Genomic DNA, 57,671 nt, shown 5'->3' with positions numbered 1-57,671 from the left:
ATGATCATCACGCCGTAAACATCACCAAAATCATCCATGACTTGTACAGAAGTGACACCAGATGGCAATGCAGGTCGAAGATCGTTGACCTTACGACGCATTTCATCCCAAATTTGAGGAAGTTCGTCTGGGCCATACTCCATCTTCATGCTCACCATCATTTGTGACATGCCGTTTGATGACGTTGATGTAATTTTATCTATGTACGGCAACTGACGGATCGCTTTTTCCAGCGGATATGTCAGCTCTTCTTCTACCTCTTGAGACGTTGCTCCCGGGTAGTTTGCAATGATCATTGCGTCTTTAATGGTAAATGCTGGGTCTTCTAAACGACCTAGATCTGAAAATGAAACCACACCACCAATCGCTAATATAACGATAAATAACCAACTGATTACTTTGTTACGAATCGAGTACTCTGCGATAGTCATTGAGCAGCTCCTTTTAATTCCATGCCTTGACGAAGTTTTCTTAGATTAGACGTCACTAATACGTCTCCTTGAGTAATGCCAGATTCAACAATGACACCCTGACTGGTCGTTTCTTCAACGCCAACTTTCACTTTTTCAACCGCTCCATTGACCATTTTCCAGACAAAGAACTCACCCTCTTCTCTCCCTGCATCCAATGCTGTCATCGGCAACTGATATCCCTGAACAGTACTCAAGCCCGCTTTCATCATATCGACAGTGACAGTTGCACTTGTTCCAGGCATGATCATCGGGGAAACTTGCGGCATTTGTAGCCAAAATTCATAAGTTTGGGACTGAGGATGTAACTCACTCGTGTGCTCTAAATATTTCATCGGATAAGCTTGGTCAACCCCTGAGAATCGAACGCTAGGTTGATAGCTTTCTGAATTAACTTCTGGGTTTAGCATCGCCAAAACGCTGTCTGAAATTTGAATGCGTACGTAAACCGTGTCGTTTTTATATAGAGTAGCGACCACTTCACCTGCTGCTGTATTTTCAAAATTGTCTTTTGGAACGTCAGACACTAATCCATCAAATGGCGCACGTAGTTGTGTGTATTTGATGGCCATTTCCGCCGCTTTCAAGTTTGCAGACATCAATTTATAGTTCGCAGTCAATTCATCTAGTTCAGCTTTTGAGACCATCTCATTACGGTATAAGTCGTTGCCACGCTTCAGTTGGCGACTTGCTAGGTTTAATTGAGATTTCGCATCTTTTAGATTCTGCTTAGCTTTTTGATCGTCTAAAGTAGCAATGACTTGGCCTTTTTTAACAAATTGTCCAGGTTGAACAGCAACTTGATTGATTTCTCCTTCAATACGAAAGGATAAAGACGTTAACTCAGCCGCAACTACTTGGCCGTTAAAGCTGCGATACTGGCTCTCTAAAGGCGCATCGACGGTTAACGTTGAAACTTGTAATAGAGGTGACGGAGCAACAACATCTGCATCTGAACAACCTTGAAGGCCAGTCAGTGCCAGCATTAATACAGATAATGAACCTATTTTTTTCACGTTATACGACATTAGATTCCACCTTCTCGTTGCCATACTTTCACTTGCTGTCCTTCCGAAATGTCACTAACGCCAGCAACAACGATGAGGTCACCCTGCTTCAAGCCATCTAATACGTAACCTTCGTCATCAAGCATCACTTGGGTCTTCTCTACTTGCTTGCTTTCACTATCAAAAAGCCAAAGTGTTCCTTTATCACTGGTTTTCGTGATCCACGCCGAATCCATAATCTTGAACCCTGAGCTTCTTTCACTATTCACTACTTGCACTTGTCCAGTCATGCCAGACAACAGGTTAATACCTTCAGGCTTAGTGATGCTAACAACCGCGGTATAGCTGTTTGTATCTTGATCGGCCTGAGTAGAGATCTCTTTGAAATTTGCAGGGATAAGGTGGGTCAAATGGCTATCCATTCGAACAAAAAGCTGCGTCTTTTTAATTGCGGATAAACCATTCTTTTCTACGTATTTCACCGGAATGCTGAACGTCACGTCCATCTTTACATTATTGATGAGGTTCAACACCACTTGCTTAGGCGCAACAAGTTCATGTGCTTTGCTGAAATCAAGTGATACAACACCATCAAAAGGAGCAGAAATTGTCGTGTAACTCAAGTCTGTTTTCGCTTGCTCAAGGGACACTAAAGCAGCCTGGTAAGACGTTTCTGTTTGGTCAAAAGAATCGGTACTGATCAACTTCTTTCTGTACAGTTTCTCCGCTCTGTCGAATCGCGTTTTAGCCAGATCAAACTGAGCTTGTTTCGCATCTAGCGCAATTTGGAAGTCCGTAGGATCAAGCTGTGCTAACACCTGCCCTTTCTCAACTATCTCACCCATTCTTACTGGCACTGACTCAATTTCACCAGCGACTTGAAACGATAATTCTGCGCGCTCAGTGGCACCAATTTTCGCTAAGAAATTATCCGTATGCTGGCTAGATAGATCTGGAACCGTGATGAGTTTCACTGGCTTAATAATATTTTTTTGTGGTTCTGAGTTTGCTTGATTGCAGCCAACCATAAAAAAACTCAGAGCAATCACTGCCGTCAATTTCAGCTGACTACTAAATAACGATGGGGAGTTAATCATAACGAAATCCAATACGTTCAGGTTTATTATACATGCGGGCAGTATATAGTTATTTATGTTCAGATCAAGTATACTTTCCACCTGTGCAGTAATTATTTTTATGAAAAATATTGTGAAATCTGATAAAAAGACAGCTTAGATGATAAGAAGGTTCGTATGACGGAAAGAAAACAAGGTCGCCGCTGTGCTCTGGCGGCAGAAGAGACAAAGCATCAAATCATTACCGTTGCCGCTCAAATGTTTTGTGAGCTCGGGTATGAGCGTGTTTCACTAAGAAATATCAGTGAGAAAGCTGGCGTTTCACACAGTTTGATCCGTCATCATTTTGGCAGCAAAGAGAACATTTGGTACTCCATTAGTGACTCTTTACATGAGTATATGCTGGCGTATATGAAGCATATTCTTCAAGAAATGCCACAAGGATTGACCGCAAATACAACGCTCTATCTATTTATAACTAGAATGCAAGCACACATGCTCATTAGAAAAGAGCCAATCCAGTTTATCGCTGATGCTGTGAGGCAGGCCGGAGAGCTATTAGACTACTTTATTGATAGCGTGGGTGAAATTGAAGCGGTGGTGTATAAGCTTGAGGCTGACTATAACCGAGATTTTCCGGAAACGCCGATCCGCATAGAAGAGATAAAGTGGCAATCCATCATGTCTGCGCACGCCGCTGCGAGTCTCACTCCATTCATGAAAGAGACTTGGGCCAACGAAACAACTTGTGAATCACAATGTTTACTTAATCACTGGCAGATTTTTAATCAAAGTATGGTTAGAAAACTCCATATTGCCCCGCAAGATGAACTGAAACCGACCTCACTTAATGAGATAGTTTATGAAGTAGAATGCAAGATGAACTGTAACCGAAAATCGGACTTATCCGAGTGATTTTCGATAAAATGGTACCGCGAGATGTTCAAGAATAAAAAATATTCCTGATCTAAACTCATGCTCAGCTGCCAAGGTAACTCAGAGATTGGTTTGCCTACTTTTGATAACAACGTGTTAGTTTCAACTGTGACAATTTCATTACCCAACGTACTAATGAGATGATCTAATCCTTCGACATAAATTAAAATCAATTTAACTCGTTTTATATCGATGCCACTTTACGTATATTTCAAATAATGTCGCTTGAATCTGTCGTTCACCGTCATAAATATGAAAAATCATTTAACTCCTGTGCCAACACGCAAAAAGTGACCATTACGTTCAATTATAAGTGAGCCGTAATTTGTTAGGTTTGGTATGATATTTAATGGTACTAATTATTATGTATATATTTCTTTATGTAGAAATATCAGGCTTTTATATAACTAAAGTCAAATTACAAACCAATCAATTTATCAGCTTGGAATATAAATAATGGCACGCAATAAAGATAAAAAAAGTGGTAAAGGATCCGCTGGGCAAAATAGAAAGCAAAGTGAAGATTTTCTTGTCAAATATCAACAAAAATCGGACGTCACGATGACTGATTCCGGCTTAATGTATCGCGTGATTGAAGCTACGAATGAACGCAAACCAACAATGGATGATAGTGTTGAGGTTCATCAAAGAATTCTGTTAACTGACGGGAAAATTATCGCAGATACATACAAGACCAACAGCCCAGAAAAATTTAGTGTGGAAGAAGCAATCGACGGATTAACCGAAGGACTACAATACATGGCATTAGGTTCTCGCTATGAATTTGTAATCCCGCCAGATTTGGCGTGGGGGAAAAAGGGAAATCGCAGTAGCATTGGACCGAATGCTGTTTTAACTATCGATATCCGCTTATTGGATATATTTTAATCCACTGGTGGATATAACGAAACGGCTTTGTTTTCACCAGACAAAGCCCGTTACCGTTTACCACTAGATATCAGTTTAAGTGAATAAGCCTTATGTAAGTCGATAAAGCCGATAGCTGTCTCAGCAATACACATATACTATCCACATAAACTATCGCGTATCAACTCACCTATCTAAACCCCGACGACTAAATCCGCACAGGCGAATTCTTAACGCTTCGCTTTGCCTCGGTTCTGATGAATTTTCAACTTAGCCTTCATTTTGCGCTTGTCGGCTGAGCGTCCTTTTTTATGTGGCGTGCGATCTTCTTCAACATCGCCAAGCAAACTCGGTTCAAAACCAGCTAACCACTCTTGCGGTAAGCGAGTATCAAGTAGCGTTTCTACCGCCTCAAGTAAGTATTCTTCGTCCCTACTCATTAGTGATACCGCTAAGCCTTCGTTACCTGCTCGGCCTGTTCGCCCAATTCGATGCACGTAATCTTCCGCTTTGTAAGGTAATTCAAAGTTCACAACTTGTTCTAGTTGCTGAATATCCAGTCCCCTTGCGGCAACATCTGTCGCAATAAGAGCGCGTACTTTGCCTGATTTAAAATCATCGAGCGCTTTCTGACGTGCGCCTTGACTCTTATCTCCATGAATGGATGCTGCTTTGATCCCGTCCAATTTCAGCTCTTTGACAAGCACATCTGTTCCCTGCTTAGTCTTAGTAAAGACAAGAACTTGTTGCCAGTTTCGAGAGCCAATAAGGTACGCCAATAACTCGCTTTTACGTTTTTTATCAACGGGAAAGACAAGTTGCTTCACTTTATCTGCGGTGCTATTTGAAGGTGTGACTTGTATTTCAGTCGGATCACGCATCATATCGTGCGCTATTTTCTTTATCTTTTTATCAAACGTTGCCGAGAAAAATAAAGTCTGACGCTCATCGTTCATTCGACGAAGAATACGTTGGATATCAGGCATGAACCCCATATCTAACATACGATCGGCTTCATCAAGCACTAAAGTTTCGGTTTGGTTTAAAACAATGTTTTTCACAAAGAGGTGATCAATAAGACGCCCCGGAGTCGCCACCAAAATATCAGCACCTCCTCGTAGATTCTTTGTTTGAACATGCATACTCGTTCCACCATAAGCAACAACGACTTTAACATTGCTACCTTCGGCATAACTTTCTAAATTATCAAAGACCTGCTGAGCAAGCTCGCGCGTCGGAACCAAAATCAACGAACGAACCACTTTGCTATGAGACTCTCTATCCATTGGATTCTGGGATAAACGTTGAATGATAGGGAAACCAAAAGCGGCCGTTTTTCCTGTTCCCGTTTGAGCGCCTGCTAATACATCTTTTCCTGCTAAAACATGAGGGATTGCGCGCTCTTGCACGCTAGTAGGTTGCGAAAAATTCAGTTTCGCCAGTGTTGTGAGTATTGATTTGGAAAGACCTAATTGGTCAAAGGTAAGAGTGGTATCAGACATGAATTGCGCTCAAATATCAAAGAGGCGCGGATTGTAACAAAACTGTTCATCGCTTTCACGAATTACTGTGGTTCTTAATTACTGTAGTTTTTAGTTACTACCGTTCTTAATTGCTATGGTTTTTAGTTGCTATGGTTTTTAATTGCTAAAGTTCTCAATTGCTATAGCTGTTAGTTACCATCGCTCTTAGTTAACATGGCTCTTAGTTACTGAGCCCTTTAATATAGATTTAGCCAGCACATGATTGTGCTGGCTACAACGGTTATCTATTTATTTGCAAAAATGCTATCAGCAAGCTCTTCAACTGCCTGCTCATATTCGGATAAGTCGATGCCTATTTCGATTGCATCCAAGAGCTCCAAGCTCTCTTCATTGGTTGTTTGGTCACTCATTATTGACCTCCATTTCTTGTACACAAAATAGATGGGCTGTTAGTTCAGTGTGTGAAATCATCTTAAGACGACAAACCCATCGTTTATTTTTAAAAGCCACCGTGCCTTTATATCTACCTTATATGACAGTTTGCTAACGATCTAAAGATAATTCTCAAACTAATATGAACAACATCATAAGTAAACGTTTGCTTATGACTGTACTACCGTGCAACACAATGACTGTAAACAAAAAATTACACAAAGGAAATAATAATGTACAAAAGTGATTGCTTTGCACTTAATTATTCTTCAAAATGCGATAAAAGCAGTAGATACGACACACAAGAATGGCTAACCGCCAAATAAAAGTATCTACAACATCTTGAAATGTAAAATTAAGAATACACTCATGACATCAAAAATCTTTGGCAGTACTTTAATCATTGCTGGAACCACCATTGGTGCTGGTATGCTAGCTCTACCACTAGCATCAGCAGGCATCGGGTTTGGAACATCCCTCATCATAATGCTTTTTCTTTGGGGGCTAATGGCTTTCACAGCACTATTAATGCTAGAAGTCCATCAATACGCAGGTAGTGATGCAACTCTCCATACCCTCGCAAAACAGATTTTGGGTACGAAAGGAAAGTTTATTGCTAGCTTTTCCATGCTGTTCCTTTTCTACTCTCTCTGTGCGGCCTACATTGCGGGTGGAGGCGCTCAATTTACAGAACGTTTAAACAGCCTAGATATGGGTGTCGTGAACCAAACCTCAGGAACCCTATTATTTACTCTGCTTGTCGCAATGGTCGTGACTGTCGGAACAAGTACTGTAGATAAGGTAAACCGCGTACTATTTACATTAAAATTAGTCGCCATGGTGTTCGTACTCACCTTTCTTGCGCCAAATGTCACTGAGTCTTACCTTCTGAGTATGCCTATGCAGCAAGGTTTAGTTGTAGCGGCAATCCCAGTGATTTTTACCTCATTTGGTTTCCACGGCAGTATTCCAGCTATTGTGAAGTACTTGGGCGGTGAAACAAAAGCATTGAAGAAAGCGATCGTGATTGGCTCTGCTCTACCGCTGGTTATTTACATTTTATGGCAAATCGTCACACTGGGTGTGATCAGCCAGTCCGTATTAGTCAACAATTCAGGCCTAAGTGCGTTACTAAACACGCTTTCACAAACTGTACATAATTCCAACTTAGCGAACATTGTTGGGGTTTTTGCGGATCTTGCGCTAGTAACTTCGTTTCTAGGTGTGAGCCTAGGCCTATTCGAATACATGGGTGATACGCTTAACAAACAACAAGGTACGAAAAATCGAGTTCAGTCTGCTCTTATTACTTTTGTTCCGCCACTATGCTTCGCTCTCTTTTACCCGCAAGGGTTTATTATGGCACTTGGGTACGCTGCCATAGCACTTGCTATACTTGCTGTATTGTTACCTGCAGTCATGGCTCATACTGTAAGAAAAAATGGCAATAATGATCAGTTTTACCAAGTTAAAGGCGGTAATCTTTCATTAGTTTTTAGTGGCATTTGTGGCTGTGTTATCATTGGAGCTCAATTGTTAATAAGTTTTGGCATTCTAAGCCCGCTTGGTTAACTAGATTGAATTCACACTTAACTTTTAATGACTTAGATCACACTTATTAAAAGTCACTTACTGTGGGTTTCACAAGAAAGTGCGATAGAGCACATTAAAATGTGCTCTATTTCGTAAGAATGGCTCAATATAATTTTGCTGCGGAGCATTTATGAAGGAAGTACAATTTAGGACGATTGATCGCCTATTTATAAAGATGTCAATTAATGACAAGATGTGGGTGATATTTGCACTCTTTTTAGTAGCGTTGACCGCAACCGCTGGGGCTCGTTATTTCAATAGTATTGATCAAATTGAATCACAATCTATCACTGCTGCCGAATACAAACTGCAAGGAATGCTATCTAATTCAGATCTAGATGTTCTTTCCGCCTCTTCTTTACGTAAAAGTAACGGTGTGCAATCAACTCAATATACAAATGGTGTGGTTACCGTTAGTGCTACTCATTCTTCAGGTCAAGCATTTACCCTTACAGAAAATGTAAAACAACTTGAAGGCGATAAAAAACAACAGGCCTTAACTTCATTTTTCCTAACTTACCTTTGGGCTGTTCCTTTTGGTATTTTTGTGTACTGGGTTGCGACTTTCCTAGGTGGTGCTTTGTGGGTTCTATTTAGTACTACTGAAAAAATTGGGGCGGGTGATCTTACTTCGCGCTTAGGCTTCCACCCTGGACGTGATGAGTTTGGCACTATCGGTTGCGCATTAGATAAATCGATGGATACGCTAACTGAACTTGTGGTTAGCGTTAAAGAGAGTGCTGAAACACTTAGCAATACTTCATCTTCGTTTGAAGGCGAAATGAAGCAGAGCGAAGCACAAATCACCAATCAATATGCGTCTTTAGATTCAGTTGCAACGGCAATGGAACAGATGACAGCCTCAGCTCAGGAAGTCTCTAACATTGCTCAGCAAGCGACAGGACAAACCGATCAGGATGCTAAACATGTTGCTTCAAGTCACCAGCGTGTTCAGCAAGCAATTAATGAAATTGGCCAGCTGTCTCAATATATCGAGCAAGCGTCAAATTCAGTAGCAACCTTGAATGAAAACACGACTCAAATAAACGAAGTTATCACAACCATTAATGCGATTTCTGAACAAACCAACCTACTCGCATTAAACGCAGCCATTGAGGCAGCGCGTGCAGGCGAACAAGGTCGTGGTTTTGCTGTCGTGGCAGATGAAGTAAGAACTTTAGCGAGTCGTACTCAAGCAGCGACTGTCGAAATTCAAGCGATGATCGAGAAATTACAATCAGAAAGCCAAAATATTGCCAATATCACTCAGCAAACAGTTAGCCAAGCACATACAAGCAGCGACTTAATTTCTGATATTGGAAGTGATGTGAGCTCAATTGCGAATTCAGCAACCACATTAATGGATATGAGTATTCAAATCTCAACGTCTGCTGAAGAGCAGAGCGCAGTAGCGAATGATATTGCCGCAGAGTTAAGTGATATCCGAACTCAATCCAATACCCTGAAATCTGTTGCTGAACAATCTTCGGCTGGTATTTCGAACCTTACAAAAGCATCGAATTCACTCGGAGAAGTACTGAAACGTTACCGCACGGTTTAATCCGATCTAACGTTTGTGCCCATTACTAATAAAGCGCTCAGTGAGCGCTTTATTTTTATCTATTCATCTTCAGAATGTACTTCACATCGAGCAAGCAGTTAGACGAAGTTTACGTCTATGGACAACTTTGGGTACTTTCAACAACCTCAATAACAGCATTATTTCATTCCAATAACCAGTACTTGAATCGCGTCTCATTTTTTACACATAAATAAGTTTTTGTATGCTCAAAAGTTAGACAAAAGGAGTAATCTTAATTGATAAGGATTTTCCTTACTTTTGCTGCCAGGGATCCAATATGATAAAAATAAAACCAGAACTAAACAATGACGTTGTATGCCCGCTCTGCCACCATGACGAGTACCTACTATCAGAAAGTGGTGAAAAGTTTACATGTGGATCGTGTGGTTTTCATACCAAACAATTCAAATCTATTATCAAAAACAACCATCACCATTTTCAGCATCAACGCCAACACACATATGTATATCTATCTAACAGTGTGTATCACTAATCCAACTCTCAATTTCACCTAAGTGATGGATGTGTGTGACACTTGGCAAATCAACTTTTGTTGCAGACATTCCATTACATAGCTGGATTGTTTTCACTCCGGCATCAACACCTGCTTGCACGCCTTTTTTTGTGTCATCAACGTACAGACATTCTGATGGCAAGAAACCCATACTCATCGCAGAATACATAATTAGGTCAGGTTCTGGCTTCCAACTATTGGTATCAAACGCTGAAAATATTTTCCCATCAAAACTATCTAGTAGACCCGTTAAAGAGAGTGAATATTGCACTTTATCTTTTGGTCCATTTGATGCCACGCAAAACTCAATTTGATTTTTTTCTAAAAATTGAATAAGTGATCTAGCGCCATTCATTGGCTTCAACTCGGCTTGAAATAAGAGGCTAACTTGCTCTCGATACATTGGTTCTAAAACATCTAATGAAATATTTAAACCAACACGGGTATTAGTTTCAGATAAAATATCTGCCAATTTTCCACCCTGAAAATGCTCGATACTTTCATGAAGAGTTAACTCTGCCCCAAATGAAGTAAATACATTCACTAGTGCTTGGCAACAGAGCTTTTCACTATCAATTAGCGTTCCATCACAATCGAAAATGACACACTTTATTGAACTTGGCATTGCTCTCTTAGTCATAACTTGCCCTATATTTCGAACATTAAGTTATATACTATTTCATTCATTGGCATGATTCTGTGCATAGCTAACAGATTTATCTTGAGACCAAGTTTTGCTTTACAAAATAGAATATTGGTCACTGTATTGAGCAATAAATTGATCGTTCAGGTGAAATATTGACGAAAATACCAACATCAAATAAATATTCTATACTGCGTTTACGATTTTCGAGTTACCGTCTGGGTAGGTATTTCGAATTTTGACGAACTCCTCGATGTTTTCGAGCAACAAAGTGGTCAAATCAGGATCAAACTGCAACCCCTGTTCAGCTTCAAACCATGCAACGACTCTCTCGATAGGCCAAGCATCTTTGTAGCAACGTTGACTTAGAAGTGCATCAAAAACATCGGCAATCGCAGTGATACGAGCAAAGATATGAATATTTGTCCCGGACTTTTGTTGAGGATATCCATTACCATCCCACCTTTCATGATGCTCATTGGCAATAATGGCAGCTAAGTTCGTTAAGTCACCATTACTCGTCTTCAGCAGATTGAAGCCTACCGTGGTATGTTGCTGCATGATCTTCCACTCGCTCGCTGTCAATTTGCCTGGCTTGTCTAAAATAGCCTCAGGTACGGCAATTTTTCCAACATCGTGCATAGGACTAATGATTTCGATAATCTCAATTTCACGATGGCTCAAACCTTTCAGCTTGGCCAACAGAGCAGACAACATTGCCACACGCTTAACATGATTACCCGTTTCACCAGAACGAGTTTCAATCGCTTCGCCTAGAACATGGATCATCTCTTTTTGTACGCCAACGGTACGTTTTTGAAGAGAGAGAATTTTTGAGTTCTTCTTTGCCAGTTCACGCTTTTGTCTCAGCATGACAGATTGTGTAATGATAACTAGAAACAAAGAAATAATAATAATCCCAGCACCTAAAAGTAATCTGAAATTATCTTCAAGAAATGATTTTGGCTTATTTAAAATGACAACGGATTTAGGCAATAGCTCCTGCTCTATCCCGAACTTAATCATAACCTCATAATCAAATGTGAGAAGGTTGACATTAGGGAAGCTAAGAGCTTTAGTAAAGTTCATAGGAATATACTGATCAAGTGCTTGAACCGCTTCTACACCCATATTTTCGGAATGGTTCACGTACCCACCCAAAATACCGTTAATAATATAGAAATCCCAAAAGACAAAAACTGGGGCAGCACTTTTCTTACCAATCACAGATGAGATATTCTCATAAGTATGGTAGATGCCTTTATCTAATTCTGTATTAAAATGCGTTAATATCACTGCATCATCAGGCGACACTGTTGACAGTAAATCCCCTGCAGCATTCAACGTTTGATCTCTCACCTCGACGAGATTGACGTCTGGTAGATTAGATATAATCGGTAAAGCCTTATTTCTAATTAATTCCGAGGTCGTACTTCTGTCAGATAAATAATAAATATTCTTTATATCTTTTCTGTGTTTTATTATTTCAGATATATTTCCTTCGACATTATCTCGCTCATAAATAGTTGCAGTATAATCAGAGACGGAATCTAATCGTGCTGATAAATCATTTATGCCTACAGCAATAATTGGAATCGTTCTATTGGGGACGATATTCGTTTTATTTAATAAACGAACAGCATTATCATCAGTTGCGATTACTGCATCGAATGGGTATGCATTGTATTTAACTCTAAAGTAACGCTCTAATTCTTGATAGTAATCATTGGTGTTAATTCTTTTCGTATCAAGATATTCAACTGATACTTTGACAGGTGTTGACGCTAAAGACAGAGCTTTATCGATCCCATTTTGCAAATCACGAGTCCACTGATAGGAAGGATCATATGAGTGAATGATAAGGATCCGCTTGAAGGGATGCTCAACAGTTTTGGCTGCTTCTAAAAGTTGATTCACTTCAGCTTGAAGGAACATAGAAAATGCACTGAAAAAAGCCAACAAACTCATTTTCAATACAAATGACATTTTTTGAAGTACCACTTTAGAGGGAGAACTTTAATGATACTTCAAACATTACAATTGTTACTAGCCTTTACTGCTTCTCTACCCACACTTCACAATCATTAGTGTGACTTTGTTTCCAATAACGCCAAAGCTGGTAAGTAAATTTCTCGATGTCATCTTCATTATCATTGTGCCATGCTAAATCTGATATGAGACATTCAATATCATCACAACTAACCATTGCCGCAGCCACAGGCTCACCGGACTTAAAGCCAACATACAGTTCATGATCAGAAGATAGAATAATCTGAGTAAGAAATTCAATAATATTGGATTGGTCGCGATCCAATTTCCATTTCTTAGACTGGATTATAGAAAACATAATCGTCAGCCGATGAAAATCAACCAAGTAGATCTCATCAACCACATCATCCCCATGGCTAAGCATGGTATCGAGCTCTTGATAATGTTTAGTTTCTAAGCTTTTTACATACAGATCTCTACCCAACAAGCTTTCAGATGTTGGAAAGTCCACATCGACTTGCCCAAGTAACCAGTGGTTTTTCTTTTCTACGATGTTTGGCGTGGTTTTATTCATTCTTTTAATTACCAATAATTGTTTAAATTGCTGCAATTTAACGAAAGAAAAAGCCGTATTACCCCCAGATATCACAGCTTTTCGGTATGCATAAATTTGATTTTGGGGCTGAGCTACACGCAGAAAGAGCACAAAGACTCATAATTATAACTAACACTTTTATCTTCATCGTTTTGTACCTTATCTACATTGCATCTACGCTCAGTGGCAACACCATAGCAGGTTTTTATCTCTAAAACTGGACTAGACTCAACTGTTGAGGCTAAGGCTTTCAATTTTTTGGTTAATGTAAATCGACGACCTCCAATGTGGTAAGATATATTAATCTAGTTCAAATCTAAGGATTTATGATGAAGAAAATTCTATTCGCTCTTGGCCTTTCTGTTTTTTTGGTTGGCTGCTCTGACAACGAAGTGGGTGACGTATCTCTCGGCCTCTTCACAATGAAAGACATCAAAATAGAAAATCTCAAAGATGATATCGTGACAGGCGTAACTTGCCATATTGCCTCTATCGAAGCTGATTTTAGCCTCGCTGACCCGAGTGACAGCTCAATATCTTGCCGTCAAACAGGTGACATTACACCTGATATGATCGCGAAAATTGATAAAAGTAAATCCGGCGAAGTTGTCTTCAAAAAATCAAAAAGTATCTTTTTTAAATCGATGAAAGTTAGACGTATCTATGATGCTGACAACCAAACTTTACTTTACTTGTCTTATACAACGAAAGAAACAGACGGTAGTTTCAAACACAGCCTTTCGACTGTCCCACTTTGGGGAACGAAGGCTTATACTGAACCAACTGTGGCTTCAAATGTTCAATAGCTTGTTTTTATGATCTCTCTTGCGGTTGGTTGTAAGATAGCCAACCGCATCTATATGTAATAAAAATGAAAGTACTTTTGCCCTTTTGTGATATGATCCAGAAAATTTTCTAAGCCCCCTTTATTCATCATGAAGTTTCCCGGTCAGCGTAAATCTAAGCATTATTTCCCAACACACACTCGTGATCCACTTGTCAATCAGATGAAACAAGCTCCAAAATTGTATCGCCCGATTATTGTTGGTGTTGGTCAAACCATTGTCGATATTGAAGCTCGTGTAGATGATGAGTTCCTTGCTAAGTACGAATTGAGTAAAGGACATTCTTTGGTCTTAGAAGAGAGCAAAGCGGATGCTTTATACGATGAGCTCGTTGAACGCGGTCTTATTACACATCAGTACCCTGGTGATACAATTGGTAATACACTGCACAACTACTCAGTACTCGCAGATAGCAAGTCCGTTCTACTTGGGGTTATGTCGCGTAATATCGAAGTCGGTTCTTTTGCCTACCGTTATCTTTGCCGTACATCGTCACGCATGAACCTCAATAATCTTCAAACCGTTGAAGGTTCGATTGGTCGTTGCTATACATTGATCTCTCAAGATGGCGAACGAACATTCGCAATCAATGAAGGTGAAATGAATCAACTTCGCCCAGATAGTATTCCTGAAGATGTATTCGAAAAAGCATCTGCATTGGTTGTATCTTCATACCTAATGCGTGGTAAGCCTGAAGACCCAATGCCACAAGCTGTTGCTCGTGCTATTGAACTCGCGAAAAGCCAGAATGTACCTGTTGTTCTAACTCTTGGAACTAAATGGGTTATTGAAGGTAACGCAGAGTGGTGGCAAGAGTACATCAAAGAAAACATTTCAATCATTGCGATGAATGAAGAAGAAGGTGAAGCCCTCACTGGTGAGAAAGATCCTCTTCTTGCAGCAGACAAAGCTCTTGATTGGGTTGATTTGGTTCTTTGTACTTCTGGCCCTGTAGGGCTTTATATGGCTGGCTATATTGAGGATTCAGTTAAGCGCGAAACCGAACTTGCTTTGCTGCCGGGTAATATACCTGAGTTCAATAAATATGAATTCAGCCGTGCTATGCGTAAACAGGAGTGTAAAACACCTGTAAAAGTTTACTCGCATATCGGCCCTTACTTGGGTGGACCGCTTGAAATAAAAAATACCAATGGTGCGGGAGATGCTGCGCTCTCTGCTCTTCTTCATGATATGGCGGCAAATAGCCATCACTGTATGAACGTTCCTAATTCATCAAAGCATGATCAGCCTTACCTAACCTACTCTTCACTCTCTCAAATTTGTAAATACGCAAACCGCGTAAGCTACGAAGTGTTAACTCAGCACTCACCTCGTTTAGCTCGTGCGTTGCCAGAGCGTGAAGATAGCTTGGAAGAGGTTTACTGGGACAGGTAATACTGATTCAAATCAAACTTCTTTTATCTATGTAAATAAAGGCCACATAACGTGGCCTTTATTATTGTTACACGAAAAATATATGGTACAACAATCTCATATTGATCTAAGGCAGAAAGTTTATTGTTTTATTTCTTATAGTGTAGAACTCTAGAATTTTCTCTTTACATAATACGATATAGCCGTATCATGCCGACGCAAACGATTACGCAACTTGAGTAAGTGAGAATAAGGGGCATTTATGCTATCTGATATTGATATCTGTCGAGCAACAAAATTAGCGAACATTGAAGCGATCGCCACTAAAGCGGGGCTTCTCCAGTCTGAATTCCAATCTCATGGCCCTTACAAAGCAAAAGTCTCATTACAAACCATCAAACGATTAGAAGACAATCCTAATGGCAAATTAGTCTTAGTCACTGCGATAACGCCAACCCCTCTTGGCGAAGGTAAAACAGTCACGACGATCGGCTTGTCTCAGGGCTTAGCCCAAATTGGAAAATCTGTTATGGCCTGCATTCGTCAGCCATCTATGGGACCAGTTTTTGGCGTTAAAGGCGGTGCCGCTGGCGGTGGATTATCTCAAGTAGCACCGATGGAAGAGTTAAATTTACACCTCACTGGTGATATTCATTCTGTAACCGCGGCCCACAACCTTGCAGCTGCAGCAATCGATGCTCGTATTTACCATGAACAACGTGAAGGCTACCAAGCATTTGAACAACGTTCAGGACTGAAAGCATTAAAGATTGATTCGAATAATGTCTGCTGGAAGCGTGTTGTCGACCATAATGATCGTGCTTTACGTATAATTACCGTTGGTCAGAATGAACCTGGAAAAACGATTAACGGCTATCAACGCGAAGATGGATTCGACATTTCGGCCGCATCTGAACTCATGGCTATCTTAGCTCTTGCTGCGGATTTGAAAGATCTACGCCATCGTATTGGTAATATTGTTATGGCGTATGATTTAGAGGGCTTACCTATTACCGCTGAAGATTTGCAAGTCGCGGGAGCAATGGCAGTAACAATGCGAGATGCCATCGAGCCAACACTGATGCAAACACTCGAAGGCGTACCAACGCTAATCCATTCAGGGCCATTTGCGAATATTGCTCACGGTAACTCTTCTATTATTGCTGATAATATCGCTCTAAAACTCGCCGATTACACTGTTACAGAAGGCGGATTCGGTTCTGACATGGGATTTGAAAAAGCGTGTAATATCAAAGCACTAACATCAAAAATCTCTCCTGATTGTGCAGTCATCGTCGCAACATTACGTGGCTTGAAAGCGAATTCGGGTCTTTATGATCTCCGCCCTGGCGCGGCACTTCCTGAATCGTTATTTCGCCCTGACCAAAATGCACTAGAAGCAGGATTTGAAAACCTAAAATGGCATATTAACAACGTCAATCGTTATGGTATTCCTGCTGTCGTCGCCATTAACCGCTTCCCTCAAGACTCTGACGAAGAACTAAATGTTTTGAAAGAGATGATTGAGTCATTAGATGGGCAAGTTTCTGTCGCGATCAGTGAAGCATTTGAGAAAGGCGGAAATGGTGCAATTGAACTCGCAAATGCCGTCACAATCGCGTGCGAAAATGAGAAAAGCTTCAATTCGTTATATACACTAGAACAATCTATTGAAGAGAAGTTAATGGCGGTTTGCAAAATTGGCTATGGTGCAACAAGTGTCGAGTTTTCAGAGCTTACCAAGAAACAACTGCATCAGTTGACTGTACAAGGGTTTGACAAATTAGCGGTTTGCTTAGCAAAAACACCATTATCTATATCCACTGATCCTTCAGTAAAAGGTGCTCCTAATGATTTTACCGTTCATATTAGAGAGTTAAAATTATGCTCAGGTGCTGGGTTTATTTATGCTTTGTGTGGCAATGTAATGACAATGCCAGGTTTACCTGACAAGCCAGCGTTCATGGCTTTAGATCTTGATGATGAAGGTAATATTACAGGCTTAAGTTAAGCCATTTCAGTTATCACTAGTCATGCACGAAAGCTCCAGCAGTCAACTCGGCTCTGGGGCTTTTCTGTTTTGGTTCCTACTTGTATTGAAGCAAATTTCGTCCATTTACAGTGTAAAAACCAATAATACGGATTTGAGAAGAATACTAGCGCCCACACCTCCATTCATAAATCCACACAATCTGACACATTCACTCAAATATATGCGTACAACATCACATGAATAGCTCGCAAAACAATGTACCATATATCATTACTATGGTGAGGTGAAAACGTTGACATTTATATCAAAAGCAATCTATCAATTTATATTAATATTTATTGCATTAAGTATTGTGCCAGCTATTTATGTCGTAAAAGAGTATGACAACATTTATACAAAACACGCGCATGAAATAAATAAAACTAGCTTTTATCAACTTGAAACCATCTCAAATGACTTCAGTAAACTAATTAAAAGGCTCCATGCATCCACAAAAAACATGGCTACCTCTACTGTCTTACTTCAAGCACTACAAGAACCAAACGCTACAAATATAAAAGTGCTTCATGATGTTTGGGCACTTATCGCTGATGGGCAAGGTTATTTTTCAAAACTCCGCTTCATTAACAGTGATGGCATGGAAGTTTTGCGCGTTAATTATGATTCATCAGGGTCATTCCCTGTTGACGAACGCCACCTCCAGAATCAATCAAACCGTGAATTTTTTCAGTACGCAACGAGTTTGTCAGCTAACCAAGTGGGCATTTACTCCATTGATTTAGAAATGGAAAATAATACATTTTCTCAACCACTATCCCCTACTCTACGCTTTATCGTACCAATCACAGTTAAAGGTGATCGCTTGGGGTACTTCGTTGCTAACCTTAATCTCAATATCGTATCGACAACCCTTCATGCTCACCACCTTACAAATCGATACACTACCATTATCAATGGCGATGGTTACACTCTCCTTGGTGGCAAAAAAAGCACTGCATATGGACATTTAATTTCAGAAAGAGAAGGGGAAACTCTCAAAGTCACTCAACCTGAGTTGTGGTCTTTAATTCAATCAAATGAAAGCGGCAATTACTTTAACGGAAAACAGTGGACGACCTATTCTAAGATTTATTGTCCGTTTGATTTCTCTGACGACTCTCTTTATATGCTAGTGACTCATAAAAATGACGATTTTGTCTCAGCTTATAAGAACAATATCGAGGATTTTAAGTGGCAAGTCGCGGCTTTACTCTTTATTTTGGTTTTCATATCCATATCCTTTACCGTGTGGAATATAACCCACAAGAAAAACTGTCTTGACAGTAAAATAGCCAAGGCGGCAATGAATGGAATGTCCGCAGTCATCATTACTGACAAAAATAATCGTATAATTACTGTTAATCAAGAATTTACGAGAGTAAGTGGCTACACGTTAGATGAAGTAAAAGGTAAGAGCCCGTCACTGTTTAGCTCAGGGAATCACAATCAAGAGTTCTTTATTAATATGTGGCGTCATTTACAGACCGATGGTCAGTGGCAAGGAGAAGTCATCAATAAGCGTAAAGATGGAACCTTGATAACGGAGATTTTAAGAATTCAGGCCATTACAGGCAAAAACAATGTCATTAAATTTTATGTCGCCTCATTTGTCGATATTACAGAACGTAAAGAGTTAGAAAATAGATTAAGAACCTTAAGCGAAAAAGATCCACTTGCGGGGTGCTGGAACAGAAGAAAATTTGATCTCGAATTAAAAAATGAGTGTGCACGGGTGGTTCGTTATCCTCAACAGGCGAAGTCTTGTCTTGGCATCATTGATATTGACCATTTCAAACGAGTGAATGACAAACTCGGACATGATGAAGGTGATAAGGTGATTAAAGTTGTAACAGAAATCCTTCAAAAAGAGTGTCGCGAAACTGATTTTATCGCTCGAATTGGCGGTGAAGAATTCGGTGTAATTATGCCCCACACAACCACTTCAGAAGCAGAGATCGTTATGAATCGTTTACGTGTTGCGGTATTTCTACATTTTGAAGAAAAAATCACTATTAGCGGCGGGGTCACTGACATAATCGAGAGCTCAGAACGCACCTATAAATGCGCTGACATTGCTCTTTATGATGCCAAATCTTCTGGTCGAAACAAAATTGCTCTGTTTTCTAGTAGTGAGTTTGATCAAATCGCTTAATCAAGTTCTCCACCATATACAAGCCACATCCATCTCATATAAAAATGAAGCACCGCGATATTAATCGAGGCGCTTCATCTACGTTTCGTTGAATGTTTCAAGTAAAAGAAATTTACCTGAAATTAAACATTACAAACTTTCGTCCAACTTCCATCACTACCAGGAACTGAAGCGGTCCACCAATTAGCTTGATACACCACGCCTTGATGGATCAGTTTATCGCCTGTATTTGCATGGCTAGGGTTTCCCGCCCAGTCTTTTTGCGGAAAGTCCGGGTAAATTCCAACGCCAGAGCTCTCACAAGTTCCAGGGTTTGTTCCACCATTGTCTCCATCATTACCGTTATTAAAGTCACCTAGAGGTAAATCAGGCTGTTCGAACTTAAATGCGTAATCAACACCATTAACATTCACGCTGTAGTTCGCAGGCCCAGAAATTGGCAGGTAATAGACCATATCAAGTTCATAAACGCCACCTGCTGGAAGTTCTTTCCAAGCTGGCAATGTGAATGCAACACGGTGCATGGTGCCATCTAAGCCACCGATATTATCACTACGTGAGTGACCTGAAGCAATAACAGTCAGGCCCCCACCAGATTGGTCTTTGGCATTGTCTGGAGCGGATACTGGAATGTCAAACTGGAACTCTGTGCCACCAGGTAGAGCATGACCCGTATTATTAGTGAAGGTCACTTTAGGGTTAATTGGGTAGTTTTGATCACCAACTTTAAAGCCACCGACCGAAACCGCTATATCCACGCTTTCTGTTGGTATTGCGCCAGTCGCAACCTTATTTCCATACGGTGTCGCTGATTTAAATTTATCATAAATCGCTTTGGTCATGGTGTTACCCATATGGTATTCACCATTACCACTGGTACATGCTTGCTCAGTAGTATCAATACTAGTGCGATTTCCTGCGTTATCAAGGATATAACAGTTATAGTCCCCCGCGAGCTCCCAGAACATGATGCCGCCAATCTCTTTATCGATAACATAGTCTGCTTTCACATCGATAGACTGTTTATCTTCCGTTGAAAGGAATACGCCCTTCTCTGCATTCCACAACCAAGGGGCTACGGCTACACTGTCATAGTGACGAGCATAAGAACCAACAAATTTATCCGCGGGATCATTAACAGGATCAAGCTTATATGCGTCGGCATAAGAGCCCCAAATACCTTTCTCTAAGTTTTTAGCATGCCACATCGGGTTGGATCCCGCGCCCATTTCATTCCCTTTTGCGTCGGTATCGTGCCACATGTTATCGATACCAATTGCACCATTACCGCAATTGTTTTTCTCACCTTCTCCTGTCCCTGCCGCACACTCAGCTTGATTAGGAAGTGCCGCTCTGCCCCATAGGCCATTATCACCTCCTGTTACGTCCTGCCAACCACGAGTGTAATATGGAACGCCAATATTGATTCGTCCCGCAGGCATAGAACCTCTAAAGTAGTGGTAAGCCCAGTCTGTATTTAGATAGCCAATCCCGCCATATGCCGCCGTTCCGTAGACATTCCACTGTGCGAGTTCAGAATCCTTGCCTGTGTCATACAAAGCAGCATTGTGACCAACATGATCATTCCACGCGCCGTGCAAGTCATAAGACATAATATTGACGTAATCAAGGTACTTAGTGACATCAAATGTCTCCATCCCACGCAACAAATAGCCAGAAGACGGTGCGGCAATGGTTAACATATAATGATGGTCATCTTGCGTAGAAGCGACATCCAATTTTTCACGCAGCACCTTCATCAACTCTTGATAAGAAGCCCACAGATACTGTCGGCGTGGCTCCATAAATGCCTTATCATCAGGATTACCCGCTCCCGCCATAGACGTTGGGTACTCGTAATCGATATCTAGACCATCGAAGCGATACTTTCTCATCATTTCAACAGCAGAGGTTGCGAATGTCTCGATCCCTTGTTTATTGATCGAACCATCAGCATTCGTCGTCATAGTATAGAATCCGCCATCTGCGACTCTATTACCATCGGTGCCAAAATGTCCTCCTGTTTCAGCCCATCCTCCAATTGAGATAAGCGTTTTCACATCGTGCTTCTGTTTTGCAGTCGCAAGCGCACCAAAATGGCCTTTGAAACCTAGATTTGGATCGATCTCAACACCAGCCCACTCTTTGCCAACGGCAGCATTATTTGGATCATTAACGTCTCCAACATTCACTTTGCCATCAGAGCCGATACTCACGAACGCATAGTTAATATGAGTGAGCTGATCCCAAGGAATATCTTTTACAAGGTATGCGGCTTGTGGATCATCCCCCGAACGCCAACTGGTGAAATAACCAATCACACGACGTGGGTGATCAGCGCCCATAATTTCACGCCCCTCGTCATCATAAATCGTGCAGTATGGAACATTCACGCCCTCTGTTTGATACAAACCATCTGGGCGGCAAGTGTTAGCGACAGCATCTCCTTTCACTACCAATTCACTGATGAAGGAGTCAGTCGTTGCACCTTCGTTGTCTGTCGATCTTGCATATACTGCTAATGTACCCACTTTGACAGCCGTATAATCAAGAACATATGGGGCTTTTGCGGCGGTTCCGACAAGGAGCCCTCCAACAAAGAAATCTACTTTATCAATACTTCCATCTGAATCTTCAGCCGTAGCAGTCAAGGTGACGGTTGAATTAAGATCGATTTGAGAAGCAGAAAGGACAAGGCTAGCAGAAGGTGGAAGGTTATCAGAAGCAACTGGATTAACGGTAATCAACACAGAGCTCTCTTTACTCACTCCACCTTTGTCGTCATATGCAATGACGCTAAATAAGTGGTCTCCAACGGTTGAGGCCCAAGTTGCTAAATAAGGAGCAGAGCGGCTATCGCCTACAATAACGCCATCCACAGAAAACTCGACTAATGCGATACTTCCATCTATATCACTTGCATCAGCAGCCAATTGAACGACATCACCAGCCGTAATCGCGTCATTTATACTTGGAGATGTCAAACTTGCTGTCGGAAGCTGGTTAGGCTCTACAGGGCTTGTCCCTGAACACACATCAAGTAACTTCCACTGGGCATAATCACCAGAAAACTTTGTTGGATCATTATTTTGATTCCAGTAATTTGCTTGATATGCACTACCTTGATGCTGAACTTTTGCTCCGCCCGTATATACTTCTGCCGAATCCCAGACTTCCATAGCATTACAATCAACGGCTGCGTAGCTATTAAAAGCCATTAAGCAGGAAACTGTCAGTGTGCTAAGTGCAAACATACTCGTATTTGCTACTTTGTTTTTCAAACGCATAATACCTATCCCTTAACTTATTGTTCCACGTATTAAAAAGATATATTTAAGATGACAACGACTTAAATCGCTGCGTGAAGCAACTTTAGGCTAGATAGGTTTTTTAACACTTAGATTTATTCTGATTCACACATTCACTCGCAAAATGTTGTGTGAACAGTGCAACAACAGAGGCTTATTTTGCATCAATAAGAAATATTTCGAAGATTTTTTGCAATAAAAAACCACATCAGATTCGATGTGGTTTCGAGTTGAAGCATGACTAGTACTTCTAGGGAACTAAAACAGCTTTACGATTAAGCTTTGGATATTATTGCAGAGAACCAGAACATTAAAAGAGTAAATTTAATGGATTTTTTTTCCTCTTTTCATTTATAGCTCATATTCTGCAAATACTATAACTCATATTCTACAAATACATGGTTTATGCACCTTTCGGAGTCGAGTTGAAGTGACGTTTAAATTCTCTACTAAATTGTGATGAACTACTATAACCAACCAACCTAGCAGCTTCATTGACACGCTTTCCTTCAAATTGGATCAACTCTCGGGCTTTATTCAATCTTACTTTTTTCAAATACTGCAGTGGCGATTCTAAGGTGACAGAACGAAAAGCCTGATGAAAAGCAGAAATACTCATATTCGCTTCCTCTGCTAGTTCTTGTACCGTCAATGAATCTGAATACTCTTTATGGACTTTACTTAATGCCTTTGCAACTCGTGCGTAATGCCCATCATGGTGTGCAAGCTCAAACAACACGTAACCTTCAGAGCTTGTGAGTGCGCGATAAACAATCTCTTCTAACAAAGATTCACCAAGAACTTTGGCTTCAAGATCGTTATGTAAAGCGAGCATCATGCGTTTGCAACTCTCTAACATGTCGTTTTCCATCCGTACCGATTTCAGGCCGCAGTTCTCTTGCTTACACTGCCGCGTATTCTGAAAACCAAGTTCTTCTAGTCTTCGAACGATACGATTGAGGATCTTGGAATCAATGCTGATCGTTAACCCGAGCAGTGGTTCTTCATCTTGTGGCAAAGCTTCACACTCTAAAGGCATAGGAACACCTACAACTAGGTAGTCATCAGGCCCATACGAGACAGGTTGATTGCCTATATGAATATTCTTATGCCCTTGCCCCATGACAATGATGCCAGATTGATAGATAAAAGGCTGACGTTGATTCCCTAAACTGCTGCGATAAAAGTGAACTCCGGGGATCACCGTTTCACGAATACCTTCTAAATCATGCCATCCTTTATGATCCACAAAAGATTGCATTAACGCACCTAATTCACTCATACCGTACCTATCGTATATTCTGGTCAACTACAGACACAGATTACGACAATTATAGAAATAGGCAACAAAATTGGATGAATTAGCCTTTTTTAGCCATCAATGCCGTACTATTATGCACAGTATAAAGTCGTGTTGGATAAATACGACATAAGAATAAGCCTGAGTTATAACAAACTCACGAATAAACACTTGAGGTCACAGCAATGAAATTCTCTTATGTAAACCCTACTCTTATCCATTTTGGTCAAGGTCAAATCGAAGCAGTTAAATCTGCCATTCCACAAGACCAAAAAGTTCTCGTGATTTATGGCGGCGGTTCAATCAAAAAGAACGGTGTATACGATCAAGTAACTGAAGCTTTAGAAGGTCACTCATGGGTTGAATTTTCAGGTGTTGAACCTAACCCAACAAAAGAAACACTAGATAAAGCCGTTGCTATCGTTAAAGAGCAAGCGATTGATTACATCCTTGCTGTTGGTGGTGGTTCTGTTATTGATGGTTCTAAATATGTTGCCGCTGCCGCGAAGTACGCTGGTGAAGGCTGGGACATTCTTGAAGGCAAACATAAGGTAACTGAAGCGACTCCTATTGGCGCAATTTTAACTTTGCCTGCAACAGGTTCTGAATCAAACATGGGGGCAGTAATTACTCGTGCAGCGACTCAAGACAAGTTGGCATTCATGGCTCCGGCGGTTCAACCAAAATTTGCAGTTATGGACCCAGATGTAATGAAAACACTACCAGAGCGTCAGTTAGTTAATGGTATTGTTGATGCTTGGGTTCACGTTTGTGAGCAATACATTACTCGCCCAACAGGTGCGATGGTTCAAGATGGCTACGCAGAAACTCTGCTTCGTTCATTAAAAACTCTTGGCGAACAGTATGCTGAGCGTGATAACGACATGTGGCGTGCAAACCTTATGTGGTCAGCAAACCAAGCTCTAAATGGCTTGATTGGTACTGGCGTTCCACAAGATTGGGCAACGCACATGATCGGTCACGAACTTACCGCTCTATGGAAAGTCGATCACGCACGTTCACTTGCTATTGTTCAACCTGCGCTACTACGTAACCAAATTGAAGCAAAACGCGGAAATCTTGAGCAAATGGGTAAAAACGTCTTTGGTCTTGAAGCTAGTGATGATCTAGCTGAGCGTACAATTGTTGAGATTGAAGCTTTCTACCATAGCCTAGAAGTTCCAACAAAATTAACCGATCACGGCGATGATAAAGCATCAGCAATCGAAGCGGTTGTTAGCCAACTTGAATCTCACGGTTACTTACAACTTGGTGAAAACCAAGCCATTACGTTAGAACGTACACGTGAAATTCTAAACGAAGCGGTTCTGTAGTTATTCACATCTATACGGATGTCTTTAAACAAAGCATTGTGAATTTTAGTGACTACGACAAATACAATGCTTAGTTTACATTGATTATTTAAAATCGACGAGATAACACTCGTCGATTTTTTTATTTTCGAAATTCTCATCTGATTTACTCAATCTAACGTCGACATTGATAGAAGCACTTTAATAACACTATCAATAACTTATTTCAGGCTATATACAGATTTCCAAGTGCAAATACCTAATGATATTGTTAAGGTATAACCTATAAGTCTCAAAATAAGTGACCATGCAAATAAAATCAGAAGATATGGTTGAATTTACTCAACTTAATAAGTGGTTTGGCGATTTTCAAGCGTTAAAGTCGATAGACTTCAAGGTTAAGAAAGGTGAAATTGTCGTCATTTGCGGCCCATCAGGCTCAGGAAAATCCACACTAATACGTTGCATCAATCAATTAGAGTCTTATGACTCTGGTGAGTTGATGGTTTTATCTCATCCAGCTGGCTCTAAAGCGATTAAACCCGGTCAAATCGGCATGGTTTTCCAACACTTCCATCTTTTTCCTCACTTGACTGTTCTCGAAAACCTCACGTTAGCACCAATGCGAACTCTAAATTTAAGCAAGCAAGATGCGACAGAGTTAGCTATGGGCTTTCTTAACCGTGTGCACATAGCTGAACAAGCCGATAAATATCCTGCCCAGCTGTCTGGTGGTCAACAGCAAAGGGTCGCCATCGCACGTTCATTATGCATGAAACCAGACCTCTTACTTTTTGATGAACCCACTTCAGCTCTCGATCCTGAAATGATCAATGAAGTCCTTGATGTGATGGTTGAGTTGGCAAAAGAGGGAATCACAATGATCTGTGTAACTCATGAAATGGGTTTCGCAAGACAAGTTGCTGACAAAGTCGTATTTATGGATCAAGGTGAAATATTAGAGACCGCACCACCGGAAGCGCTTTTCTCTTCACCACAGCATCCGAGAACTCAAGCTTTCTTAACTCAAATATTAAGCTATTAGCGGTAACGGAAAACTGATGGTTAAACGTATCTTAGCTCCCGTACTTTCGGCCTTACTGCAAATCACTTTGCTCATTATCGGTATGATGTGGTTACTTGATTCTGGCGCACAAGCAATGGGATACCAATGGCAATGGCAGCGAATACCTGATTACCTTTTCTATTTTGAAGATGGCGAATGGTGGCCAGCAGAATTAATAGAAGGTTTGCTAGTTACACTAAAAATATCAGGGCTTAGCTTAATCGCAACACTGGTTATAGGCATGACTGCTGCCCTATTACGTTTATCTGATTCCATTGTAGGCCGCTGTTTAGCAAAAAGTTACATTGAATTAATACGTAATACTCCTCTGCTTGTGCAAATCTACTTGCTGTACTTTGTCTTTGGACCAGTCATCGGGCTCGACCGATTCTCTACCGCCATTCTCGCTCTAGCGCTATTTCAAGGCGCTTATACCGCAGAGGTATTCAGGGCCGGATTAAACAGTATCCCTCAAGGTCAATTTGAAGCCGCACACTCTCTCGGCTTATCAAAATTATCAACCTACAGGGATATTATCTTACCGCAAATGTTGCAAAAAACACTTCCGCCACTGACGAATGAAGTAGTTTCTCTGGTCAAGAATTCGTCTATCGTCAGCGTCATGGCTATTTTCGATCTCACCACCGAGGCAAGAAATATCGTATCTGAAACAGCACTCCCCTTTGAAATTTGGTTTACTGTTGCTGCAATCTATCTTTTACTGACTTTATCACTATCTGGCATTTCAGCGTGGTTCGAGCATCGACTCGGGGCAAACTGGCGTAGCTCGTAATTGACAAGAAAAAGGAACTCTCAGCATGAAGCTATTTAAAACTGCTATTACAACGCTTTTAGGATTGGCCATTAGCCTACCCACACTCGCCCAAAACAGCGGGACTCCCGATACAACACCTAACCTTGATAAAATCAATCAACGAGGAACGCTGCGTGTCGGTATGTCGACGTTTGTTCCTTGGGCAATGCGTAATAAACAAGGTGAATTGATTGGGTTTGAAATCGACGTAGCCAAAAGGCTTGCAAAAGATTCAGGCTGGAAAGTAGAGTTTGTGCCAACATCGTGGGATGGGATCATACCTGCACTGCTAGCTAAAAAGTTTGATGTGATCATTGGTGGCATGTCGATCACCAGTGAGCGTGAAAAAAGTGTGCTCTTCTCTACCCCCTATTCCCACTCCGGTGTTCAACTTACGGCAAACAAAGAACTTGCAGATGGTTTCAGTCACTTCGATGATTTCAACTCTCGCCGCGTAAAAATCGCAGCTCGTCGCGGTGCTTTTACGGTTCAAGTAGCACGAGAAACTTTCCCTAAAGCAAAAATACTTCAATTTGATGACGATGCTCAAGCATTCCAAGAAGTGCTGAATGGTAATGCGCATGCGGTGATTGCCTCTAGTCCAAAACCTGAGCACGAGACAATTAAACATTCTAACACCTTGTTCCTGCCATTTACTGAACGCTTATCAAAAGGTAATGAAGCCTTTGCGGTACGCCTAGGAGAAAACGATAAAAAAGCGTTCTTTAACCAATGGATTCAAGCACGAACAGAAGATGGATGGTTAAGCGAGCGCTACGAATATTGGTTCTCAACGCTGGATTGGCAAAACCAGATTGCTCAAAAACAGTAACCGCGAAAATAAATATTTTGCGTCTCTAAAAGAGAACATCAAGCGAATTACGCTTATTTAATTATCCAAGACAATGAAAGATAAGGTAGCGCAGTGACAAATTCGAATGAGCTAAAATTACAGGGCTCTTCTAAAACTCATCAACGTCATATCAATAGAACTTCATTTTTGAAGATCAATAAACTTGACGCTATGTTACTGGCTATCTTAGCTTTATTTATCGTATGGATATATTACCGCTCATCTGTAGGTGTTAATTATCATTGGCGTTGGGCTGAAACCTTTGAACTACTGACTACCTCAAGAGCAGACGGTAGCCTTCCCTATTTCTTCCAAGGGTTACTCTCCACACTTCGCCTTACCATTTGGGGGATGGTGCTGGCCTTGCTATTCGGCACGCTCTTAGGTTTAGCTCGCCACTCAAGATCTGTCATATTTAACGCACCAGCAACAGCATTCATTCAATTGGTGAGAAATATTCCACCCTTGGTTTTTGTCTTTATTTTCTATTTCTTTATCTCAAACCAACTCATTCCGTTATTAGGATTAGAAGCCTTATTAAGAGAGCATGATGGGAACATTAACCTGTTACAAGCCACTCTATTTGGCCCCAGTTATTTGTGGGAGAACCTTATCTCAGGTGTGCTTTGTGTTGGTTTGCTCTCATCCGCTTACATTGGAGAGATAGTAAGAGCGGGCTTACAAAATGTTCCGAAGGGGCAATGGGAAGCAGCAGAAACACTTGGGTTATCTCGGTGGTCAAAGTACCGAGATGTTATCGCACCACAAGTTATTACCACCATTACACCACCGCTTGCTGGACAGACGATTTCATTAATTAAAGACAGTTCGATTGTGGCACTGATTTCGATTCAAGAGCTTACCTTTGTAGGTACTGAAATGGCCAACTCATCGGGGTTAATTTTTGAAATTTGGCTCATTGTGGGGCTTGCGTATTTTATTTTGTGCTTCTCACTTTCTCTTATTTTTAGCCGAATAGAGAAAAAGAGTCAGCGCTACTTACAGCGGTAACGATCGATTCAATGATCAGCACCAATGGCTAACTAATATCCCTAAGGAATTGAATTAACCATCGGTGTTTCGCACTATTGCGCTTTACTTGGGTAAATTGGCAATGCGGTCGGCGATATCCACTAAACGATCAAATATGCGTTCACCATCGACACCAATACCGTTGTGTTCATATTCGTTGGTGATCCAAGCCTTCGCATTAGGTATTTTCGCCAAAGTTTCGCGGCTATAATCTAACTCAACATACATATCATCGGCATACACGGCACAAGCCACTGGCACTGTATTTTTCGCCAAGACTTCCGCATCATAAAGTTGAGGCCAATCTTTCTTCGCCGCTAATAACTCTGCCGCAGCCTGCAAGTGAGTTAAAGTAGACAACTGTTCAAACATCCACGGGTAAATCATTTCTCCTGTAAAGCAGAAAGGTTTATCTTCTGAATAGCTGAACTCTATGAACTCATCACGCACACGATGTGCTGACCAATTTGATGAAGAACTCTGACAGTAGATGGATTCGTGCAGAATCGCATAGATTGGGTTGGTTAAATAGCCTTGCTCTTGCTGCATTTGATTCAAAAAGCTATAGCTCAATTCTTGTTTTCCATCGACTTCAACAAACGCAGACTCTAGCGTGTAATACATAGGCAAGCTCGCCCCACTGCGCCCCAAATTAATTCCAATAAGCTGGAACTGTTCGACAGTAAACGGCTGACCATTTGGCAACCTAACATCGTTCGCAAGCAGGTAATTAGCGATTTGCTTACACAATGGTTGTGCTTCAGGGAACTGAGCAAAGAAAGCTTGGTTTTTATCAAGTACCCGCTGATAAGTTGCACGATATACGTCATCAGCATGACGAGATATTGATGGGATCCCCCCTGTAACGTAACAACGTAGCAGACTTTGTGGAAATAGAGATAAATAGGTCAGCGTACAGAACCCACCAAAACTTTGGCCAAGGGTCGCCCATTGTTTAACGCCTAGCTGTTCACGAATCGCTTCAGCGTCACGCACAATATTATCAGCACGGAAATGGGTTAAATACTCAGCTTGTTGAGCGGGTGTTTTGTGCGCAAGAGTTTGGTGACTAATAATCGTACTATTGCCCGTTCCTCGCTGATCCAACAGCAGTACGCGATAATCTTGAAGTGCGCGTTTCAACCAACCTGATTCACCGTTAGGGCGCGGTGAAGGAAAACCTGGGCCACCTTGGAAATAAACTAGCCACGGCAGTTCATGGTTATTCTCATGACTTAACTTCACCACCTCTCTTGCGAAGACTTTAATCTGATCTCCTTGAGGTTGTGTGTAATTAAGGGGTAAATCAAAATGATGCTGACGATATAAGATTTGGCCATCGATGAACTGCTTCTGCACTGTACTTCCCTCACGGTAATCAAGAGTCGTTACTCTAGCAGTAACCTTGACAAATCACAGTAATAAAGCCGCTTAAATCAACGAATTGTGCAGGAAATAAAACAAAAGGCTTTAACTCTCCATCATTGCGTTATGACGAGAAGTTAAAGCCTTCTTTTAGACCTAAGATTTTTACTTGAGTATCTTAGAAGAAATCTATGGAGTGACGACCGCTGTTCGCATCACGATCAACATTCGATTTATCTTGTTTCACGGATTTGCTCTGCTTCGCTTTCTTTCCTTTCGGCTGAGCCGCTTTTTCCGCTTTCTTCTTCTCTTTTCTTGCGGCGCGCTCTGCTTTTTTCGCTACTTCTTCTTTTTCAGCTTGTTGCTTCTTCGCTAATTTTGCTGCTTTTTCGTCCGCTTCTTCCATTACTGGCGCATCACAAACCACAACATAATATTCTTGGTTGAATTCAAAGAAGTCACCATCGTACATTTTACGACGTTTGCGCGTTTCAAGTTCACCATTAACCGCAACATAACCTTCAGAAATAATATGTTTCGCTTCGCCGCCGCCACCAACTAAATTGGCAATTTTAAACACTTTATATAATTCAATAGGTTGGCTTGAAACATCGATGCCAATCGCTTCAATTTCTATCTCTTCACCTTCTTGGTGAAACTCTTCTTCGTACTGTTCTTGGTCCATGGTGACCTCTGTCATAAAACTTTGCAGGCAGTGTAATGCTAAACGCGAGAAATGACCACTTATCCACTATGGTTTGCTCTAGTAAAGCCAAACAAACTTAAAACGCCGCTTAAAACTTAATGAAAAAATATTGAAACCGCCAGCAATCATCGATTCATGGCCGTTTTCACTCTTAGTATCAAGCTTAAAAACTCGACAGATTAACCAACTCTTGAGTGTAACTGTGTTGTGGCGAAGCAAACAGAGACTGCGTGTCACCCTGCTCAATTATCTCCCCATTACGCATCACTATCGTGTAGTGGCACAACGATTTAACGACATTAAGATCATGGCTAATAAACAGATAGGTCAAACCATATTTCTGCTGTAAATTTTTCAGAAGATCCAGTACTTGCGCTTGCACCGTTCGATCCAGTGATGAGGTTGGCTCATCAAGCAAAATAAACTCCGGCTTCAAAATCAGAGCGCGTGCAATGGCAATTCGCTGGCGTTGTCCTCCAGAAAATTCATTGGGATAGCGATGTCGCGTATTCGGATCTAAATCAACCTCTTTCATCACTTCGCAAATCATGGCATCCAGCGTCTTTTCATCATGTTCTTGGTGAACTCGTAACCCTTCTCCGATGACTTGAGCCACTGACATTCTCGGGTTCAGCGCCGAAAATGGATCTTGAAAGACAACCTGCATTCGACTTCGAAATGGCAACATCCCTTTTCTGTCTAACCCTTGCAGTTCACTGCCTTGAAACGATATTGAACCTTCACTTTTCAATAACTTGAGGATAGCCATACCTGTTGTTGATTTACCTGAACCACTCTCTCCAACCAAGCCGATAGAGTGACCTTTACGCAAATCGAAGTGCATATCCGTCACGGCTTTGATATGAGAAACCACTCGTTTGAATATTCCTCCGGTAATGGGGAACCATACTCGTAGCTGGCTTACATCAAGCAAAGATGGTGCATCAACTTCAACATCAACCGGTAAGCCTCGTGGATCAGAGTTAATCAGCTTCTGCGTGTACGGGTGAGAAGGGGCCGTAAAAACGGTTTTGCACTCCCCAATTTCAACCACTTCGCCCTCTTTCATTACCGCCATTCTGTCAGCGATTCGGCGCACAATACTCAAATCGTGGGTGATAAACAGCATTGCCATACCCAACTCTTGTTGCAAGTTTTTAAGTAAATCTAAGATCTGAGCCTGCACCGAAACATCTAATGCGGTGGTCGGTTCATCGGCGATCAAAAGCTCAGGTTCATTGATCAGAGCCATCGCAATCATCACCCGCTGACGCTCTCCGCCCGATAACTCATGCGGGTACGCATTTATTTTTTGCGCTGAGTGACGAATCCCCACTTTATCTAACCAAGAAATCGCCAACTCTTCTGCTTTCTTTGTGCGCATACCACGGTGAATGGCTAATGTTTCAACTAACTGCCTCCCAACCTTATGTAGTGGGTTCAGTGACACCATCGGCTCTTGGAAAATCATCCCGATGCGCCCACCACGAATTCCTCGCAACTGTCGCTCTGAGCAACTCAGAATATCGGTCCCATCAAAAGTAATACTGCCAGATAAGTAGTGAGACGAACCTTTAGGAAGCAATTTTAATACTGAGTTTGCGGTGACCGACTTACCCGAACCACTCTCACCTACGAGCGCGAGCGTCTCCCCTCGCTTTATGCTCAACGAAACGTCGTGTGTCACTTGATCAATACGGTTGTCTCTACCAAACCCAACCGATAGCTTATTAATCGTTAACACCGTTTTTTGAGAATTGTCATTCATCATTTTGATCATCCTTGCTGATGCGGATCAAACGCATCGCGAACGGCTTCACCAACGAAAACCAGCAACGTGAGCATTATAGATAAGATGGCAAAGGCAGAGAGCCCGAGCCATGGTGCCTGTAGGTTCGATTTACCTTGCGCTAATAACTCGCCAAGCGATGGTGAGCCAGCAGGGAGACCAAAACCTAAGAAATCCAAAGAGGTTAACGTCGTGACAGATCCAGACAATATAAAAGGCATCATGGTTAGAGAAGCCACCATTGCGTTAGGTAACATATGGCGCAACATAATCCGCTTATCGTCGACTCCCATCGCCAATGCCGCACGTACGTAATCAAAGTTTCGGCAACGCAAGAATTCCGCTCGAACAATACCCACTAAACTCATCCAGCTAAACAACACCATGATCCCAAGTAACCACCAGAAATTAGGCTCAACAAAGCTCGATAAAATAATCAACAAAAACAGGGTTGGCATGCCAGACCATACTTCAATGAAACGTTGTCCCATTAAGTCAATCCATCCGCCGTAATAGCCTTGTGTCGCCCCTACCACCACGCCAATAACACTTGAAACAATCGTTAGTACAAATCCAAACAGCACTGATATACGAAAACCATAGATGATCCGAGCAAGTACATCTCGCCCTTTATCATCGGTTCCCAACCAGTTTGTCCCATCAGGTGCAGAAGGCACCGCGCTACCAATATCATAATTAATCGTATCGTAGCTAAACCGGATGAGAGGCCAAATGATCGTGCCATTTTCTTCTATCAACTCAATCACATAAGGATCGGTATAGTCGGCTTCTGTTTCAAACTCGCCACCAAATTCGGTTTCGGCATACTGATTCACAATAGGTAAATACCAACCACTGTTATATTCCACCAGCAGAGGTTTATCATTTGCGACCAATTCAGCAAACAAGCTAAAGATGAAGAGTGCAGAGAAAATCCAGAGTGACCAATAGCCGCGACGGTTGGCTTTAAATCGAGCAATTCTTGCCTGTGTTAGAGGGTTTTTAGGTTGTAATAGACCGTATTTTCCAGCTAGAAAACTCATGCTAACGTGCCTCGAAATCGATACGCGGATCGACCCACGTATAAGTCAAATCAGAAATAATACTCAATAGGAGTCCAAGCAGAGTCATTATGTACAAAGAGCTAAAAACTACTGGGTAGTCACGCTGTATGGTCGATTCAAAGCCAAGCAAGCCAATACCTTCAAGTGAAAACATCACTTCAATAAGCATGGAACCGGTAAAGAAAATACTGATGAATGCACTTGGAAATCCGGCAATAATAATCAGCATTGCGTTACGGAAAACGTGCTTATAGAGAATACTGCTCTCATCCAAACCTTTTGCCCGGGCGGTCACTACATATTGCTTGTTGATCTCATCAAGAAATGAGTTTTTGGTGAGCATACTCAATGTGGCAAAACCACCAATCACCATAGCGAAAATAGGCAGTGCTAAATGCCAAAAATAATCGATGATTTGTTGGTACCAGTTGAGCTGTTCAAAATTGCTCGACACTAAGCCACGCAGCGGGAACCAACTAAAATAGTTACCGCTGGCAAACAAGATGATCAAAATAATGGCGAATAAGAAACCGGGAATTGCATAGCCGATGATCACCATAGCACTGGACCAGATATCAAAACGAGATCCGTGATGAATGGCTTTCATAATCCCTAATGGAATCGAGATTAAATAGATAATTAAAGTGCTCCACAACCCCAATGAGATAGAGACAGGAAGCCGGTCTTTAATCAAATCAATGACGTTTCCTCCTTTGAACAAGCTTTGCCCAAAGTTAAAAGTGGCGTAATTTTTCAACATGTCAAAGTAGCGAACATGAATCGGTTTATCGAAACCAAACTGCTTTTTTATCTCTTCAACCACTTCAGGATCTAAACCGCGAGAGCCTTTATACCCAGAAGATGACACCTCATCTCCTGCGCCTAAATCCACCTCTTTACCGCCACCGCTAAAGCGCTCCATGATACCGGAGTTATGTCCTTCCATCTGCGCGATAGCCTGCTCAACAGGCCCACCTGGTGCAATCTGAATGATGAAGAAGTTGATGGTGATGATGGCCCACAATGTCGGCACTACCAGCAGTAGCCTTCGAAATATATACGCTGCCATGAAACTCTCTTTCTATTGACGTTTTTCAGGAAGTTTCGCGGCTTTCTGTTTGGAAACCCACCATGTATCAATCCCTAAATCATATTCAGGCAGTATTTCTGGGCGTTCAAACTTGTCCCAACTGGCCACACGATACTCGCCAACAAACCATTGAGGGATAATGTAGTGATTCCACTGCAAAACTCTATCCAGCGCGCGGCCTAACGATAACAGTTTTTCAGGATCTTCCTGACTGTTTGAAATTTGTTCTGTTAATGCGTCAACAGCAGGATCCATCACACCTGCCGTGTTGTAGGTTGAATCAATAAAATGAGAATTCCAGATAATCATTAAGTTTGAACTTGGGTATGGGTTCGCTGAGTACGTTGATGACACCATGTCAAAATCACGATCGCGTAAACGTTTTATGTACTGAGTGGTATCCACCGTTCGGATTCGCATTTCAATGCCCATCAACTTCATATTTTTCTGAATGGGTGTCGCGATACGTTCTGTGGTCGGGCTATAAATCAAAAACTCGAAAGACAGTGGCTCTCCGGTTTTCTTATTGGTCATCACTTTGTTTTTCAGCTCCCACCCTGCAGCTTTAAGTAACTTAAACGCAGTACGCAATTGTGGACGGATACGACCAGAACCATTCGTCACTGGCGGTTGGTATTCTTGAGTAAACACTTGCGCTGGAATCGAATCTTTTAACGGATTTAAGATCTTTAACTCAGCGTCTGACGGTAAGCCTTTCGCCTCATAATCCGTATTTTGGAAAAAGCTCCGAGTGCGAGAATACTGCCCGTAGAACATGTTTTTATTCATCCACTCAAAATCCATAGCGTAAGTTAACGCTTCTCTCACCTTCGGATCTTTAAACATTTCTCGTTGCGTGTTGAATACAAATGCCTGCGTACTCTCCGGTTTCTGGTGCTGGATCTCCTCTTTTTTTATGAAACCTTTGTCGAAATTCACACCTGTATATGAGTTCGCCCAAAACTTGGCTGAATTCTCTTGGCGAAAATCGAACTCCCCCGCTTTAAACGCTTCTAACATAACCGTGTCATCACGATAATAGTCATACTGTATTTGCTTGAAGTTATTACGCCCAATATTGACGGGAAGATCCGCCGCCCAATAGTCATCTACCAAAGAGTAAGTCACGCTTTGGCCCAGTTTGTAGCCTGTAATTTTATACGCTGAACTACCTACAGGAGGTTCCATGAGCGGTTCATTGAATTTTTTATCTTGCCAAAAGTGTTTAGGCAGTACACGGGTGCCTTGAGCAAAGCTGAACAACTTTTCTCGATTCGGTTCTTCCATTTCAATGCGAACCACCAGATCCGATTTAGCCGCCACCGACTTTATCTGCTTATAGTAAGAGCGATATTGCGGAACACCTTCACTCATGAATTTATCGAAGGTGAACGCCACATCGTGGGCAGTGATCGGCTGTCCATCATGGAATTTCGCTTTGGGATTAATCTCAATTTCCATCCAAGTATAATCGTCGGAGTAGCGAACTTTAGAGGTGATCAGTGGATAGTAGGCGTCGATTTCATCGGCAGGAGAAAACATCAAGGTATCGTACAATTCACCACTCTTTGCCGCCGCAACACCACGCGAGGCAAAACGGTTGAAGTTGTCATAAGTACCAACTTGACCATAAGTGACATTGCCATATTTAGGGGCGTTGGGATTAACGTATTCGAAATGGCTAAATTCCGCTGGATATTTTGCCACGCCAAAACCAACAAGTTGCGTGGTTTCGATAATGTTTGCGGCAAAAACGGTTGAACTCAGAATGCTGACAGCAGCGCCGACAATAAAACGATTCCACTTTACCATGTATTTCTCCCTACTCTCTTAACGATATCCATTGCGCACTTTTATTGTTTGTCTTTTATGAGAACGAAAAATTTCATGCGTAATTTAAGTATAGAGAAAATATAAGGCTATGTAATAATTAATAAAATGCTAGCCCATATCTTCGGCTCTTATTGAGTCTTTAATCACATAAAGCCTTTACGCATAAGCCTTGATTGCGTTTTTATCATGCAACGCGGCTTCTATTTGAGTGTTTTTTAGGCAGCCATATTTGCAGATATAAGTCATTTTACGAGCATGAACTCTTTTCAATTTTATAAGATCAATGACTAAACATGGTTTTTAAACCAAAAATGCCGTATGTTGCAAAATGTTACGAAAATTGCCTTTTATTTCATCTGACCCATGCTAAGGAAATTCAATGAGTTCTAGCTTACTTTTGGCATTCATCCCGACCTTCTTCTTTGTCTCCATTACTCCGGGAATGTGTATGACCCTTGCGCTTAGCTTGGGCATGAGTGTTGGTTATAAGCGAACCTTATGGATGATGATTGGCGAATTAGCAGGCGTCGCCGTAGTCTCCATTGCTGCGGTGCTCGGTATTGCTGCGGTGATGCTCAATTACCCTTGGCTGTTTACTGGATTTAAGATCCTAGGGGCTAGTTACCTATTCTATTTGGGCATTCAAATGTGGCGCTCTAAGGGGAAACTCGCGATCAGTGCTGATACCCAAAATGTTAAAGTGGGTAAAGATTGGGATCTGGTGGTTCAAGGGTTTGTCACCGCTATCGCCAATCCAAAAGGCTGGGCATTTATGATCTCGCTGCTTCCGCCATTTATCAACAATGAAGCGCCACTAGTACCGCAACTGTCGATTCTTGTCTCTATTATCTTAGTTTCTGAATTTGTGTGCATGACACTCTACGCCACTGGTGGAAAAGGGTTAAAGCGTGTGCTTGGTCATTCAGAAAATGTACGAGTGATGAACCGAATTTCGGGTAGCTTAATGATGGGTGTGGGGATCTGGCTTTTTGTGAGTTAATTGATTAAATAATTATTTATGTGATGAATGGGTCATTTAGGCTCATTCTCTCTCTGCATTGAGTCTAAGTAGTGGTGCAAAGGTGATAAATACGTATAATTCTTATTATCAATCACTTATAAGCTCTTTTATGAAACCACTATTTTTACTGGCTCTTTCGCTATTTATTGCTCAATCTGCTCATGCTGAAACTCAAGTAATCAAACAAGTTTTTGATATCGAAACTACTGACTTTGATGCCATGTATCAATTCATCCCTGACTATGTCGAAATTGAAGTGGGTGAAAAAGTTCGTTTTGAAGGTTCGGTTGGTTCTCATACCGCGCACAGCATAAAAGGCATGATCCCTGAAGGGGTAAAACCCATCACTATCGCCTACTCCGATGTATCTGAAGTGACGTTCGATAAGCCCGGCGTTTATGGTATTAAATGTAAGGTTCACCACCGATACGGCATGGTTGCTCTGATTGTTGTCGGTGATCCTAGCGGTAATATTGTTCAAGCTCGTGAGGCTGCGAAGAAACGCGTTAGCCGCCGTGCACAAGATAAAATGCAGGCAATGCTGGATAAAGCTGAAAAGAAAATTCCTTAATTCAGACACAAAAAAGGTGGCCTCACCACAAGGCCACCAATGACACTCTTTCCCGATGTTATCTCTTCACTACCTAAACCTCGTCATTACCTAAACAATGTTTCTAGGCGCAAATGAGAAAGAACGGAATTCAGACTTATATTTGGACTCACCCAGTTTCTTGATCTTCGCGACGCCCATTTTGTAGTTATAGTTACCGCTAATTTGGTCTACCACTCTTGTGGTTAATGAATTAGAAGGTTGACGCATATCGATCATATTTGCGTACAACGCCCCTTTCTTCACTGCTGGAGTCACAATAGCGACAGCCGTCACCGCAGCCTTGTCTAGCTTGATATGCCCATTTTCCATCAATTTGCTGAACTGGAAATCATCTCCATGCACGCCAAGAATGGTATCTTTAAAGTTCGCAACACGATCTGAATACATCATCACTTGGTCGCCCGATTCAATGCCGCGAGCTTTCGCATCTTCTGGGTTAATTTCGACCCAGTTTTCTGGCCAACGCTGAATAACGTAAGCACGACGCTCTACATCATCAAACCCTGATTGCCAGATTTCATTGATACGTCCATTAGAGAACCACAACTCATCCTCTTTCGGTTGAAGCCATGCATAGAAGTCACTAAATAGATCCCATGGGTGTTTCTGAATATTCACCTTACCTGTCTGGCTATTAAAGCCCGTAAGCTGTTTCTTCAGAACGTTCGCACCTTGAGGCCCATTCGCTAACCCTTTTTCAGCCAGCGTATCTAAGGTCATTTCTGTATCATGCAGGCGTTTTGTTCCAACCAATTTCTTCGTATCGTAATTATAGAAAACAGGTCCTTGGATCCCCTCGGTTCCATATTCACGTAACTTCTCATGCAATGTTTTTCCTTCAGCATGAGCGGCGACTTTGATCATATTGAAATCTTTACGACTACCGCGACTGAAACGCGATGCCTCTTCTGCCACATCATTAGAATTCTGCCAGTCGAAACCGTCATAACCCATACGATTAGCCAGTTGAGAAATGATCCACCAATCTGGTTGTGCTTGCCCCGGAGCATCGGCAAATTTTTGATAAAGACGCAAGCGACGCTCACCATTCGCTCGCATGAAGTCCACTTCGCCCCACGTTGCCGCAGGAAAAACGATGTCGGCAAATTTAGCGCCAATGGGATCTCGCAAGTAGATATCTTGGTTAATCACCACCATGCCGCCTGAGTCTGCACGTTTTTTCAGCGTGTCGATGATCTCTTGCTTATCGTATGAGTAAACCTGATGCGGGTTCGCTGTCGTCAATTCCCAGAATTTCTTCTGAAGACCTTGGCTACCACACATCGCTTGGATCCATGTCGTACCGATAACATGAGCGAAACGAGTGTGACCAGAATAGAGGTAACGGTCTGTATCGATGGCTCTACGGCGACGGCCCGGTACTTTCTCAGGCGATTTATTTCTCGGTAATTTACCCCCCGACTGACCACCACGTTGGTGCCCACCAAATCGTCCAACCACTTGACCTTCACGACCACCAGCACCCACAACCGTTGCAAGGGTAGAGATCGCATTTGTATTACCAGTGTTATTTGACCAGTAGAACCCTTTTTCGATACCAATCGAAGTTTTAGGACGAACCCCATTCACTGGCTTGGCTAACATCTCTGCCGCTTTGTAAATCTTGTCGACATCAATACCTGCCATTTTCGCAGCGTAGATAGGATCGTACTCTTTCTGTTCTAAATTCCATTTCTTATAGCCTTCAAAGCCATCAGTTTGGAATTTGCCCCAAGTGGTTCGCCACTGCCAAGGCGTATTACGCGTACCTTGTCCAAAGCCCGAACTGGTTTCCCACTTATTGTTCACCCATTTATTAATCCACTCGCTGTCTTCCCAACCGTTCTCAATGATCACACGAAGAATCGCACCGACGACTAAGTTGTCTGAGCCTGGGTTCAGATCAATATGCAACCCGCCCTGCTTCTTCAACCAAGCAATACCAGCGGTTTCACGTGGGTTAAGGATCACGGTTTTCATACCGCGCTGAACGGCAGGCATAATGAACTGAGTGAAAATAATGGTTTTGGTTTCGTAAGGGTCAGTACCACAAATCATTAAGGTATCAGCCGCGCCCCAATCATCATAACTTGGACCGAAGTTATCAAAACCCGCGTCTCTAAAGCCTGGGGTTGAGGTGACATCCGATGGCGTATCATGGAACGAGAAGTTAGCGGTATTGACGTGGCGCAGCGCATACTTGGTGATGGCGTAGGTATTCTCAATATACTGATAAGAATACGTTTTTACGCCATAAGCATTGGTACCATGAGTGTCGATAACATGACGCCCGACTTCGGCTGCAATGTCCAGCGCAAAGTCCCAAGGAACGGGTTGTAAACTGCCTCCAATTCGAACCAATGGTTGAGTTAAGCGGTCACGAGTTCCGGTTGATGGGTTATACAGTTTCTGCGCGAGTAGCCCGCCACGCATGGAAGAGTCACCGGTTTTATTTACCACCTTACTGTCTTTGTCAGGCACCACCACGATATTATGTGGCTTACCATCATGCATAATCACGTTGTGCTGAGCTGGTGCGACCCAAGCTTGTAAAGGCGCACTTGGAAAATCAATGCCAAACGCATTTTCACTCGCTTTCATGCCGCCATTTGCTTGCTCTAACGGCCAGCGATAAACGTTGTAGCCACACGCTACAATGCAGTAATCACATGCGGTTGTTATTTTCTCTGCATTTTTCGGCGGTAGCGGTGCATGGTCTTCTGGTATATAAAAATTAGTCGTCATGATTACGCCTCCTGCATCGCAATAATGTTATCGGTTCGCCCAAATAGCAGCCCCATGATGCCAACAGCGTAAATATCATCGCCTTCTAGCTCTAACAATACTTGCGGCAAACTTTCATAAGCTTGGCCCGAAACGATGATCCCATGACGGCGCATATCAAATGTCGATAAATGGAATGGGCATTGACCAAGTACACGGTGCTCCCCTACCACTTTGTATTGACCGTTAAGCGGCCCACCTTGGTGAGTACACATCAGCGAAAATCCAACCACATCTTGCTTTGAACCTAAACCGCCACCAGCAGGCACGCCCATTTTTACTAATAAACCTTGCGAGTTTGGCCCATCGTCTGGGTAATTGAAATAGAGAGGTTCATTGGTTTTCAATTCGCTCATTTTGCCCAGCAGTTTACGAGGGTAACCCACGACTCTCGCTTTTGTATTTTGTGCTTGTGCGGTTCCAGGAAACAGAGTGATCGACATAACACTCGCTGCTCCTGCGGTAGCGCCGGTATACATAAGGAAGTCACGGCGAGACATCATGCATTTTTGATGCTCTTGCGCACTCTCTTTATTGCTCGACTTAGCTTGGCGTTTTTCTTTATCGAAAATCATTTTTTCACCTCCGCAAGCTCTTCTTCACTGAATAGTCGTTGGTATTTTGGAATTTCAGGGTAAGTCATCATCAATTTCTCACCGGTAAATGCATCTAAGAATGCCAACAGATCGGTTTTCTCTTCGCCCGTTAAACCAAGAGGCGTGATGAGAGGACTTTTCGTTTGAGGGAAGCCTGTTGTTCTGCCATCTTTAGCGACGCCTCCACGGTCATAGAAATCGACCACATCAGCTAGGGTGTTGATCGTACCGTTATGCATATAAGGGGCAGTAAACTTGGTATAACGCAAACTAGGTGTGCGGAACATTCCCTTCATCTCTTTACGTTTTCCACGGAAATACACCCCAGGATCAGCTTTGGTATTGCGATACATTTTCTCATTTGAACCTTTTGCATACAGTTCATAACGGAAGGTTATCTGAGCCATAGGATCGTTTTCCCAACGCAAGTTTGTAGGAACACCGACATTGTAGTTTTTCTGATCCGAAGCTAATGCACCATTATGACAAGAGATGCATTTCGCTTTGCCTTCAAACAGTGCTTTACCTTTCAATTGCTGTTCAGTTAATGCGGTTTTATCGCCCAATAGGTAGTTGTCTAATGGCGTATCTCTTTGAACAAGCGTTCTCTCAAAAGCAGCAATCGCTTTCCACGCATTGCTCACTTTAGGGTAGTTATCGCCAAAGATGGTATTGAACTGCTCAACATATTCAGGCACTAGCGCTAAACGGGCTTCCATGATGTCATCTTCACCATTCCCCGCGACGCCACCTTTAGCCGCACTTTTAGCTTGTCCCTCTAACGATTTAGAAGAGCCAGCCCAGAACAACTTCTGATAATAGGCTGAATTCACGATTGTCTGGCTGTTTCTCCAGTGAACCGTTCCTGGATAACCTAAAGAGAGATCTGATGGGAAGTCCCAACCCAACGCAGGGTTATGACACGCAGAACAAGGCGTTGAAGTATCTCCCCCTAAACGGCCATCGAAGAACAGTTGTTTGCCTAATGCGACTTTCTCTTCTGTCGTCGGGTTATCTGCAGGCGTTGGTACTTCACCAAGCGGTGCCAGTGCAGGATAAGCCACACCGTTGACAACAATATCAGGAAGTGATGCTGTCACTTCTTCTGCGGTAATTTTACTTGTCTCTTCTTGTTGTGCACAAGCAGGTAACGCGGTTAACGTCACTAACATTGCAGCCACAGCAGACAAGCTGATTGAATAATTTGTCATCTCGTCCTCCTTAGTTTTTAGCATTGTGCCAATCAGAAATAAGTTCATAGTCGTAATCGTAAGCCGTCCAAACATGTTTCTCTGTAGTTAATGGTTCACTGGATAACGACTCCAAGAATGCGACGAGTGACTGCTGTTGCTGTTCACTTAAGTTAAGTGGTTTTAGCCTTGCATCTTTATTTGAATCTTCACCGCCTCCCGCATTATAAAATGCGACCACTTCTGGCAACGTCGCGAGCATTCCGTTATGCATATAAGGTGCTGTTTGTTTGAGTTCACGCAGTGTCGGTGTCATGAATTTACCCATGTCAGTGCCGTCTGCTTTATGTGTTTGAACATGAGCTCCTACATCACGCTTCAAATTCATGTAGTTCTCGTTCCCCATGAACATATTGAATGCGATAAAGGTTTGGTGGCGCATAGGGTCACGGAAGATATCGAAGTTTTCAGCAACGCCGGTATTGTATGGTTTACCATCGGTAAAGAGTGGTCCGTTATGACAAGATGAACAGCCCGCTTCACCTTTAAACAGATCAAAACCCTGTTTGGCCTGCTCAGATAACTGATTTTTGTCGAAAGGAGTTTGGTTGGAGGTCAGCGTTTTCAAGTACTCAGGAATAGCTTTACGCACCGAGCCATTTGACGGTTCGCCATATCCCGCATCTTTGAACATTTTCACGTAGATTGGATCTTGTTTAAGACGCTCTTGCATCAAACGCATATCCATATTCATTAACCAATCTTCTGTGATGTTTTCACGCGTCACATCATTAAGATTGGTACCAATACGACCATCATGGAACCACACTTTCTTATAAACGGTATTAATAAGAGTGGGTACGTTCCTAAAGCCTTTACTCCCGGTATAGGCAGGGCCCAATGCTTCTGGGTAGGAATATCCATTTTCTGGTTGATGGCACGATGCACAAGACAATGCCGTATTACCTGATAGTCGTGTATCAAAAAATAGGCGTTTTCCCAATTCTGCTTTTGCATCGTTTATCTTCATTTCAGGTAACGGACCAAACTGCTGATCATCCGTTTGACCTAAAGCTGAGAAAGAGACGCTAATTGCAGCAAGGATTAGCATTTTTTTCATTGTTATGCTCCTTAGCTTCCAAGCTATTACTGCGTTCTCTACAGCCGTGTTATTGAAGACGGTATGAATAGAGGACACAGTTCGTTTTTATACTCACTTCTTCTCTACAGCATAAATTAAGCCAAGTTTTAATCCATCTGTTTTCCATTATTTATCATTAACTTAACTACAGTGTGATCCAGTTCAACCTATGATTTATTTAACGATTTATCTAATTGCGGATTATATAAGTTAACGATATGTTTAACTCTTAGGTATGGTTCTATCAATTAATCATCACCTTCCTTCTATACCTCTGATTTATAAGCAGATAATATTAAAACCTAACTAGGCATAGATCCTGCTAATTGAACCAGTAATGAAGTAAAAGAATGCCTACGATCAGTAGGAAACAAAATCCGCTATAAAAGGAAGTGTGCATGCAAGATTTAAACATTGATGCCAATAGAGAGACTTTGCTTCGCAGTGATGCAGAACAGAGTGCGATCGATAGCCTTATCGAGCTACTTCGTACTGGTGATGAGGCACAGCGTTGTTACAGCGCCCAAGCATTGAATCGAGCACGAATCCAAGAAGCGACTCAAGCGTTAAATGACTGCCTGTACCACGAAGATCCAGATGTCGTCATTGACTGTGCTAATACACTAGAGACATTATGTTCAGGTGATATTCCAAGTTTAGAAGATGTCGCCCGTCACCATCCTGATGGCGATGCCAGAATTGCAGGGCTAAAGGCTTTGGCTCCGCACATCAATACCCCAAGCGTTGAAGCCCTTTTTCATGAGTTTGCACTAGGAAGACAAGACAACAACGATTGGGGGTTAGATTCCGACTGGGATGATTGGTGGGATCTTCAGCTCTGCGCTGTTAATAGTTTATCGGAGCACATTAAAGAGAGCCATTTCACTCTATTTCTCGACATTCTTGAGCAAGATCCAGAGCCTGAGTTAGCCGCGAAGATTTATCAGGGCATCGCGAAAATCAACATCAACTGGGTGATTGAACAGCTAGAAAAGTCCGCCCCTATGACGACCAGAAAGTTGGTCAAAGCACTCACTTGTAGCGATCAACAAAGCGCAAAAGCATTTCTATACAAACAACTCAGATCCCAAGACGCCGAAATCCAAAAAATCGCGATAAATGCGCTATGTGAGCGAAACGCCACTGAATACTTTTGGGATATTGTAAAGTGCATGAGCGATTCGAACGCCAGTGTGCAGCGCTGTGCCATTCTTGGTATTCAAACCTTAAATGGAATGGACAATATTGATGGAAGCCGCTTAATCAGTTACATCAAAACAGCTCAGGCCGATGCCCAACCCGAACTGCTTAAGTTAATACGCGGACTTAATATCCAGTTAACCGATATTGATTTGGAGTGGATCATTAGCTTAGCAGATCAAACCAATCCTTCGCTACTGAATGAAATTCTCAATGTAATACAGCACGATCACTCTGCGATTCCTGAGCTTACCGACGAACAGCAAGCCACTTTAGTTCAAGTCGTTCTTAACGTTATAGAAGACCATAAAATCGAGCTCCACCAAAAAACTCGACTCACCCGTCAACTGATTAAGTTACCGAATCACCATCTTACATCACTGCCCGTCTTACAAAGGATTCTAACCAAACAAGATAGCCAAAACCTGAAAGACAAACAGGCTGAGCAACCATTTTATGATAGTAGCCTGCGTGAAGCATGTTTGTATGTCATCGCTAAAACACCCGTCGATAGCTTTCAGCATTTAATCAAAATGACATTACTTGGAGCGATGGCCTATCCTAATACGATTGATGTCGTCGTCACGAGTTCTGAAAATGAGATGAATAGCACAGCACTCCCTGTCCAACATCAACCAGACAATGAGCAAGCTGATAAAGCAGATGAAGACGATTTAGCCGCCCTACTCAACACATATGGTGAACAGTTCCAAGAGCCTGAATCGATCGTCAACGCACCAACGTCTACCCTCGGATCTATTCAACAAGCGAACATTGAAGCAACGCTAGCACCAGTAAGCCAAGATGATGATACCCAACAAAAGATCACTGATATGGTCGAGCAACTCGACGATGAATTGCTAGGCTATGCCGATATTGTGAAAGACAATTTTGAAAGTGCTGAAAACCTCGATTTAAACCGTAAAAAAATCGCAAGAAGACCAAAAACATCCAACCGAGTATTGTCTATTCGAGCTCTGGGGCAATCGAAAAATCCACAGTCAGCAGAGCTGCTTACCGAGGCTATTCTTGGTGCGGAAAGTAACGAGTTACGCGAAATATTTCAGGCGCTGACCCTACTCAAAAAAGCAGAACCACGTAATCCGCTGGCTAATAATGGTTTAGGCGCTGCGGGTAATGTGATGCACCATGGCGATTCACTTTCAAAACAAGCTGCTGCTCACTTCCTAGCGGTAATCCCAAGCAACAAAGCATTACCTTTACTGTTTATTGGTGCGATTGATGAAAACGAACACGTTCGCCTATGCAGTTTGAATGCGATAGAAGTTCACTTACCCAAGGTTAAGAAAGTTGATCAACCTGCTTTGCTGCAAATTTTACGTCGTGGGTTAAGCGATCCTGCTGGAGGTGTCCGTAAGAAATCGATGCAGCTACTAGGAGCATGGCTTGATGCAAAATTTGATGATACAAAACTTAATGAAGAAAAAGACGATGATGCTGAACTTGCAACCGAGTTAGAAACGCTAATCGATCTTGCGATTGATGATGAGGAGTGTAACAGCATTGCGGAAAAGGTATTGGCAACACATAAAATCGCCACTTTGAACGTTTTAGGGCTACAACTTTCATCACTCAAGGATCATCGGCACCCCAATGCAGTGAAATTAATGGGAGCATTATTGAGTTAATTCAGATCGCAACTGATGGGCAATAATTTCGCAGTTTAACACCCTAGAGATGTATTGCCCTCGCGATTAATGGGCTTTCCGCTGATGTGCTTACCGATAATGAGATCACGGCCAATAACTTCTATGGCTAGTGTACTATTTTTGTAGAGTCGAGGTTACGCCTCAGCTATTGAGTCTTTACTTGCTTATACTAGCTTAACCCGCACTCCCTCCACGTTTAAGGCTTTATATTCAGTAATGGATTCTGATCATAACAAACCGACACGTTCTGCATTTTTCGCTGAACTACTTCTGTGGCTTCTCCCCGCTTATGTTGCCCTTTCTATTCTAATGAGTGTGCATTACCTACTCAGTGTCGAAAATGATCAGCAATATGCGTTGCATAACGAGCGCGTGATCGTCGATCTCATCGAAGAAGTTCTGGGGGAAACCCTCACTAGAATGTCGGCAGATGCTAAAAATTTATCTTATGTGACAAGCCAAATTCTATCGACTCATGACCAGCCGATGAGTGCCCTTACTGATTATTTTACTCAGCTCAGCGATAATAACCGCAGTTACGATCAAATTCGTTTTCTCGATACCCAAGGGTGGGAGCGGTTAAGAGTCAACAACCTCAATGGTCAAACATTCGTTGTCGAAAAAAGCGATCTCCAAAACAAAGCTCACCGTTATTATTGGCAGCACTCAACTCAGCTTCCACAAGGGCAAGTATATATATCTCCAATGGATCTCAATATTGAAGATGGTGAAATTCAGCAACCGCTCAATCCTACAATCCGGGTTGGCACTCCTGTATTTACCAATAAAGAGCAGCTTGCAGGATCTATTATCCTCAATTACAAAGGACGCCAACTGATCGACAAATTGTTCGCCATCGCCCCAAGTTTCATCAATCACGTGTATCTCTTTAACCCTGAAGGCGTTGCCGTCATTAATCCAACCGACAGTGGTGAAGCCAAGTTCTTGATCAATGACCAACGTAACATCCCTTCAGCCACGTTAGAGCAGATCAAAAAACAAGGTGAAGGGCAGATGTTAAATCAAGAGAATTACTACACCTATAATCAAGTGCTCGCCCCCAACAACGGTACATGGACGATTGTATCCGTGTTCCCAACATCACGATTTAACCTTTCGCGAATCGCATTCACCACCAAATACATATGGGTATACTTCACCCTATTCATGCTGGTTACTCTCGGGGCGCTGATCTTCTCACGCTACCGAGTACAAACGCGCTTCTTGCGTCAACAACAAAGGTACGAACAACAATTCCGTCAAACCCTAGAGAACATTCAACTCGCCGCTGTCAGTATTAATCCCTATGGCGTAATCACCTTCTGTAATGATTTCTTTTTGAACTTAGTCGGTTATCAACGAACCGAAGTGGTTGGGCATCGTTGGATTGAACGCTTTATTCCAAAGGAGTTACAACACCAAGCAGAAGACGCGCTCAAAGAGGCGATAAAACAGCAAACCCACCAGCCTCACAGCGAAAGTGTCGTGTTGAGTAAGTCTGGCGAAATACACCTCGTATCTTGGACATCGACGTTCACAGAGTCCAATGACAATTCGGTGAGTTTGACGCTTCTAGGAGAGGATGTAACCAAGCAGAAGATGGCTCAAGACCAACTGCAACAGCTCAGCCATGCTGTAGAAAACAGCCAGAACTCAGTCATGATTACCGATATACAAGGTCGAATTGTCTACGTAAACCCGGTATTTAACGAATTAACTGGGTATTCCCGTGAAGAGGTCATTGGTCGAACACCGAAATTTTTGCAATCAGGAGAAATGCCAGAAAGTGAATACCACAGTTTGTGGGAAACGCTAAAATCAGGAAATGAGTGGCATGGCGAATTCCATAACGTCACGAAAAGTGGCAACTTCTTCTGGGAACGAGCAAGAATATCGCCAGTAAAAGATATCGAAAATAGAATCTTATACTATGTCGCTGTAAAACAAGATATTACCGAAGAGAAACGTCTAGCGAAAGAAATCGAACGCCAAGCGGCGGAGCGAATTCAACATGAAAAATTAGCCGAAGTCGGGAGAGTCGTGAATACCATCGCTCACGATCTTCGCAACCCGCTTAGCTCAATTAAGATGGTTCTGCAAATTCAAGCTCGCAATAATGATAATGAAATGTTTTCTATTTCACTCGAACAAGTGCGCTACATGGAAGCCATTCTTGAAGAGTTGCTCGCTTATTCACGCCCAGATCAATTTAAACCAGAATGGCTCGATTTGAATAAGCTCATCGAAACCATCATCGCAAGCCAACAGAGAATCGCCAACCAATCAGGTATTGAACTAATGGCTAACTTGCAACCCAATTTGCCCACCATATACGCCGATCCAGTTAAACTGCGCCAAGCAATACAGAACGTTTTACTCAACGCGATGCAAGCCACTCAAACCAACGGTGAAGAGAGCGCCAAGGTGGCAATCACATCCAATATCATGATCACAGATTCGAATACCCAATTACTCATTGATATTGAAAATAACGGACAATCCATTGACCCTTGTTTAGTCGACAAAGTGTTTGAGCCCTTTTTTACCACCAAGGCAAAAGGCACCGGATTAGGTTTAGCGATTGTGAAGCGTATTATTGATGCTCATCAAGGGCAGGTCTCGATTGCGCCTATCAGCCCCAAGGGCACTCAAACCAGAATTAGAATACCGACCGCCCCCGTCATCACAGCGACGTTGGAAAACCCAAAAAAGGAAGTGTTACCACATGAATAAGTTATTAATCGTTGATGATGACACTGGTATCAGCCGAACGTTACAACTTCATTACCAATCCCAAACTTACGCTGTAGAAGTCGCTCACTGCGTCGATGATGGCGTAGAGATCGCCAAATTGTTTCAACCGAATGTCATCATTTTAGATATACGTATGGAAGGTAAATCTGGCATCGAAGGCATCCCAGATTTCAAAGCTATTTGCCCTGAGTCTCGCATCATTATGATTACAGCTTTCCATGATATGGACAGTACCATCCAAGCGATGCAGCAAGGTGCCGATGAGTATATTCATAAGCCAATCGATATTGATGAGCTTGATAACGCCGTCGTTGCTGCACTTGAATATCACGCTTCCAATAAACAAGATGCGGTCACTATTCCAAAAACGCTCGGGCATTCTATTGTCGGTTCATCCCATGCGATGAAAGAGATCTACAAGACCATAGGCCGCGTCGCCTTAACGAATGCATCAGTGATGATCACCGGAGAATCTGGAACAGGTAAAGAGATGGTTGCACGCGCTATTCATAAAGCCGGACGTCCAAAACAGACGCCGTTTGTCGCGCTCAACTGCGCAGCCCTCGTTGAAAATTTACTTGAATCTGAAATGTTTGGTCATAAAAAAGGCGCATTTACTGGTGCGATTTCTGATCAAGCAGGAAAATTTGAACTCGCCAATAACGGCACACTGTTCCTAGATGAGATTGGTGAGCTTTCTCCCATCATACAAGCGAAACTATTAAGAGTACTGCAAGAGAAAGAGTACACCCCACTCGGAGGTAAAACCTCGCACAAGACAACCGCTCGAATTATCTCGGCAACCAATATTGATTTCGAATCAGCGATAAAAGAAAAACAGTTTAGAGAAGATCTATTCTATCGTCTGCAAGTGGTTCGCATTCATATACCGCCTCTGCGTGAACGACGCGAAGATTTAGAAGAGTTGATTCCTGCACTACTTGGAAGGGCCAATAAAGAACTTGGAACAAAAGTGTCTAAAGTCGCTAGGAACGCAATGGCTGCATTATGTGAATATGGTTGGCCAGGAAATGTACGGGAACTTGAAAACACATTAACCAAAGCGGTCGCGCTTTGCCCCGGAGATATCCTTACTCTCGATCTCTTTGATGACATTCGCTCTGAACCTCAATTAAAACAAGAGAGCGAAACGGAAACGGAACTCGATTCTTTGAGCTTGCATGATCTCGAATTTCAGCATGTTAACCGAGTATTAAATAGCGTAGCAGGACACAAAGGCAAAGCCTGTGAGATTTTAAAAATCAGCCGCCCTCGCCTTCAGCGAATTTTAGAAAGAGAGTAGTCTCGTAGCCCTACTCTTGCCTAAATCAGCCCTCAACTCGAGCGAGCTACGTTTTTCTGAGTCCGTAACGTTCAGGCCTGCTAATAATAATTAGCAGGCCTTTATTACATTATCCCACAATAAATTTTTGACGATTTATTCCTAAGATAAACTTATTCCCTAACCCAAACCGATACACTGCCTGGTTTAGTCTTAAACTCAGCCCAGCCATCAGCGTTAACACAAACTTTATCTGTCACATCATATTGCTTAAGGGTATCAATGTAACAGTCATCAACGTAAGCCGAGCCTATCTTCATCCATTTCTTACCCTCATAGCTATTATCAGTCATTAATACAGCAACACCCCCTGGATGTTGACTATCCCCTTCACGAGTCCAACCAATAACATCTTGAGTATCTAGATAACTGTGTTGCGTACCATAGGCATAGGTACTGCGCACATCGAGTAATGTATCCAGAACCCCCTTATGAGACTTCAACGTAATGTCATAAAAGTTACCGTCTTTACCCTTATCTCTGTAACTTGCCCCATAGTAGTCAGCATAAAAGATATTCGGATAACCTTCCTCACGAAGTAAGATAAATGCATAAGCTAATGGCTTAAACCAATCTTCGACTGGTGACTCTAACGCTTGTAAAGGCTGAGTATCATGGTTCTCAACTAAAGTAACCGCCTGAGCAGGATTCGACTGCATTAAAGTACCATTCAATAAGCTTCCCATATCGTAGCCACCAGACTCTTTAGATGCCTTGTGGAAGTTCAAATGCAACGGCGCATCAAACAGTGACATACGATAACCGGTATCTTTTAGGTAACCTTGAAGAGTGCCGATGTCATAATCCCAGTACTCACCAACCGTGAATAGAGCTTTATCCGTTTTCCTACGAACTTGATCAATCCAATCTTTGAAGAAATCCTTCTTAATGTGTTTGATAGCGTCTAAGCGGAATCCATCAAGGTTGGCAAAGTTCGTGTACCACACGCCCCATTTCTTCAGCTCAGCAACGACATCAGGATGATCCATATCTAGATCTGCTCCCATTAGGTAATCATAATTACCATATTCGTCGCTCACTTGAGAGTCCCAAGCTTTACCTGCCCCCTTGAATTTAAAGATACTGCTTTCACTGTCTGCCTGATCCCAATCAACACCATCAAAGTGATACCACCGCCACTCAAAGTCAGAGTAAGTATGTCCTCGCTCAGGGAAATTGAATCGAGTCCAAGCCGACACCTGCTTTTCACCAATTTCTGTGTTGCGGTTGTTTCTATCAACTCGAACGGCATCGACAAGCTCAACGTCATCGGCTCCCATCTTATGATTAAGAACCACATCAGCGTAAACTTTAACCCCAGCGGTATGTGCACTGCTTATAGCGGCAAGATATTGATCTTTATCACCATAGCGAGTTCGAACAGTTTCCTGTTGATTAAACTCTCCGAGATCATAGAGATCGTAGGTCGCATAACCTACTCCTAGCGTACCATCATCACGTTTCATCGCTTTGTACGCTGGTGGTAACCAGAGTGCGGTAATACCTTTATCAGCTAAAGACTGAGCCTGGTCTGCAACTTTAATCCACAGATCATCTTTCTCACTATTGTACCAGTGGAAGTACTGCATCATAACGCCATTTACCACTTCAGACTCAATCGGTTTCACTATTAAAATCTGATTCGCAGCATCAAATTCAAACTCATACTGCCCTGGCGCTGTCACCTTAATAAGAACCCGGTTATCAGTTCCGGAATCTTCTAATGTCAACCCACTCGCTCCTAGTGACAAATCGCTAAATTCAATTTTCACTGTGCTCCAATCATCAGAGGCTAGCTTGAACTCATAATCACCGGGTTGAAGCGTTATCTGAGTCCAATACTTATCCTCCCCGATATAGCTCATCTGGCTGCCGTCGTCCCAATCAGTCAGAGTACCACGTAGGTAAATAGCTTCATCACCATATGGCGGAGCAGAAATCACATCCGCACCTTCCGGTGCAATCACAACGAGTTTCGCCTTATTTGGATCACTCAGATCCAACACAAATCGATATTTTCCTTCGCTAATGATCGAAATATTTAGATTTCCATCTGCTTCTTTATCCCAAGAGTATGAGCCTTCACCGACATTTAAGTTAAAGCCATTATATTGAGGATGTGGCGCACTCCACTCACTTGCAGCTATTTTAAATTGGTAACTGCTATCTGCTCCTAACTCTATTTCTGCTTCATATCGATCCGAACCTTTATAGCTCATTTCAAGTGAAGTATCCCACCCATTAAAGATTCCGCGTAGGTAAATAGCTTCATTTAATGGGCCTACATCCATTCCGGCCCCTTGGCCTTCTTCTGCAACTTGAGGTTTGACAAACACGACTGCAGTCAGGCCTGGGAGAACCAACTCTCCACCATCAACACGAGCTGCGATAATACGCTCATCGTTACCGGCCTTAAGTACTGGGTGCAGTTCAAAACCATCAGCACCAGGAATAGCAACCCTCTGCTCCCAAATACTGGAGTTAATGGCAACCACTAATGCTTGATTATTTGGATCGAGATCGTCACCCACAGCAACACCATCATCAATACTCATGACGATGGTTCCAGGCCTTGCTTTATCGCCTAGAGCATGGAACCGAACCCGCTTTAAGATTTGCTCAGTCTGACCTAAACGCATCAGCTCACTACCGGAGCGAATACTTAACATCTCTTTAAAGCGCGCGTCAGCCCAACTTATTTCATCATAGGTAACCTGAGTCTCTGGATTAGCAATAATCGCTTTAATCCAATCCCAGTTTGCGCCGTCTTCTTTTTCATAAGGTAGCCCAACATTCCAGTTATTGGTCTTCTTGCTGAAATCAACTCGGTTATACCAATCCCCTGAATCGTAACTATTACGTTCCATTGACTTAGAACGCAACAATTCAGTTCCCATATGCAAAAATGGAACCCCTTGTCCTAGCATCACTGGCGCTAAACCAAGAATTTGCATACGCGCACGATCTAAGGGTGTTACATCTCCTTTCGCTTTATACTGGTTAATATCCCACAACGTTTGGTTATCATGCTTGGAAACATAATTGACCGCTTCCTGCGGGTCAGCTGCATAGCCAGCGCCATGACCACCAAAATTGTAATCGCGACCTAGAACAATTGGCCCACCGGTTGTTGGAATTGGATACTCTTGTAGGTTCCCCGTCATACCAAGGCGGATCAAATCCATTTTTCCGCCCATATTGTCAAAACGGTCCCCAGCATTGGCAAACCCTGGAGTAGCATTCATAGGGTCAGAGTGATCGCCTCGCACCGCATCACGTAGGCGATCATTGTAAGTGCCGATCCCTGTCCCCGCCATGTTCCACTGAGAAGAGTTCACACCTCGCCCATTTTGGAAAACTTCCCCGAAGTCCCAACCTTCACCATAAAACCATGTATCGGTATCCACTTTCTTAACTTCAGCCAAGGCTTTTTCGATGCTGGACTTCATCAAGTGCCCCATCAAATCAAAACGGAAACCATCGATTTTGTACGCTTTTGACCAAGTGACTAAGCTATCTGCGACCAATTTTTCAAACATTCGGTGTTCTGACGCAGTATTGTCGCAACAAGTAGAGCTTTCAATATAGCCGTTATCTGGGTTGTATCGGTGATAATAGCCAGGAACAACCTTGTCGAGCACAGAGGAATTATACAGTCCAGATGCATTTGTATGGTTAAACACCACATCCTGAATTACACGAAAACCCATGTTATGTAAGGACTGCACCATTGTTCTGTATTCACGAATACGCGGCATTCCGTCGCTCTCAACAGCGTAACTGCCTTCTGGTGCGGTATAGTGATAAGGGTCATAACCCCAGTTAAAGCCATCCATACCACGAAGCTCTAACATCAGCATCTGAGCATCGCCTGTTGCAGGGTCCAAACTCTCTAATACTGAAGCAATCGTTCCGCTATCCGCCCTGCTACAGATCTGAGCATCAGGTTTAAGCCCAGTGTCGGCATGACACAATTTATTGATGTCGTCCTTTAAATCGATCCGTTTCGCTTCCTCCTCTGCGACTGAAGAGATATCGAATGTTGGCAGTAAGTGGATAGTATTCAAACCAGCTTCACGCAATGATTTAAGCTGCTTAACGCTGTCTCGTTCCTCTTCCGTAAATGCTAGATATTTACCATCATAAGCTGGAGTACCTTGTTCATCCGAATCACTAAAATCACGGACATGTAACTCATAAATAATATTATCTTCGGGCTTCTCAATTGGCTTAATATCTTGTGAGTCCCAGCCAACAGGCTTAGTTTCACTTGCAGCCAAGTCAACCAGTTGAGAGTAACGGCTTGATGTACTTAAAGAGACAGAGTATGGATCCGTCGTTGTCATCCACTCAAGGTGATTGGTTTTAGGATGGAAGACTTGGACACGGTAACGATAGAAACTACCTTGTAATCCAACATCGCCGTCAAAAGACCAGATCCCCGTTGCTGTATCTTCATTCATTACAACTGGGGATTGTTCTAATGGCGTTTTCTGCTCATCATACAAATAAAGCTCTACTTTATTCGCTGTCGGAGCCCACAAGCGGAATTGGCTTTGACCATCTTCAATCCATGATCCCAACTGCGCTTCGTCCGCATCATCGTTGCTTGCAGTATAGATTTCATCTATCACAAACGGGAACTGAACTCGAGTCGCAGCTAGTAGTTTTCCTTCTGCATCAAGTGCGACGGCAATAGGATGCTGCTTTAATAGTGATTTTGCTTGCTCAGAACCAATCTCCGTTTGAAAGGTCGCTCTACCCTTAAGGTGGGGATAACGCGCATCATCCAGTGTGCCACTTGGATCTAAAGGAAGCTTGGTGAATCCATCTGGGTTACCTAGAAAAATGGTGCCATTCGGATTCATCCAGAGATCAGCAGTGCCATTTGGGTTAGTCCACAACTGATAGCTATCTGCACCATCAATCATGTTCCAAGCAATGTTATCCACTGCTAACCAATGGGCAGATGCGCCACTTAGTGTTACTGGGGCCTCGGTCAGCGGTCGATAGTACGCGGTATTATTGCCATCCAATGTATAAACGATATTACTCTTATATAGCTCGACTTTAAGATCGTCGTCACCCAATGCTCTTTCGTCATCTTTATGAATAACAAAGTTCAGACAGCCATTGTTTTCAGGTTTAATTGCAACTCTAAATAATACCCCTTGCTCTCCAGCATCTTCTGTCACTGTATAAGGAGCATCCCATTCAGTGACAGTTTCAACGGCATTGCAAGTTTCATTATCCCAAAGGTGTAATCCCCATCCATCGTAGTTACTGTCTTTGCGCTTATAGTAAATCAATGCCTCACTATAAGTAGGAGAAGAAGTAGAACTTCCCGCAGGCGTCAAATCAATGGAATCAGGTGTCCCATCACCATCATCATCACTGGATGCAAAATCCCCCCAACCATCTTTATTACTGTCGCGAGTCTCAAAGCGATCCAAAGGAAATGCGTCTTCACTATCAATGACACCATCGCCATCTTGGTCCATTGGCTTACTTGTCGCGTCAAGTGGATCGCTACCGAGACGCGCTTCATCCGCATCACTCCAACCATCGTTGTCGTCATCGGTATCCGCGTTATTACCTGTGCCGTCTTTGTCACTATCAAGGCTTTCCGCTTTATTGTCTGGGAACGCATCTTGAGCATTATCGACGCCGTCGCCATCACGGTCGCTATCTTCACTGTCGGCAATCAAATCGCCATCCAGATCTGCAGGTTTACTGGCAGAACTTAATGGATCGCTACCGAGACGCGCTTCATCCGCATCACTCCAACCATCGTTGTCGTCATCCGTGTCCGTGTTATTGCCCGTGCCGTCTTTGTCACTATCAAGGCTTTCCGCTTTATTGTCTGGGAACGCATCTTGAGCATTGTCGACACCATCGCCATCACGATCGCCGTCTTCACTGTCGGCAATCAAGTCACCATCCAGATCCGCAGGTTTACTGGCGGCACTTAATGGATCGCTACCAAGACGCGCTTCGTCGACATCACTCCAGGCATCGTTGTCGTCATCGGTATCCGCGTTATTACCTGTGCCGTCTTTATCAGAGTCGAGGCTTTCTGCTTTRTTATCTGGGAACGCATCTTGTGCATTGTCGACGCCGTCGCCATCACGGTCGCCGTCTTCACTGTCGGCAATCAAGTCGCCATCCAGATCCGCAGGTTTACTGGCCGCACCAAGTGGATTGGTCCCTAAGCGTGCTTCATCCGCATCACTCCA

General features: G+C 42.5%; 39 protein-coding genes (1 of these 39 running past the window's edge). 18 read left to right on the top strand and 21 right to left on the bottom strand.

Translation table 11 applies throughout. From position 1 onward, the window contains the following. The 3 genes in view from L4C39_RS15985 to L4C39_RS15975 are tightly spaced (each overlapping or abutting the next) and all read right to left on the bottom strand, a layout consistent with a single transcriptional unit that may run on beyond the window. Positions 1–431 carry the 5' end (the start) of an efflux RND transporter permease subunit gene (locus tag L4C39_RS15985; RefSeq protein ID WP_429746877.1) on the bottom strand. The gene continues 2,632 nt to the left of window position 1, outside the view, so the window shows 431 of its 3,063 coding nt (coding positions 1–431); the start codon lies at positions 429–431; its stop codon lies off the left edge, out of view. Beyond that, positions 428–1,498 carry an efflux RND transporter periplasmic adaptor subunit gene (locus tag L4C39_RS15980; protein WP_429746875.1) on the bottom strand — a complete coding sequence of 357 codons (1,071 nt, stop codon included), beginning with the start codon at positions 1,496–1,498 and terminating at the stop codon, positions 428–430. The genes L4C39_RS15985 and L4C39_RS15980 overlap by 4 nt, the downstream gene beginning before the upstream one ends. Next, positions 1,498–2,574 (bottom strand): efflux RND transporter periplasmic adaptor subunit, encoded by a 1,077-nt coding sequence (locus tag L4C39_RS15975; RefSeq protein ID WP_429746873.1) that lies wholly within the window; start codon positions 2,572–2,574, stop codon positions 1,498–1,500. The genes L4C39_RS15980 and L4C39_RS15975 overlap by 1 nt, the downstream gene beginning before the upstream one ends. 156 nt (positions 2,575–2,730) lie before the next feature. Here L4C39_RS15975 and L4C39_RS15970 point away from each other — a divergent pair, with 156 nt between their 5' ends. Both L4C39_RS15970 and L4C39_RS15965 read left to right on the top strand, forming a co-directional pair. After that, positions 2,731–3,468, top strand: a complete 738-nt coding sequence (locus L4C39_RS15970; RefSeq protein ID WP_113797875.1) for a TetR/AcrR family transcriptional regulator — start codon at positions 2,731–2,733, stop codon at positions 3,466–3,468. Positions 3,469–3,945: 477 nt separating this feature from the next. After that, on the top strand, positions 3,946–4,377 hold the full coding sequence (locus L4C39_RS15965; protein ID WP_429746871.1) for an FKBP-type peptidyl-prolyl cis-trans isomerase: 432 nt from the start codon (positions 3,946–3,948) through the stop codon (positions 4,375–4,377). 209 nt (positions 4,378–4,586) lie between these two features. Here L4C39_RS15965 and L4C39_RS15960 read toward each other — a convergent pair whose 3' ends face one another. Together L4C39_RS15960 and L4C39_RS15955 are read right to left on the bottom strand one after the other, a co-directional pair. Beyond that, positions 4,587–5,858 carry a DEAD/DEAH box helicase gene (locus L4C39_RS15960; RefSeq protein ID WP_429746869.1) on the bottom strand — a complete coding sequence of 424 codons (1,272 nt, stop codon included), beginning with the start codon at positions 5,856–5,858 and terminating at the stop codon, positions 4,587–4,589. Between the two features lie 266 nt (positions 5,859–6,124). Then, positions 6,125–6,250 (bottom strand): hypothetical protein, encoded by a 126-nt coding sequence (locus L4C39_RS15955; protein WP_017053126.1) that lies wholly within the window; start codon positions 6,248–6,250, stop codon positions 6,125–6,127. Between the two features lie 391 nt (positions 6,251–6,641). Here L4C39_RS15955 and L4C39_RS15950 point away from each other — a divergent pair, with 391 nt between their 5' ends. Then, a complete protein-coding gene (locus tag L4C39_RS15950) occupies positions 6,642–7,844 on the top strand; it encodes an aromatic amino acid transport family protein (protein WP_017053127.1) in 1,203 nt (400 codons plus the stop codon). A 151-nt stretch (positions 7,845–7,995) separates the two neighbouring features. Next, a complete protein-coding gene (locus tag L4C39_RS15945; RefSeq protein ID WP_029203431.1) occupies positions 7,996–9,426 on the top strand; it encodes a methyl-accepting chemotaxis protein in 1,431 nt (476 codons plus the stop codon). Between the two features lie 494 nt (positions 9,427–9,920). On the opposite strand, the gene L4C39_RS15940 is transcribed toward L4C39_RS15945, so the two are convergent. The 3 genes from L4C39_RS15940 to L4C39_RS15930 all read right to left on the bottom strand — a co-directional run bounded on the left by L4C39_RS15940 (position 9,921) and on the right by L4C39_RS15930 (position 13,167). Next, complete coding sequence (locus tag L4C39_RS15940) at positions 9,921–10,601, bottom strand: HAD-IA family hydrolase (protein ID WP_429746866.1); 681 nt, start codon at positions 10,599–10,601, stop codon at positions 9,921–9,923. Positions 10,602–10,790: 189 nt separating this feature from the next. Further along, positions 10,791–12,590 carry an HD domain-containing phosphohydrolase gene (locus L4C39_RS15935; protein WP_429746864.1) on the bottom strand — a complete coding sequence of 600 codons (1,800 nt, stop codon included), beginning with the start codon at positions 12,588–12,590 and terminating at the stop codon, positions 10,791–10,793. Between the two features lie 67 nt (positions 12,591–12,657). After that, positions 12,658–13,167: a hypothetical protein gene (locus L4C39_RS15930; RefSeq protein WP_029203432.1), complete on the bottom strand. Its 510-nt coding sequence runs from the start codon at positions 13,165–13,167 to the stop codon at positions 12,658–12,660. Between the two features lie 350 nt (positions 13,168–13,517). On the opposite strand from L4C39_RS15930, the gene L4C39_RS15925 reads away from it, so the two are divergent. The 4 genes from L4C39_RS15925 (at position 13,518) to L4C39_RS15910 (ending at position 19,591) form a co-directional block, all read left to right on the top strand. Continuing rightward, on the top strand, positions 13,518–13,994 hold the full coding sequence (locus L4C39_RS15925) for a CreA family protein (protein WP_429746944.1): 477 nt from the start codon (positions 13,518–13,520) through the stop codon (positions 13,992–13,994). 129 nt (positions 13,995–14,123) lie between these two features. Beyond that, a complete protein-coding gene (locus tag L4C39_RS15920; protein ID WP_017053133.1) occupies positions 14,124–15,428 on the top strand; it encodes an inosine/guanosine kinase in 1,305 nt (434 codons plus the stop codon). Positions 15,429–15,669: 241 nt separating this feature from the next. Next, positions 15,670–17,418 carry a formate--tetrahydrofolate ligase gene (locus L4C39_RS15915; protein ID WP_261889809.1) on the top strand — a complete coding sequence of 583 codons (1,749 nt, stop codon included), beginning with the start codon at positions 15,670–15,672 and terminating at the stop codon, positions 17,416–17,418. Between the two features lie 274 nt (positions 17,419–17,692). Beyond that, on the top strand, positions 17,693–19,591 hold the full coding sequence (locus L4C39_RS15910) for a sensor domain-containing diguanylate cyclase (protein WP_429746861.1): 1,899 nt from the start codon (positions 17,693–17,695) through the stop codon (positions 19,589–19,591). 122 nt (positions 19,592–19,713) lie between these two features. Here the strand turns inward: L4C39_RS15910 and L4C39_RS15905 are convergent, their stop codons facing one another. Beyond that, positions 19,714–22,878: a chitinase C-terminal domain-containing protein gene (locus tag L4C39_RS15905; RefSeq protein ID WP_429746859.1), complete on the bottom strand. Its 3,165-nt coding sequence runs from the start codon at positions 22,876–22,878 to the stop codon at positions 19,714–19,716. Between the two features lie 424 nt (positions 22,879–23,302). Then, positions 23,303–24,181: an AraC family transcriptional regulator gene (locus L4C39_RS15900; RefSeq protein ID WP_136995738.1), complete on the bottom strand. Its 879-nt coding sequence runs from the start codon at positions 24,179–24,181 to the stop codon at positions 23,303–23,305. A gap of 203 nt (positions 24,182–24,384) precedes the next feature. Between L4C39_RS15900 and L4C39_RS15895 the strand changes: the two genes are divergently transcribed. The 5 genes from L4C39_RS15895 (at position 24,385) to L4C39_RS15875 (ending at position 29,256) form a co-directional block, all read left to right on the top strand. Further along, positions 24,385–25,533 (top strand): iron-containing alcohol dehydrogenase, encoded by a 1,149-nt coding sequence (locus tag L4C39_RS15895; protein WP_017053138.1) that lies wholly within the window; start codon positions 24,385–24,387, stop codon positions 25,531–25,533. A gap of 307 nt (positions 25,534–25,840) precedes the next feature. Further along, positions 25,841–26,557: an amino acid ABC transporter ATP-binding protein gene (locus L4C39_RS15890; protein WP_029203433.1), complete on the top strand. Its 717-nt coding sequence runs from the start codon at positions 25,841–25,843 to the stop codon at positions 26,555–26,557. Between the two features lie 16 nt (positions 26,558–26,573). Beyond that, positions 26,574–27,371 carry an amino acid ABC transporter permease gene (locus L4C39_RS15885; RefSeq protein ID WP_017053140.1) on the top strand — a complete coding sequence of 266 codons (798 nt, stop codon included), beginning with the start codon at positions 26,574–26,576 and terminating at the stop codon, positions 27,369–27,371. A gap of 25 nt (positions 27,372–27,396) precedes the next feature. After that, complete coding sequence (locus tag L4C39_RS15880; RefSeq protein WP_429746856.1) at positions 27,397–28,224, top strand: transporter substrate-binding domain-containing protein; 828 nt, start codon at positions 27,397–27,399, stop codon at positions 28,222–28,224. A gap of 192 nt (positions 28,225–28,416) precedes the next feature. Continuing rightward, positions 28,417–29,256, top strand: coding sequence for an amino acid ABC transporter permease (locus L4C39_RS15875; protein WP_429746942.1), 840 nt, complete (start codon positions 28,417–28,419; stop codon positions 29,254–29,256). Positions 29,257–29,340: 84 nt separating this feature from the next. Here the strand turns inward: L4C39_RS15875 and L4C39_RS15870 are convergent, their stop codons facing one another. The 6 genes from L4C39_RS15870 to L4C39_RS15845 form a co-directional block, all read right to left on the bottom strand. After that, positions 29,341–30,636, bottom strand: coding sequence for an alpha/beta fold hydrolase (locus L4C39_RS15870; RefSeq protein WP_429746854.1), 1,296 nt, complete (start codon positions 30,634–30,636; stop codon positions 29,341–29,343). A 184-nt stretch (positions 30,637–30,820) separates the two neighbouring features. Then, on the bottom strand, positions 30,821–31,327 hold the full coding sequence (locus L4C39_RS15865) for an RNA-binding S4 domain-containing protein (RefSeq protein ID WP_136995741.1): 507 nt from the start codon (positions 31,325–31,327) through the stop codon (positions 30,821–30,823). 184 nt (positions 31,328–31,511) lie between these two features. Then, complete coding sequence (locus tag L4C39_RS15860; RefSeq protein WP_429746852.1) at positions 31,512–33,119, bottom strand: ABC transporter ATP-binding protein; 1,608 nt, start codon at positions 33,117–33,119, stop codon at positions 31,512–31,514. A 5-nt stretch (positions 33,120–33,124) separates the two neighbouring features. Next, entirely contained in the window at positions 33,125–34,180 is a 1,056-nt protein-coding gene (locus L4C39_RS15855; protein ID WP_429746850.1) for an ABC transporter permease, read from the bottom strand. A gap of 1 nt (position 34,181) precedes the next feature. After that, positions 34,182–35,270 (bottom strand): microcin C ABC transporter permease YejB, encoded by a 1,089-nt coding sequence (locus L4C39_RS15850; protein ID WP_113797841.1) that lies wholly within the window; start codon positions 35,268–35,270, stop codon positions 34,182–34,184. A gap of 12 nt (positions 35,271–35,282) precedes the next feature. Further along, the gene (locus tag L4C39_RS15845) at positions 35,283–37,103 is read right to left on the bottom strand and encodes an extracellular solute-binding protein (protein ID WP_429746848.1); all 1,821 of its coding nucleotides are present in this window, start codon (positions 37,101–37,103) and stop codon (positions 35,283–35,285) included. 400 nt (positions 37,104–37,503) lie between these two features. Between L4C39_RS15845 and L4C39_RS15840 the strand changes: the two genes are divergently transcribed. Both L4C39_RS15840 and L4C39_RS15835 read left to right on the top strand, forming a co-directional pair. Beyond that, on the top strand, positions 37,504–38,124 hold the full coding sequence (locus L4C39_RS15840; RefSeq protein WP_017053149.1) for a LysE family translocator: 621 nt from the start codon (positions 37,504–37,506) through the stop codon (positions 38,122–38,124). Between the two features lie 130 nt (positions 38,125–38,254). After that, positions 38,255–38,716 carry a plastocyanin/azurin family copper-binding protein gene (locus L4C39_RS15835; RefSeq protein WP_113797837.1) on the top strand — a complete coding sequence of 154 codons (462 nt, stop codon included), beginning with the start codon at positions 38,255–38,257 and terminating at the stop codon, positions 38,714–38,716. 90 nt (positions 38,717–38,806) lie between these two features. Here the strand turns inward: L4C39_RS15835 and L4C39_RS15830 are convergent, their stop codons facing one another. From L4C39_RS15830 to L4C39_RS15815, 4 genes are read right to left on the bottom strand one after another with little or no spacing between them, the layout of a single operon-like run. Next, on the bottom strand, positions 38,807–41,503 hold the full coding sequence (locus L4C39_RS15830) for an arsenate reductase (azurin) large subunit (protein ID WP_017053151.1): 2,697 nt from the start codon (positions 41,501–41,503) through the stop codon (positions 38,807–38,809). A gap of 2 nt (positions 41,504–41,505) precedes the next feature. Continuing rightward, a complete protein-coding gene (locus tag L4C39_RS15825; RefSeq protein WP_017053152.1) occupies positions 41,506–42,117 on the bottom strand; it encodes an arsenate reductase (azurin) small subunit in 612 nt (203 codons plus the stop codon). Further along, entirely contained in the window at positions 42,114–43,349 is a 1,236-nt protein-coding gene (locus L4C39_RS15820; protein WP_429746845.1) for a cytochrome-c peroxidase, read from the bottom strand. The genes L4C39_RS15825 and L4C39_RS15820 overlap by 4 nt, the downstream gene beginning before the upstream one ends. 10 nt (positions 43,350–43,359) lie before the next feature. Further along, entirely contained in the window at positions 43,360–44,358 is a 999-nt protein-coding gene (locus L4C39_RS15815) for a cytochrome-c peroxidase (protein WP_429746940.1), read from the bottom strand. Between the two features lie 509 nt (positions 44,359–44,867). Here L4C39_RS15815 and L4C39_RS15810 point away from each other — a divergent pair. The 3 genes from L4C39_RS15810 (at position 44,868) to L4C39_RS15800 (ending at position 51,396) form a co-directional block, all read left to right on the top strand. Continuing rightward, positions 44,868–47,318, top strand: a complete 2,451-nt coding sequence (locus L4C39_RS15810) for a HEAT repeat domain-containing protein (RefSeq protein WP_429746843.1) — start codon at positions 44,868–44,870, stop codon at positions 47,316–47,318. A 237-nt stretch (positions 47,319–47,555) separates the two neighbouring features. Further along, the gene (locus L4C39_RS15805) at positions 47,556–50,072 is read left to right on the top strand and encodes a PAS domain-containing sensor histidine kinase (protein ID WP_429746841.1); all 2,517 of its coding nucleotides are present in this window, start codon (positions 47,556–47,558) and stop codon (positions 50,070–50,072) included. After that, positions 50,065–51,396: a sigma-54-dependent transcriptional regulator gene (locus L4C39_RS15800; protein WP_261889824.1), complete on the top strand. Its 1,332-nt coding sequence runs from the start codon at positions 50,065–50,067 to the stop codon at positions 51,394–51,396. Before L4C39_RS15805 ends, L4C39_RS15800 begins: the two co-directional genes overlap by 8 nt. Before the next feature lie 152 nt (positions 51,397–51,548). Here L4C39_RS15800 and L4C39_RS15795 read toward each other — a convergent pair. Further along, a partial coding sequence (locus tag L4C39_RS15795; RefSeq protein WP_429746838.1) for an alpha-amylase occupies positions 51,549–57,671 on the bottom strand: 6,123 nt, incomplete at its 5' end.

It is taken from the genome of Vibrio clamense (genome assembly GCF_050337905.1).
GTDB classification, from domain to species: Bacteria; Pseudomonadota; Gammaproteobacteria; order Enterobacterales; family Vibrionaceae; genus Vibrio; species Vibrio cortegadensis.
Note: the sequence above shows the minus strand (reverse complement) of the source record. Positions and strands in the feature narration are given on the sequence as shown.

Coding starts and splice junctions, on each gene's coding strand:
- L4C39_RS15980 (WP_429746875.1), bottom strand. CDS start 1,498: ATGTCGTATAACGTGAAAAAAATAGGTTCATTATCTGTATTAATGCTG.
- L4C39_RS15975 (WP_429746873.1), bottom strand. CDS start 2,574: ATGATTAACTCCCCATCGTTATTTAGTAGTCAGCTGAAATTGACGGCA.
- L4C39_RS15970 (WP_113797875.1), top strand. CDS start 2,731: ATGACGGAAAGAAAACAAGGTCGCCGCTGTGCTCTGGCGGCAGAAGAG.
- L4C39_RS15965 (WP_429746871.1), top strand. CDS start 3,946: ATGGCACGCAATAAAGATAAAAAAAGTGGTAAAGGATCCGCTGGGCAA.
- L4C39_RS15960 (WP_429746869.1), bottom strand. CDS start 5,858: ATGTCTGATACCACTCTTACCTTTGACCAATTAGGTCTTTCCAAATCA.
- L4C39_RS15955 (WP_017053126.1), bottom strand. CDS start 6,250: ATGAGTGACCAAACAACCAATGAAGAGAGCTTGGAGCTCTTGGATGCA.
- L4C39_RS15950 (WP_017053127.1), top strand. CDS start 6,642: ATGACATCAAAAATCTTTGGCAGTACTTTAATCATTGCTGGAACCACC.
- L4C39_RS15945 (WP_029203431.1), top strand. CDS start 7,996: ATGAAGGAAGTACAATTTAGGACGATTGATCGCCTATTTATAAAGATG.
- L4C39_RS15940 (WP_429746866.1), bottom strand. CDS start 10,601: ATGACTAAGAGAGCAATGCCAAGTTCAATAAAGTGTGTCATTTTCGAT.
- L4C39_RS15935 (WP_429746864.1), bottom strand. CDS start 12,590: ATGTCATTTGTATTGAAAATGAGTTTGTTGGCTTTTTTCAGTGCATTT.
- L4C39_RS15930 (WP_029203432.1), bottom strand. CDS start 13,167: ATGAATAAAACCACGCCAAACATCGTAGAAAAGAAAAACCACTGGTTA.
- L4C39_RS15925 (WP_429746944.1), top strand. CDS start 13,518: ATGAAGAAAATTCTATTCGCTCTTGGCCTTTCTGTTTTTTTGGTTGGC.
- L4C39_RS15920 (WP_017053133.1), top strand. CDS start 14,124: ATGAAGTTTCCCGGTCAGCGTAAATCTAAGCATTATTTCCCAACACAC.
- L4C39_RS15915 (WP_261889809.1), top strand. CDS start 15,670: ATGCTATCTGATATTGATATCTGTCGAGCAACAAAATTAGCGAACATT.
- L4C39_RS15905 (WP_429746859.1), bottom strand. CDS start 22,878: ATGCGTTTGAAAAACAAAGTAGCAAATACGAGTATGTTTGCACTTAGC.
- L4C39_RS15900 (WP_136995738.1), bottom strand. CDS start 24,181: ATGAGTGAATTAGGTGCGTTAATGCAATCTTTTGTGGATCATAAAGGA.
- L4C39_RS15895 (WP_017053138.1), top strand. CDS start 24,385: ATGAAATTCTCTTATGTAAACCCTACTCTTATCCATTTTGGTCAAGGT.
- L4C39_RS15890 (WP_029203433.1), top strand. CDS start 25,841: ATGGTTGAATTTACTCAACTTAATAAGTGGTTTGGCGATTTTCAAGCG.
- L4C39_RS15885 (WP_017053140.1), top strand. CDS start 26,574: ATGGTTAAACGTATCTTAGCTCCCGTACTTTCGGCCTTACTGCAAATC.
- L4C39_RS15880 (WP_429746856.1), top strand. CDS start 27,397: ATGAAGCTATTTAAAACTGCTATTACAACGCTTTTAGGATTGGCCATT.
- L4C39_RS15875 (WP_429746942.1), top strand. CDS start 28,417: ATGTTACTGGCTATCTTAGCTTTATTTATCGTATGGATATATTACCGC.
- L4C39_RS15865 (WP_136995741.1), bottom strand. CDS start 31,327: ATGGACCAAGAACAGTACGAAGAAGAGTTTCACCAAGAAGGTGAAGAG.
- L4C39_RS15860 (WP_429746852.1), bottom strand. CDS start 33,119: ATGATGAATGACAATTCTCAAAAAACGGTGTTAACGATTAATAAGCTA.
- L4C39_RS15855 (WP_429746850.1), bottom strand. CDS start 34,180: ATGAGTTTTCTAGCTGGAAAATACGGTCTATTACAACCTAAAAACCCT.
- L4C39_RS15850 (WP_113797841.1), bottom strand. CDS start 35,270: ATGGCAGCGTATATATTTCGAAGGCTACTGCTGGTAGTGCCGACATTG.
- L4C39_RS15845 (WP_429746848.1), bottom strand. CDS start 37,103: ATGGTAAAGTGGAATCGTTTTATTGTCGGCGCTGCTGTCAGCATTCTG.
- L4C39_RS15840 (WP_017053149.1), top strand. CDS start 37,504: ATGAGTTCTAGCTTACTTTTGGCATTCATCCCGACCTTCTTCTTTGTC.
- L4C39_RS15835 (WP_113797837.1), top strand. CDS start 38,255: ATGAAACCACTATTTTTACTGGCTCTTTCGCTATTTATTGCTCAATCT.
- L4C39_RS15830 (WP_017053151.1), bottom strand. CDS start 41,503: ATGACGACTAATTTTTATATACCAGAAGACCATGCACCGCTACCGCCG.
- L4C39_RS15825 (WP_017053152.1), bottom strand. CDS start 42,117: ATGATTTTCGATAAAGAAAAACGCCAAGCTAAGTCGAGCAATAAAGAG.
- L4C39_RS15820 (WP_429746845.1), bottom strand. CDS start 43,349: ATGACAAATTATTCAATCAGCTTGTCTGCTGTGGCTGCAATGTTAGTG.
- L4C39_RS15815 (WP_429746940.1), bottom strand. CDS start 44,358: ATGAAGATAAACGATGCAAAAGCAGAATTGGGAAAACGCCTATTTTTT.
- L4C39_RS15810 (WP_429746843.1), top strand. CDS start 44,868: ATGCAAGATTTAAACATTGATGCCAATAGAGAGACTTTGCTTCGCAGT.
- L4C39_RS15805 (WP_429746841.1), top strand. CDS start 47,556: ATGGATTCTGATCATAACAAACCGACACGTTCTGCATTTTTCGCTGAA.
- L4C39_RS15800 (WP_261889824.1), top strand. CDS start 50,065: ATGAATAAGTTATTAATCGTTGATGATGACACTGGTATCAGCCGAACG.